Annotated in this window: 48 protein-coding genes, 2 pseudogenes and 1 riboswitch (2 of these 51 cut by a window edge); of the genes and pseudogenes, 36 read left to right on the forward strand and 14 right to left on the reverse strand. The window is 72.3% G+C overall.

The genetic code is table 11. The features are described from left to right. From J1792_RS22415 to J1792_RS22430, 4 genes are all read left to right on the forward strand, one after another. On the forward strand, positions 1-1048 hold the 3' portion of the coding sequence (locus J1792_RS22415; RefSeq protein WP_086567234.1) for a M16 family metallopeptidase. The gene continues 302 nt to the left of window position 1, outside the view; the window shows 1048 of its 1350 coding nt (coding positions 303-1350); the start codon falls outside the window, past its left edge; it ends in the stop codon at positions 1046-1048. 41 nt (positions 1049-1089) lie between these two features. Then, positions 1090-2457: a M16 family metallopeptidase gene (locus J1792_RS22420; protein ID WP_086567258.1), complete on the forward strand. Its 1368-nt coding sequence runs from the start codon at positions 1090-1092 to the stop codon at positions 2455-2457. Positions 2458-2724: 267 nt separating this feature from the next. Continuing rightward, positions 2725-2878, forward strand: a riboswitch (cyclic di-AMP (ydaO/yuaA leader). A 12-nt stretch (positions 2879-2890) separates the two neighbouring features. Beyond that, positions 2891-3676, forward strand: a complete 786-nt coding sequence (locus J1792_RS22425; RefSeq protein ID WP_086567236.1) for a M23 family metallopeptidase — start codon at positions 2891-2893, stop codon at positions 3674-3676. 223 nt (positions 3677-3899) lie between these two features. Then, on the forward strand, positions 3900-4619 hold the full coding sequence (locus J1792_RS22430; RefSeq protein ID WP_086567237.1) for a GntR family transcriptional regulator: 720 nt from the start codon (positions 3900-3902) through the stop codon (positions 4617-4619). Between the two features lie 159 nt (positions 4620-4778). On the opposite strand, the gene J1792_RS22435 is transcribed toward J1792_RS22430, so the two are convergent. Then, entirely contained in the window at positions 4779-5060 is a 282-nt protein-coding gene (locus J1792_RS22435; RefSeq protein WP_086567239.1) for an HPr family phosphocarrier protein, read from the reverse strand. A gap of 154 nt (positions 5061-5214) precedes the next feature. Here J1792_RS22435 and J1792_RS22440 point away from each other — a divergent pair, with 154 nt between their 5' ends. The 4 genes from J1792_RS22440 to J1792_RS22455 all read left to right on the forward strand — a co-directional run bounded on the left by J1792_RS22440 (position 5215) and on the right by J1792_RS22455 (position 10626). Further along, positions 5215-7983, forward strand: coding sequence for a bifunctional acetate--CoA ligase family protein/GNAT family N-acetyltransferase (locus tag J1792_RS22440; RefSeq protein WP_086567241.1), 2769 nt, complete (start codon positions 5215-5217; stop codon positions 7981-7983). Positions 7984-8058: 75 nt separating this feature from the next. Then, on the forward strand, positions 8059-8646 hold the full coding sequence (locus J1792_RS22445; protein ID WP_086567243.1) for a DUF5998 family protein: 588 nt from the start codon (positions 8059-8061) through the stop codon (positions 8644-8646). After that, entirely contained in the window at positions 8646-9854 is a 1209-nt protein-coding gene (locus J1792_RS22450) for an alkaline phosphatase family protein (protein WP_086567244.1), read from the forward strand. The genes J1792_RS22445 and J1792_RS22450 overlap by 1 nt, the downstream gene beginning before the upstream one ends. A 112-nt stretch (positions 9855-9966) precedes the next feature. Next, positions 9967-10626 carry a thymidine kinase gene (locus J1792_RS22455; RefSeq protein ID WP_086567246.1) on the forward strand — a complete coding sequence of 220 codons (660 nt, stop codon included), beginning with the start codon at positions 9967-9969 and terminating at the stop codon, positions 10624-10626. Between the two features lie 22 nt (positions 10627-10648). On the opposite strand, the gene J1792_RS22460 is transcribed toward J1792_RS22455, so the two are convergent. Then, complete coding sequence (locus J1792_RS22460) at positions 10649-11446, reverse strand: VOC family protein (RefSeq protein ID WP_086567247.1); 798 nt, start codon at positions 11444-11446, stop codon at positions 10649-10651. A 194-nt stretch (positions 11447-11640) separates the two neighbouring features. Between J1792_RS22460 and J1792_RS22465 the strand changes: the two genes are divergently transcribed. Further along, positions 11641-12477 (forward strand): sulfurtransferase, encoded by an 837-nt coding sequence (locus tag J1792_RS22465; protein ID WP_207248042.1) that lies wholly within the window; start codon positions 11641-11643, stop codon positions 12475-12477. A 69-nt stretch (positions 12478-12546) separates the two neighbouring features. On the opposite strand, the gene sepH is transcribed toward J1792_RS22465, so the two are convergent. Further along, positions 12547-13641 (reverse strand): septation protein SepH, encoded by a 1095-nt coding sequence (gene sepH / locus J1792_RS22470; RefSeq protein ID WP_086567249.1) that lies wholly within the window; start codon positions 13639-13641, stop codon positions 12547-12549. Between the two features lie 369 nt (positions 13642-14010). Between sepH and J1792_RS22475 the strand changes: the two genes are divergently transcribed. Further along, the gene (locus tag J1792_RS22475) at positions 14011-15018 is read left to right on the forward strand and encodes a hypothetical protein (protein ID WP_207248043.1); all 1008 of its coding nucleotides are present in this window, start codon (positions 14011-14013) and stop codon (positions 15016-15018) included. Between the two features lie 10 nt (positions 15019-15028). Here J1792_RS22475 and J1792_RS22480 read toward each other — a convergent pair whose 3' ends face one another. Further along, entirely contained in the window at positions 15029-16345 is a 1317-nt protein-coding gene (locus tag J1792_RS22480; protein WP_207248044.1) for a D-arabinono-1,4-lactone oxidase, read from the reverse strand. Beyond that, positions 16308-17549 (reverse strand): MFS transporter, encoded by a 1242-nt coding sequence (locus J1792_RS22485; RefSeq protein ID WP_086567253.1) that lies wholly within the window; start codon positions 17547-17549, stop codon positions 16308-16310. The genes J1792_RS22480 and J1792_RS22485 overlap by 38 nt, the downstream gene beginning before the upstream one ends. Positions 17550-17693: 144 nt before the next feature. Between J1792_RS22485 and J1792_RS22490 the strand changes: the two genes are divergently transcribed. Continuing rightward, entirely contained in the window at positions 17694-18839 is a 1146-nt protein-coding gene (locus J1792_RS22490) for a ferrochelatase (RefSeq protein WP_207248045.1), read from the forward strand. Next, positions 18836-19636: an inositol monophosphatase family protein gene (locus tag J1792_RS22495; protein WP_207248046.1), complete on the forward strand. Its 801-nt coding sequence runs from the start codon at positions 18836-18838 to the stop codon at positions 19634-19636. The genes J1792_RS22490 and J1792_RS22495 overlap by 4 nt, the downstream gene beginning before the upstream one ends. Positions 19637-19721: 85 nt before the next feature. On the opposite strand, the gene J1792_RS22500 is transcribed toward J1792_RS22495, so the two are convergent. Continuing rightward, the gene (locus J1792_RS22500; protein WP_179198786.1) at positions 19722-19889 is read right to left on the reverse strand and encodes a hypothetical protein; all 168 of its coding nucleotides are present in this window, start codon (positions 19887-19889) and stop codon (positions 19722-19724) included. A gap of 298 nt (positions 19890-20187) precedes the next feature. On the opposite strand from J1792_RS22500, the pseudogene J1792_RS22505 reads away from it, so the two are divergent. The 4 genes and pseudogenes from J1792_RS22505 to J1792_RS22520 all read left to right on the forward strand — a co-directional run bounded on the left by J1792_RS22505 (position 20188) and on the right by J1792_RS22520 (position 23645). Further along, positions 20188-20839: pseudogene (locus J1792_RS22505) on the forward strand (response regulator transcription factor). 6 nt (positions 20840-20845) lie between these two features. Then, positions 20846-22114, forward strand: coding sequence for a sensor histidine kinase (locus tag J1792_RS22510; protein WP_207248047.1), 1269 nt, complete (start codon positions 20846-20848; stop codon positions 22112-22114). A 407-nt stretch (positions 22115-22521) separates the two neighbouring features. Further along, positions 22522-22818 (forward strand): DUF4193 domain-containing protein, encoded by a 297-nt coding sequence (locus J1792_RS22515; RefSeq protein ID WP_086571686.1) that lies wholly within the window; start codon positions 22522-22524, stop codon positions 22816-22818. 14 nt (positions 22819-22832) lie between these two features. Next, the gene (locus J1792_RS22520) at positions 22833-23645 is read left to right on the forward strand and encodes a hypothetical protein (RefSeq protein ID WP_242646341.1); all 813 of its coding nucleotides are present in this window, start codon (positions 22833-22835) and stop codon (positions 23643-23645) included. A 3-nt stretch (positions 23646-23648) separates the two neighbouring features. Here the strand turns inward: J1792_RS22520 and J1792_RS22525 are convergent, their stop codons facing one another. Next, entirely contained in the window at positions 23649-24092 is a 444-nt protein-coding gene (locus J1792_RS22525; RefSeq protein ID WP_086571688.1) for a DUF3093 domain-containing protein, read from the reverse strand. A 59-nt stretch (positions 24093-24151) separates the two neighbouring features. On the opposite strand from J1792_RS22525, the gene J1792_RS22530 reads away from it, so the two are divergent. The 8 genes and pseudogenes from J1792_RS22530 to J1792_RS35860 form a co-directional block, all read left to right on the forward strand. Beyond that, positions 24152-24736 (forward strand): PaaI family thioesterase, encoded by a 585-nt coding sequence (locus J1792_RS22530; RefSeq protein ID WP_086571690.1) that lies wholly within the window; start codon positions 24152-24154, stop codon positions 24734-24736. A gap of 88 nt (positions 24737-24824) precedes the next feature. After that, positions 24825-25322: a dUTP diphosphatase gene (dut, locus tag J1792_RS22535; protein WP_086571692.1), complete on the forward strand. Its 498-nt coding sequence runs from the start codon at positions 24825-24827 to the stop codon at positions 25320-25322. Further along, positions 25282-26109 carry a DUF3710 domain-containing protein gene (locus J1792_RS22540; RefSeq protein ID WP_242646342.1) on the forward strand — a complete coding sequence of 276 codons (828 nt, stop codon included), beginning with the start codon at positions 25282-25284 and terminating at the stop codon, positions 26107-26109. Before dut ends, J1792_RS22540 begins: the two co-directional genes overlap by 41 nt. A 326-nt stretch (positions 26110-26435) precedes the next feature. Beyond that, positions 26436-26525 carry a K(+)-transporting ATPase subunit F gene (gene kdpF / locus J1792_RS22545; RefSeq protein WP_043188605.1) on the forward strand — a complete coding sequence of 30 codons (90 nt, stop codon included), beginning with the start codon at positions 26436-26438 and terminating at the stop codon, positions 26523-26525. 8 nt (positions 26526-26533) lie between these two features. Then, entirely contained in the window at positions 26534-28225 is a 1692-nt protein-coding gene (kdpA, locus tag J1792_RS22550) for a potassium-transporting ATPase subunit KdpA (protein ID WP_086571696.1), read from the forward strand. After that, a complete protein-coding gene (gene kdpB / locus J1792_RS22555; protein WP_086571698.1) occupies positions 28222-30330 on the forward strand; it encodes a potassium-transporting ATPase subunit KdpB in 2109 nt (702 codons plus the stop codon). Before kdpA ends, kdpB begins: the two co-directional genes overlap by 4 nt. Before the next feature lie 4 nt (positions 30331-30334). Next, on the forward strand, positions 30335-30985 hold the full coding sequence (gene kdpC / locus J1792_RS22560; RefSeq protein WP_086571700.1) for a K(+)-transporting ATPase subunit C: 651 nt from the start codon (positions 30335-30337) through the stop codon (positions 30983-30985). A 231-nt stretch (positions 30986-31216) separates the two neighbouring features. Next, a pseudogene (locus tag J1792_RS35860) lies at positions 31217-31618 on the forward strand (RICIN domain-containing protein); the annotation flags it as partial. Positions 31619-31917: 299 nt separating this feature from the next. On the opposite strand, the gene J1792_RS22570 reads toward J1792_RS35860, so the two are convergent. After that, positions 31918-32454, reverse strand: a complete 537-nt coding sequence (locus J1792_RS22570; protein WP_207248048.1) for a GNAT family N-acetyltransferase — start codon at positions 32452-32454, stop codon at positions 31918-31920. 231 nt (positions 32455-32685) lie between these two features. Between J1792_RS22570 and J1792_RS22575 the strand changes: the two genes are divergently transcribed. From J1792_RS22575 to J1792_RS22590, 4 genes are all read left to right on the forward strand, one after another. After that, the gene (locus J1792_RS22575; protein ID WP_207248049.1) at positions 32686-35241 is read left to right on the forward strand and encodes an ATP-binding protein; all 2556 of its coding nucleotides are present in this window, start codon (positions 32686-32688) and stop codon (positions 35239-35241) included. 91 nt (positions 35242-35332) lie between these two features. After that, a complete protein-coding gene (locus tag J1792_RS22580) occupies positions 35333-36022 on the forward strand; it encodes a response regulator (RefSeq protein WP_086574041.1) in 690 nt (229 codons plus the stop codon). 155 nt (positions 36023-36177) lie between these two features. Beyond that, positions 36178-36576, forward strand: coding sequence for an OB-fold nucleic acid binding domain-containing protein (locus tag J1792_RS22585; RefSeq protein WP_086574043.1), 399 nt, complete (start codon positions 36178-36180; stop codon positions 36574-36576). A gap of 3 nt (positions 36577-36579) precedes the next feature. Further along, positions 36580-37308, forward strand: coding sequence for a DUF3159 domain-containing protein (locus J1792_RS22590; RefSeq protein WP_086574045.1), 729 nt, complete (start codon positions 36580-36582; stop codon positions 37306-37308). A gap of 73 nt (positions 37309-37381) precedes the next feature. On the opposite strand, the gene J1792_RS22595 is transcribed toward J1792_RS22590, so the two are convergent. Both J1792_RS22595 and J1792_RS22600 read right to left on the reverse strand, forming a co-directional pair. After that, entirely contained in the window at positions 37382-38059 is a 678-nt protein-coding gene (locus J1792_RS22595; RefSeq protein ID WP_086574047.1) for a potassium channel family protein, read from the reverse strand. After that, positions 38059-38724, reverse strand: coding sequence for a potassium channel family protein (locus tag J1792_RS22600; RefSeq protein WP_207248050.1), 666 nt, complete (start codon positions 38722-38724; stop codon positions 38059-38061). The genes J1792_RS22595 and J1792_RS22600 overlap by 1 nt, the downstream gene beginning before the upstream one ends. 258 nt (positions 38725-38982) lie before the next feature. Between J1792_RS22600 and J1792_RS22605 the strand changes: the two genes are divergently transcribed. The 7 genes from J1792_RS22605 to J1792_RS22645 all read left to right on the forward strand — a co-directional run bounded on the left by J1792_RS22605 (position 38983) and on the right by J1792_RS22645 (position 49718). After that, complete coding sequence (locus tag J1792_RS22605; RefSeq protein ID WP_086574051.1) at positions 38983-39675, forward strand: GNAT family N-acetyltransferase; 693 nt, start codon at positions 38983-38985, stop codon at positions 39673-39675. Positions 39676-39874: 199 nt separating this feature from the next. Next, the gene (locus J1792_RS35865) at positions 39875-42484 is read left to right on the forward strand and encodes a roadblock/LC7 domain-containing protein (RefSeq protein WP_372446153.1); all 2610 of its coding nucleotides are present in this window, start codon (positions 39875-39877) and stop codon (positions 42482-42484) included. 32 nt (positions 42485-42516) lie between these two features. Then, positions 42517-42843 (forward strand): DUF742 domain-containing protein, encoded by a 327-nt coding sequence (locus J1792_RS22620; protein ID WP_086574267.1) that lies wholly within the window; start codon positions 42517-42519, stop codon positions 42841-42843. Then, on the forward strand, positions 42821-43453 hold the full coding sequence (locus J1792_RS22625) for a GTP-binding protein (RefSeq protein WP_086574269.1): 633 nt from the start codon (positions 42821-42823) through the stop codon (positions 43451-43453). The genes J1792_RS22620 and J1792_RS22625 overlap by 23 nt, the downstream gene beginning before the upstream one ends. A gap of 1331 nt (positions 43454-44784) precedes the next feature. Beyond that, on the forward strand, positions 44785-46020 hold the full coding sequence (locus J1792_RS22635) for a cytochrome P450 family protein (protein ID WP_207248173.1): 1236 nt from the start codon (positions 44785-44787) through the stop codon (positions 46018-46020). A 185-nt stretch (positions 46021-46205) separates the two neighbouring features. Beyond that, on the forward strand, positions 46206-48257 hold the full coding sequence (locus J1792_RS22640; protein ID WP_207248051.1) for an APC family permease: 2052 nt from the start codon (positions 46206-46208) through the stop codon (positions 48255-48257). A gap of 132 nt (positions 48258-48389) precedes the next feature. Further along, on the forward strand, positions 48390-49718 hold the full coding sequence (locus J1792_RS22645) for a class I SAM-dependent RNA methyltransferase (RefSeq protein WP_086571299.1): 1329 nt from the start codon (positions 48390-48392) through the stop codon (positions 49716-49718). Positions 49719-49793: 75 nt separating this feature from the next. Here J1792_RS22645 and J1792_RS22650 read toward each other — a convergent pair whose 3' ends face one another. The 4 genes from J1792_RS22650 to brxD all read right to left on the reverse strand — a co-directional run bounded on the left by J1792_RS22650 (position 49794) and on the right by brxD (position 55259). Continuing rightward, the gene (locus J1792_RS22650) at positions 49794-50789 is read right to left on the reverse strand and encodes a CU044_5270 family protein (RefSeq protein ID WP_086571297.1); all 996 of its coding nucleotides are present in this window, start codon (positions 50787-50789) and stop codon (positions 49794-49796) included. Continuing rightward, positions 50786-51349, reverse strand: a complete 564-nt coding sequence (locus J1792_RS22655; protein ID WP_086571296.1) for an RNA polymerase sigma factor — start codon at positions 51347-51349, stop codon at positions 50786-50788. The genes J1792_RS22650 and J1792_RS22655 overlap by 4 nt, the downstream gene beginning before the upstream one ends. Before the next feature lie 392 nt (positions 51350-51741). After that, positions 51742-53925, reverse strand: a complete 2184-nt coding sequence (locus J1792_RS22660) for a DEAD/DEAH box helicase (RefSeq protein ID WP_207248052.1) — start codon at positions 53923-53925, stop codon at positions 51742-51744. After that, positions 53925-55259 (reverse strand): BREX system ATP-binding protein BrxD, encoded by a 1335-nt coding sequence (gene brxD / locus J1792_RS22665; protein ID WP_086571294.1) that lies wholly within the window; start codon positions 55257-55259, stop codon positions 53925-53927. The genes J1792_RS22660 and brxD overlap by 1 nt, the downstream gene beginning before the upstream one ends. Before the next feature lie 160 nt (positions 55260-55419). Here brxD and J1792_RS22670 point away from each other — a divergent pair, with 160 nt between their 5' ends. Continuing rightward, a protein-coding gene (locus J1792_RS22670) for a DUF262 domain-containing protein (RefSeq protein WP_086571292.1) crosses the window boundary here: on the forward strand, positions 55420-57199 show its 5' portion. Its footprint extends 41 nt past the window's final position; 1780 of the gene's 1821 nt are visible here — the first part of the coding sequence; it begins with the start codon at positions 55420-55422; its stop codon lies beyond the right edge, outside the window.

The raw sequence follows: 57199 nt of genomic DNA on the forward strand, positions 1-57199 counted from the left end.
CGAGACCATGCCCGCCCACCAGGTGGAGCTGGCCCTGTGGCTCGAGGCGGACCGGATGGGCTCGCTGCTCACCGCGCTCGACGACGAGTCCATGGAGAACCAGCGCGACGTCGTCAAGAACGAGCGCCGCCAGCGCTACGACAACGTGCCCTACGGCACCGCGTTCGAGAAGCTGACGGCCATGGCCTACCCCGAGGGCCACCCGTACCACCACACCCCCATCGGCTCGATGGCCGACCTGGACGCCGCCTCCCTGGAGGACGCGCGCGCCTTCTTCCGCACGTACTACGCGCCCGGCAACGCCGTCCTCTCGGTCGTCGGCGACATCGACCCGGAGCAGACGCTCGCCTGGATCGAGAAGTACTTCGGTTCCATCCCCGCGCACGACGGCAAGCAGCCGCCCCGTGACGGCTCCCTGCCGGACACCCTCGGCGAGCAGCTGCGCGAGATCGTCCGCGAGGAGGTCCCCTCCCGCGCCCTGATGGCCGCCTACCGCCTGCCGCACGACGGCACGCGCGAGGCGGACGCCGCCGACCTGGCCCTGACCGTTCTCGGCGGCGGCGAGTCCTCGCGCCTGCACAACCGCCTCGTGCGCCACGACCGCTCCGCCGTCGCCGCCGGCTTCGGCCTGCTGCGCCTGGCCGGCGCCCCCTCCCTGGGATGGCTGGACGTCAAGGCGTCCGGCGGCTTCGAGGTGGCCGACATCGAGGCCGCCGTCGACGACGAGCTGGCCCGCTTCGCCGTCGAGGGGCCCACCCCGCAGGAGATGGAGCGCGCCCAGGCCCAGCTGGAGCGCGAGTGGCTGGACCGGCTCGCCACCGTCAGCGGCCGCGCCGACGAACTGTGCCGCTTCGCCGTGCTGTTCGGCGACCCGCAGCTGGCCCTCACCGCCGTGCAGCGCGTCCTGGACATCACCCCCGAGGAGGTGCAGGCGGTCGCCAAGGCCCGGCTGCACCCCGACAACCGCGCGGTGCTGGTCTACGAGCCGACCGCGCCCCAGGCCGACGACGGCGCCGACAAGAACGAGGAAGAGGAGACGGCTCAGTGAGCGACGCCGCAGCCGCGAGCATCCCGGGGACCGCGCCTTCGATGGTCTTCCACCCCCAGCCCGAGCCGGGGCAGGCCACTCCCTGGGCCTTCCCGGCCCCCGAGCGCGGGCAGCTGTCCAACGGCCTGACCGTGCTGCGCTGCCACCGCCCCGGCCAGCAGGTCATCGCCGTCGAGATCTGCCTGGACGCGCCCCTGGACGCCGAGCCCGAGGGCCTCGACGGCGTGGCCACGATCATGGCGCGGGCCTTCTCCGAGGGCACCGACAAGCTCAGCGCCGAGGACTTCACCGCCGAGCTGGAGCGCTGCGGCGCCACCCTCGACGCCCACGCCGACCACCCGGGCGTGCGGCTGTCCCTGGAGGTCCCGGCTTCCCGGCTGCCGAAGGCCCTGGGCCTGCTGGCCGACGCCCTGCGCGCCCCGGCCTTCCCGGACAACGAGGTCGAGCGCCTGGTCAACAACCGCCTCGACGAGATCCCGCACGAGCTGGCCAACCCCGCCCGCCGGGCCGCCATGGCGCTGTCCGCCCAGCTCTTCCCGGCGGACTCCCGCATGTCGCGGCCGCGCCAGGGCAGCCAGGAGACCGTCGAGCGCATCGACGCCGCCTCCGTGCGCGCCTTCTACGAGGCCCACATCCGCCCGGCCACCGCCACCGCCGTCGTCGTCGGCGACTTCACCGGCGTCGACCTGGACCAGGCGCTCACCGAGTCCCTCGGCGCCTGGACCGGCTCCGCCGCCCAGCTCCGCCCCGTGCCGCCGGTCACCGCCGACGACACCGGCCGTGTGGTGATCGTGGACCGCCCCGGCGCCGTCCAGACCCAGCTGCTGCTGGGCCGCGTCGGCCCCGACCGGCACGACCGCGTCTGGCCCGCCCAGGTGCTCGGCACGTACTGCCTGGGCGGCACGCTGACCTCCCGCCTGGACCGCGTCCTGCGCGAGGAGAAGGGCTACACCTACGGCGTGCGCTCCTTCGGCCAGGTCCTGCGCTCCGCCCCCGACGGCACGGGCCTGTCCCTGCTGGCCATCAGCGGCTCCGTGGACACCCCCAACACCGGTCCGGCGCTCGAGGACCTCTGGGCGGTGCTGCGCACGCTCGCCGCCGAGGGCCTGACCGAGGCCGAGCGGGACGTGGCCGTGCAGAACCTGGTGGGCGTCGCCCCGCTGAAGTACGAGACGGCCGCCGCCGTCGCGGGCACCCTCGCCGACCAGGTCGAGCAGTATCTGCCGGACGACTTCCAGGCGCGGCTGTACGAACGCCTCGCCGACACCGGCACGGTGGAGGCCACGGCGGCCGTCGTGAGCGCCTTCCCGGCCGACCGGCTCGTCACCGTCCTCGTCGGGGACGCCTCCGAGATCACCGAGCCCGTCAAGGCGCTGGGCCTCGGCGAGGTGACGGTCATCCCGGCCTGACCGGCCAGGACCGGCGGCCCTCGGCGGACGCTGACAGGGGCTCAACCCCCCTGTTCCGCCCGGCCGCTGAGCCGGACATTGCCGGACATGTGAGGCGCGTGGGTCGAGCGAGACCCACGCGCCTCCTTTATGTCCGATTTCGCGCAGTGGTTGCATGTTGGTCGTGTGGCGTACGTCATAAAAGCCCGGATCTGTTTGCCGTTCGAATCTGACGCCGATTAGCGTCAGGGCGGCAGTCCGTCAGATCGGAGCCGCATCCGCGGTCCCGGGCAGCCATCGCCGAGTCCCCGAAGCACCAGCGAGGGGAGCCGGGGACCCACATGTCCCTGGGGTGAATCGGCCCCCTTTCACGAGGGAGCCGTAGGAGACCTTCCTGCTCCGAACCCGTCAGCTAACCCGGTAGGCGAGAGGGAAGGAAAGGATTCGCCCAGCCATGGGGAAGCACCGTCGTCCGAGCCGAGCCGCGCGCGTCAGCGCCAACGTCGCGGGCATAGCCACCCTCACTGCCGCCGGCGTGGTCGCCGGCGTCGCCGCCCCGGCCTTCGCCGCCTCCGACGACTCGCGTGGTCCCGAGGACACCGGGCTGACCCAGGCCGTCGTCATCAGTGACGTCATGGCCGACAACGTGGGCGCCCAGGCCGAGACCCAGCGCAGCGCCGCCGACGAGGCCGCCGCCCGCCTGCAGGCCGAGGAGACCGCCCAGAAGAAGGCCTCCGACGCCAAGGAGCGCCACGCGGAGGCCGAGCGCAAGATCAAGGAGGAGCGCGAGGCCAAGGAGCGTGCCGCGCGCGACGAGGAGCGCAAGCGCCTGGGCACCTATGTGAGCCCCATCGACGGCTCCTACGTCTCCACCTCCTACAAGGCCTCCAGCGGCCTGTGGTCCTCCGGCAGCCACACCGGCATCGACCTCCACGCCGAGACCGGCACCTCGGTCCACGCGGTCGCCGCCGGCACCATCGTCGAGGCCGGCTGGGGCGGCGCGTACGGCAACAACGTCGTCATCAAGCACAACGACGGCACCTACACCCAGTACGGCCACCTGTCGTCGATCGACGTCTCCGTCGGCCAGACGGTCACCCCGGGCCAGCAGATCGGCCTCTCGGGCGCCACGGGCAACGTCACCGGCCCGCACCTGCACTTCGAGGCCCGCACCGCCGCCACCTACGGCTCCGACATCGACCCGATCGCCTACATGAGCGCGCACGGCGTCAGCCTGTAGGTCCCGCGGTCTTCACGGCACCGCACTTCACGCAAGGCCCCGGCCCCCGGCCGGGGCCTTGTCGTCGTCCCGCCCACCGGCGTTGGCCAAAAAATATCCATGAATCCCCTGCACCATCGGAAATCGCCGGGGATTGCCATAGAGTCGCTGAACGGGTGTCAATCGGCCGCGCATCGCGGGAGATTAGGTCGTAAGGCGGAGGTACAGCCATGCGGGGCCGTACGTGAACGGCGGTGGTGAAGCGGCGCAGGGGAGCCGCCGTATTTCCGCGCACGCCGTGTGCACGGCGATTCGCGACGACATCGTCTCCGGGGTTTTCCCGCCCGGCAGCCGGCTCATCGAGGAACTCCTCGCCCGCCGCTACGGCGTCTCCCGGGTACCCGTGCGCGAGGCGCTGCGCACCCTCGCCTCCGAGGGCTTCGTCACCACCCGCCGGCACGCCGGCGCCTGCGTCGCCGAACCCACCGAGCAGGAGGCGGCGGACCTCCTCGACGTCCGCGCCCTGCTGGAGCCGCTGGGGGCCGCCCGCGCCGCGCAGCGGCGTACCGAGGCCCATCTGAAGGTCCTGCGCGGCCTCGTCCGCCTGGGCCAGGAGCGGGCCCGCGCGGGCCGCACGGGCGAGCTGCGGCCGCTCGGCGACTGGTTCGACGAGACCATGGCCCAGGCCTCCGGCAGCCCCAGCCTCGCCACGCTGCTCACCCAGCTGCGGCGCAAGATCGCCTGGGTCTATGTGGCCGAGCCGCCCGCGAGGCCCCTGGAGGCGTGGGAGGCGTGCGGTGCGCTCGTGGACGCCGTGGCCCGGGGTGACGCCGAGCGGGCCCGGGCGCTCGCCGCGGCCCGCGCGGACCGTGGCGCCGGTGAATTCCGCACGCGCCGTGCGCAGGTCGCCCAGCAGGTGCGCCCGCCGAAACAATCCGTAAACACCGCGATCGCCCGTTCTTAACAACCCGCCGCTATTCATGGAGAAATAGCGGCCGGGAATTCGTGGCGGTCTGTGTCCGTAGCGGGGTCGCGCATACGACGACGGGGCCGCGGCGCCCTCGGGGCGGCCGCGGCCCCGTCGTGCACCCGCCGTGCGGCGGCGGGACGGGATCCGGGTGGATCAGACGGTCTCCGGGAGCTCCTCGAGCCCCTCGCCGACCAGCCTGGCCAGACGGTCGAGCGCGGCCTCGGCGCCCTCCGCCTCCGTGGCGAGCACGATCTCCTCGCCACCCTGGGCGCCCAGGCCCAGCACGGCGAGCATGGAGGCGGCGTTGACGGGGTTGCCGCCCGCCTTCGCGATCGTCACGGGGACGCCGGCGGCGTTCGCCGCACGGACGAAGATCGACGCGGGGCGGGCGTGCAGGCCATCGGCCCAACCGACGTTTACGCGGCGCTCAACCATGGTGTTGCCCTTCAAGTCGGGAGAGGTTGTCTAGACCATTGTTGCACGGGGTGCGCGGTGCCCCGGCGCGCGCCCGGGGCAGGGCCGGGCGGCCCCGTGAGGCGGGGCCGGACGCCGCCTCCTGACCGCCCGCGCCCGGCCTTACCCTGGCCCCATGCACTCGCCGCCCGAGCACGCCTACCCGGCCCACTGGGAAGCGGATGTCGTCCTCCGTGACGGCGGCACCGCACGGATCCGCCCCATCACGCCCGACGACGCCCAGCGCCTGGTCAGCTTCTACGAACAGGTCTCGGACGAGTCCAAGTACTACCGCTTCTTCGCGCCCTACCCCCGTCTCTCCGACCGGGACGTGCACCGCTTCACCCACCACGACTACGTCGACCGGGTGGGCCTGGCGGCGACCGTCGGCGGCGAGTTCATCGCCACCGTCCGCTACGACCGCATCGACGCCCGCGGCATGCCCTCCTCCGCCCCGGCGGACGAGGCCGAGGTCGCCTTCCTCGTCCAGGACGCCCACCAGGGCCGGGGCGTGGCCTCCGCCCTCCTCGAGCACGTCGCGGCCGTCGCCCGCGAGCGCTCCATCAGGCGGTTCGCCGCCGAGGTGCTGCCCGCCAACAGCAAGATGATCAAGGTCTTCACGGACGCGGGCTACACCCAGAAGCGCAGCTTCGAGGACGGCGTCGTCCGCCTCGAGCTCGACCTCGAGCCCACCGACAAGTCGCTCGCCGTCCAGCGCGCCCGCGAGCGGCTCGCCGAGGCCCGCTCCGTCGAGCGCCTGCTCGCCCCCGGCTCCGTCGCCGTCGTCGGCGCCGGACGCCGCCCCGGCGGCATGGGCCGGACCGTCCTGGACAACCTCCTGGCCGGCGGCTTCACGGGACGCGCGTACGCGGTCAACCGGTCCTTCCCCGAGGACCTTTCGGTGCTGGAGCCGGAGGGCGTGCCCGCCCACCGCTCCGTGCTCGGCATCCAGGAGCCCGTGGACCTCGCCGTCGTCGCCGTGCCCGCCGAGCACGTGCCCTCCGTCGTCGCCGAGTGCGGCGAGCACGGCGTCCAGGGGCTCGTCGTCCTGTCCGCCGGATACGCCGAGAACGGCCCCGCCGGCCGCCACCGCCAGCGCGAGCTGGTCCGCCAGGCCCGCTCCTACGGCATGCGCGTCATCGGCCCCAACTCCTTCGGCGTGATCAACACCGCCGAGGGCGTCCGGCTCAACGCCTCCCTGTCGCCCGAGCTCCCCGCCGCCGGACGCGTCGGCCTCTTCAGCCAGTCCGGGGCCATCGGCATCGCCCTGCTCTCCGGCCTCCACCGCCGCGCCGCCGGACTGGTGGGCCTGTCGACCTTCGTCTCCGCCGGCAACCGCGCCGACCTCTCCGGCAACGACGTCCTGCAGTACTGGCACGACGACCCCGACACCGACGTCGCCCTCATGTACCTGGAGTCGATCGGGAACCCCCGCAAGTTCGCCCGCCTGGCCCGGCGGACCTCCGCCCGCAAGCCCCTGGTCGTCGTCAAGGGCGCGCGGCACGGCGCCGCCGCCCCCGCCGGCCACGCCGTACGCACCACCCGCATCCCCGACACCACCGTCTCCGACCTGCTGCGCCAGGCCGGCGTCATCCGCGTCGACACCGTCACCGAGCTCGCCGACACCGGGCTGCTCCTGGCCTCGCAGCCGCTGCCCGCCGGCCCCCGCGTGGCCATCCTCGGCAACTCCCAGTCGCTGTCCCTGCTGACCTACGACGCCTGCCTCACGGACGGCCTGCGCCCGCTGCTGCCCCGCGACCTGACCACCTCCGCCGCCCCGGCCGACTTCCGCGCCGCCCTGGCCGAGGCCCTCGCCGACCGGGCCTGCGACGCCGTCGTCGTCACCGCCATCCCCTGGGTCGGCGGCGCCTCGGCCGCCGACCTCGCGGCCGCCGTCCGCGAGGCGGTCGCCCAGGCCGCGCCGGACACCCCCAAGCCCGTCGCCGTCGTCCACCTGGAGATCCCCGGCCTCGCCGAGGCGCTCGCCGCCCCGCCGGACACCGCCGGCGAGCAGGACCCCGCGCCCGCCGTCCGCATCCCCGCCTTCCCCGCCGCCGAGCGGGCCGTACGGGCCCTGACCGAGGCCGTGCGCTACGCCCGCTGGCGCCGCCAGGCCGCCGACCCCGGGCGGGTGCCGGAGTACGAGGACATCGACGAGGGCGGCGCCGCCGCCGACATCGACGTGCTGTTGCGGGCCCACAACGCCACCGGCCCGCGCGCCGTGACGCTCTCCGCCCCCGACACCCAGCGCCTGCTCGCCCGGTACGGGATCGCGGTGCTGCCCGCCCTGCCCGCGCCCGACCCCGACAGCGCCGTCCGCGCCGCCCACCGGCTCGGCTTCCCCGTCGCCCTCAAGCCCACCGCACCCCACCTGCGGCACCGCGCCGACCTCGGCGGCGTCCGCCTCGACCTCGGCGGCGAGGCGGAACTGCGCCGGGCGTACGCGGAATTGACCGAGCTGCTCGGCGGCCCCGAGGAGCTGCGCCTGGTCGTGCAGTCCATGGCCCCGCGCGGCGTCGACACGGTCGTGCGGGCCGCCATCGACCCCGCGGCCGGCGCCGTGCTGTCCTTCGGGCTGGCCGGCGCCCCCTCCCTGCTGCTCGGGGACACCGCCCACCGCCTCGTTCCGGCCACCGACCGCGACGCCGCCGAGCTGATCCGCTCGGTGCGCACGGCGCCCCTGCTCTTCGGCTGGCGCGGCTCCACGCCCGTCGACACCCCGGCCCTGGAGGAGTTGCTGCTGCGCGTGTCCCGGCTGGTCGACGATCACCCCGAGGTCGTGGGCGCCGACCTGGAGCCCGTGATCGTCGCCCCGCACGGCGTTCATGTGCTCGGCGCGTCCCTGCGCCTCGCGCCGCCGCCCGCCCGCACCGACGTGGGCCCGCGCAGCCTGCCGTCGATCTGACCCCGGCCGGATCCGTCCCTCCCGCCGGAACAGGCCCCGGCAGGAGGGCCCCATACGCCCCGTAGAATGGGGCGTATGGCGAAGACCGGTACGACGACCCAGGGGCTGCGCGCAGCTATCGAGCGCAGCGGCTATTACCCGGCTCTCGTGGCCGAGGCGGTGGAGGCCGCCGTGGGCGGGGAGCCGGTCGTGTCGTACCTGGTCCACCAGGAGACGACCTTCGATTCCAACGAGGTCCGCCGTCATGTCACGGTCCTCGTCCTGACCGGCACCCGATTCATCGTCAGCCACACCGACGAGCAGGCCGCCGACAACACCTCCCCGTCGCCCTACGCCACCACCTCCACGGAGTCGGTCAAGCTCGACCGCATCTCCTCGGTCGTGCTCAGCCGCGTCGTGGCGAACCCCGAGTCCTACACCCCGGGCACCCTGCCCCGCGAGGTCGTGCTGACCATCGGCTGGGGCGCGGTGTCCCGCATCGACCTGGAGCCCGCCGCCTGCGGCGACCCCAACTGCGACGCCGACCACGGCTACACCGGCTCCTCCACCGCCGACGACCTGAGCCTGCGCGTCAGCGAGGCGGGCGACGGGCCGGACACGGTCCGCCAGGCCCTGGCGTTCGCCCAGTCGCTCTCCGAGGCCACCGCGGCGACCGCCCGCTGATGTCCTCTCCCGCCTTCGCCGGCTCCGCCTGGCCCGAGCCGGCCCCGCTCGACCCGCGTGACGCCCCGCTGCCCCGCTACGGCACCGGCTCCCTCGCCGACCTGCTGCCCACCATCGCGGCGGGCCTGGGCGTGCCGGGCATGTCGAGCGGCATGGAGCTGGCGCCCGCCGACCGGGTGTGCGTCTTCCTGATCGACGGCCTGGGCTGGGAGCTGCTGCGCGACCACCCCGACGAGGCGCCGTTCCTGCACTCGCTGCTGCCGACGTCCATGAACGGCACCGGCGAGCCCATGACCGCGGGCTTCCCCTCCACCACGGCGACCTCGCTCGCCTCGGTGGGCACGGGCCTGCCGCCCGGCGCCCACGGCCTGCCCGGCTACACCGTCGCCGACCCGGCCACCGGCCGGCTGATGAACCAGCTGCGCTGGCGCCCCTGGACCGACCCGCACGTCTGGCAGCCCTACCCCACGGTCTTCCAGCGCGCCGACGCCGCCGGCATCGCCACCTGCCAGGTCTCGGCCCCCGACTTCGAGCACACCCCGCTGACCAAGGTCGCGCTCAGCGGCGGCACCTTCCACGGCCGCCTCTCCGGCGAGGAGCGGATGGACTTCGCCGCCGACCGGCTCGGCGCCGCCGACCGCTCGCTCGTCTACACCTACTACAGCGAGGTGGACGGCAAGGGGCACCGCTTCGGCGTCGACTCCGAGGAGTGGCGCGGTCAGCTGATGTACGTGGACCTGCTCGCCCGGCGCCTGGCCGAGCGGCTGCCCCCGCGCTCCGCCCTGTACGTCACCGCCGACCACGGCATGATCGACATCCCGTTCGACCCGGAGTCGCGCATCGACTTCGACGAGGACTGGGAGCTGCGCGCGGGCGTGGCGCTGCTGGGCGGCGAGGCCCGCGCCCGGCACGTCTACGCGGTTCCGGGTGCCGCGGACGACGTCCTGGCGGTCTGGCGCGAGGTGCTCGGCGAGCAGATGTGGGTCGCCGGCCGCGACGAGGCGATCGAGGCGGGCTGGTTCGGCCCGCCCGGCGAGGGCGTCGACGACCGGGTGTACGCACGGATCGGCGACGTGGTCGCCGCCGCCCGCGACGACATCGCGATCGTCGCCACGGAGACCGAGCCCAACGAGTCGAAGATGGTCGGGCTGCACGGCTCGATGACGCCCGTCGAGCAGCTCGTGCCGCTCCTCGAAGTGCGCACCTGACCGACGTGAGCTCGTGACCGAAGCGCGCCCCTGACCCGGGCGCTCCCCCCGACGCGCGTTCCCGCCCCCACGACGAACGCCCCGACGACTAACGAAAGGCATTGGCCTTCCCATGCCCGAGCTGGTGTTCTTCTCCGGAACGATGGACTGCGGAAAGAGCACCCTCGCTCTGCAGATCGAGCACAACCGCTCCGCCCGCGGCCTGCAAGGCCGGATCTTCACCCGCAACGACCGCGCGGGCGAGGGCAAGCTGTCCTCCCGGCTCGGTCTGGTGACCGATTCGGTGGAGGCGGGCGAGGGCTTCGACTTCTACGCCCACCTCGTCGGCCACCTCTCGGCGGGCGGCCGGGCCGACTACGTCATCGCCGACGAGGCGCAGTTCCTCGAGCCCGAGCAGGTCGACCAGCTGGCCCGGGTCGTCGACGACCTCGAGCTCGACGTCTTCGCCTTCGGCATCACCACCGACTTCCGCACCCGGCTCTTCCCCGGCTCCCGGCGGCTGATCGAGCTGGCCGACCGGGTGGAGGTGCTGCAGGTCGAGGCGCTGTGCTGGTGCGGGGCCCGGGCCACGCACAACGCCCGTACGATCGGCGGACAGATGGTCGTCGAGGGTGCCCAGGTCGTCGTCGGCGACGTCAACCAGCCGGAGACCGTGGTGGGTTACGAGGTGCTGTGCCGGCGCCATCACCGCCGCCGGCTGACGGCGGCCGCCGCGCGCGCCGCCGCCCTGTCGCCCGATGTGCTGCCGGTGGACCCGGACGGGTCCCGCTAGCGCCGGACGAGGGGCCGCGCGGTCAGGGCGCCGACCGCAGCAGCGAGAAGACCGCGCCCTCGGGGTCGGCGACCTTCGCCACCCGGCCGGCCGGGCCCGGCGCCGGTGCGCCCAGCACCCGTCCGCCCAGCTCGGTGACCCGCCGGGCCGCGGCGTCGACGTCCGCCACCTCGAAGTACGTCATCCAGTGCGGCCGCTCCAGCGCGGGCCCCGCACCGCGGATCGCGGCCACGGGCCGGCCGTCCACGTGCAGGGTGATCGCGTCGGTGTCGACCGTGCCCGCCGCCTTGCTCTCGTATCCGAAGAGTGCGCGGTAGAACTTCAGTACGACGGCGGCCTCGTAGGTCACCAGCTCGTGCCAGACCGGGGCTCCCGGCGTCCCCTGGGCGCGGGATCCCGTCAGTCTGCGCCCCTGCCAGACGCCGAAGGCCGCGCCCGCCGGGTCCGTGGCCAGCACCAGCCGCCCGGCGTCCTCGGCCGCCAGCGGCCCCACGCCCACGGTGCCGCCGCAGCAGTGGATCCACTCCGCGCACACGTCCGCGTCGTCGCTCGCCAGATAGGTGGTCCAGCCGCCCTCGAGTTGACGGTCCGGCGGGAGTTCCCCGATGCCGGCGACGTCCCGCCCGTCCAGGGTGGCCCGTACGTACGGGCCCATGTGGCGCGGCCCGGGGGTGTAGTAGTCCCAGCCGAACAGTCCGCCGTAGAACTCCTCGGTCGTCTCCAGGTCGTGCACCAGGAGACTGGTCCAGCAGGGGGTGCCCGGTGTCTGGCGCCGGGTCTCCTCCTCGCTGGTCCCGGAGGATCCCCATACCTCGGTCATCGTCAGTCGCTCCTCGCACCGTCGTGGTGGCCGCGCTCCCGCTCCGGTCGCGGGCTTGGCGGTTCCCCGCAGGAGGATGCCCGAATTCGCGTTCCGCTTCTGTGTCCGCGCCGTCGCCGTTCAGTATCGATCAGCATCGCGGCGTCTGGCCAGGGGGCCGTTCGGCGCAACGCCGGGTACGCCAGGATGGGGGTATGGACGCCATCATCAGCGCAACGGAATGGGCGGGCGAGTCGGCCGGCGAGCGGCCGCCCACGCTTCTGGACATCCGCTACGTACCCGGGGGCCCGCCCGGGCGGCCGGAGTACCGGGCCGGGCACCTGCCCGGCGCCGTCTATGTCGACATGGACTCCGAGCTCGCCGGGGGTCCGGGGGCGAGGGGCCGTCATCCGCTGCCGGACGTCGCGGAGTTCGGCGCCGCGATGCGCCGCGCGGGAGTCCGCGCCGACCACCCGGTCGTGGTCTACGACGGGGGACTGGGCTGGGCGGCCGCGCGGGCGTGGTGGCTGCTGCGCTGGGCCGGACATCCGTTCGTACGGGTCCTGGACGGCGGGCTCGCCGCCTGGACCGCGGCGGGCGGGGCGCTGACGACCGATGAGCCGGCCGTGGCCGAGGGCGACTTCGCGCCGCGCCCGGGGGCGCTGCCGCTGCTCGACGCCGACGAAGCGGCGGCGCTGGCACGCCGGGGGCTGCTGCTCGACGCCCGGGCGGGGGAGCGCTACCGCGGCGAGGTCGAGCCGCTGGACGCCGTGGCCGGCCACATCCCCGGCGCCGTCTCCGCGCCCACCGCCGAAAACGTCGGCGAGGACGGCCGCTTCCGCCCGGCGAAGGACCTCGCGGCGAGGTTCGGGGAGCTCGGCGCGGCCGACGGCACGGAGGTGGGCGTCTACTGCGGCTCGGGCGTCTCCGCCGCCCACCAGGTGCTCGCCATGGCGGTGGCCGGTATTCCGGCGGCCCTGTACGTGGGTTCGTGGAGCGAATGGTCGTCCGACCCGAGCCGTCCCGTGGCGACGGGGGCCCTGCCGGGCTGAGGCGCCGGACGCGGCTGTGCCCCGGCCCCCGCATCGGGGGCCGGGGCACAGCCCCGGTCGGAGGAAGCGCTACTCCTGCTTCTTGCGGCGCGTGCCGAAGACGATCTCGTCCCAGCTCGGGACCGCCGCCCGGCGGCCCGGGCGGACGCCGTCCGCCTCCGCCTGACGGTCCGTGGTGCCGATCAGGCGGTCCCGGTGGCCCGCCACCGAACGCGGCATGAGCACATCCGCGTACGCGGACCCCGCGCTGGCCGCCGGAGCGGGCGGCTCCACCGCCTCCGTCTCCTCCGCCGGCGGGTCGGCGGCGACGGACGGGGGCGCGGAGGGCGGCTCGGGGACGATCATGTCGCCCCGGAAGCTGGGCACCGCCTCGAGCAGGCTGGTCAGGGAGTCCCGCTCCTTGACCGGCTCGTCCGCCGGCGCATCGCCGGAGGAGGCCTCCGGCTCCGCCGGCGCGCTGGAGCCCTGGCGGTTGTCCCGGTCAAGGGAACGATCCAGCGGCCGGTCGCGCGGCAGGCGCGCGATCCGCGGCACGAACGGGAAACTCGGCTCGGGCGTGTCGTCGGTCTCGCCGATGAGCGCGCGGGCCTCGTCGTCCAGCGCCTGAACGATCCGGCGCGGCGGGTCGTACGTCCAGCTCGCGGCGCGCGGCTCACCGGAGGCGCGGTAGACGAGCAGGACCTCCCAGGTGCCGTCGTCGCGGCGCCAGGAGTCCCACTGGGCGGTGTCCTTGTCGGCGCCGCGCAGCACGAGCCGCTCGTTCACGGTCTCGCCGAGGGGTGGGCCGGTGTTCTCGCCGGGGCGGCGTACGGGCGTCTTGCGGGCCCGCTCGGCCATGAAGGCGCGCTCGGCGAGCACGGGGCCCTCGAAGCGCCGCACCCGCTCCACGGGGATGCCCGCGAGCTGCGCGACCTCCTCGGCGGTGGCGCCGGCCCGGATGCGGGCCTGGATGTCTCGGGGGCGGAGGTGACTCTCCACCTCGATCTCGATCTGACCCAGACGCGCGCGGTCGTTGCGCACTGCGGCACGGAGCCGCTCATCGATGGGGAGCGTGTACTCCGTGCTGTCCGCAGCCTTGAGAACCAGCCGTGTGCCGTCGTTGGAGACTGCCACGACACGCAGTTCGGGCATGGGGACCTCCCGGGTGGTGCCTGCCGACGTCACCTGCGTCGCTGCTTCCGCTAGTCGAGTGTGGCCTGCCCGGGTAGCAGCCTGCCACAACATTGCCGAGTTGACGGGGCGAGAGCCGCCCGGGCCCCCGTCCCGTGGATCCGGGCAGCCGGACGGGATATTGGGGCCAGGGCTCGTCACAGTACTCCATTTGGGCCACTGGGCGTGGATCGGCGCGCCAGGGAAGTTCACCTGCGACAAGGGAGTTGGAATGCGCCCCTTGAGGGGGGCTTGCGCGTGGGGCGGGAACGTGATGGCAGGCAGTGTCGAGGTTCACACAATCGCCCGATTCGGAACTGTTGGTTACGCTCGAATGTCTCTTCTTGCTGCAAGAGGGACGGAAAACACCAACAGGGGCTGGAGATGGACGACAAAGCCGAAAGCGAGGCAAAAACGAAGGGCAAGCGTCTCGACCTGAGCATCGCACAGGTGTCCGGCAGCGCCCTGGCGGCGGTGGTCGCCGCCCTGCTCGCGGGCAAACTCGGTGTATACGGCACGGTCATTGGCGCCGGCGTCGTCAGCGTGGTGGCCACGACCGGTGGCACAGTCTTTCACCACGTGTTCACACGTACGGGCGCGCAGATCCGCGAGGCCGCCACCGTGCAGTCGGAGCCCAGGCTTCGCCGAGTGCCCCTGCGGGATGCGGGCCGCGCCGTGGACCGGGCCCGCTCGGCGGACGACGCGACGCGGGTGCTGCCGAGCGCCGAGGACCGTACGCAACTGCTGCACCAGATGTCACCGTCCGCAGCGGACCCGGCGCCCTCCGGGGCGCACGCCGGTGCGTACGCCGGCGCGCATGATCAGGCGCACTTCGACGGCTGCTCCGAGGAATTCTCCTCCGGCACCACCCATGGCACCCGGCTGCGGGGCTGGAAGCGCCCGGCGCTGGCCGCCGGCCTCGTCTTCGCCGTGGCCATGGGCGCGGTGACCGCCTGGGAGCTGGTCTCCGGCTCGAGCGCGGACGGCGGCGACGGCGTCACGGTCACCCGGCTCTTCCAGCCGGAGAAGAAGGAACGGCACGAGGACCCGGACCCCGGGCGGACGCCGGAGCCCGGCTCCTCGCGCGGCGACGGGGACGCGACGCCGGGCCGGGGCGGCACGCCGTCCCCGGGCGTGTCGCGGCCGGGCACGGATGCGGGCACGAAGTCGCCGGACCCGACGACCTCCCCGTCCTCGGGCGGCGGCACGCCCTCCCCGGCCCCCACGCCTCAGCCGAGCAAGTCGCCGGACGCGGGCAAGGGCACCGACGACAAGGGCGGCGCGGCCGGCGGCCAGGGCGCCGGCACCGGCGGCCAGTCCACGCCGCCCGCGCCGGGCCAGAACGCCGCGGCCGGCACCGGAACGGGCCCCACCACCGGCACGGCCTCCTGAGGCCGGCGGCTCACTCGCCCAGGACGCGCCGCAGGTAGTCGTTGCCGAACACGCGGTGCGGGTCCAGCCGGTCCCGCACCGCGGCGAACTCCCCGAAGCGCGGGTAGACCCCGGCCAGATACGCCGCGTCCCGGCTGTGCAGCTTCCCCCAGTGCGGCCGCCCGCCGTGCGCGGTCATGATCTGCTCGGCCGCCGTGAAATACGGCCGGTGCGGCGTCCCCCGGTACATGTGCACGGCGATATAGGCGGTGTCCCGCCCCGACGCCGTGGACAGCGGGATGTCGTCGGCGGGCGCGGTCCGCACCTCCACCGGGAAGCCGATCCGCAGCCCCCGGCGCTCGATCATCGCCCGCAGCTCCCGCAGGGCCGTCATCGCCGCCTCGCGCGGCAGGGCGTACTCCATCTCCAGGAAGCGCACCCTGCGGGGGCTGGTGAAGACCTTGTACGGGATGTCGGTGTACGTACGGGCCGAAAGGGCCCGGCCCGAGAGCCGGGCGAGCCCCGGCACGGTGGCGGGCACGGCCCGGCCCAGGGCGCAGGCGGCACCGAAGACGCCGTTGGACACCAGTTCGTCGGTCACCCATCCGCTCACCCGCCCGATGGGGGCTGCGGGGCCCGCGCTGCGGTTGTTGCGCTTGGTGACACAGCTGTCGGTGTGGGGGAACCAGAAGAACTCGAAGTGCTCGTTCTCCGCGACCAGCGCGTCGAAGTCCTCGGTCACCCGGCCGAAGGCCATCGGCTCCTCGCGCGCCATGAGCAGGAACTCCGGCTCCATGGCGAAGGTGACCGCCGCGATCACGCCCAGCGCCCCCAGCCCCACCCGGGCCGCCGCGAACACCTCAGGGTTCTCCCGGGCCGAGCAGGTCAGCACCGAACCGTCGGCCGTCACCAGCTCCAGGCCCCGGATCTGGGCCGCGATCGCCCCCGAGTCCCGGCCCGTGCCATGGGTGCCGGTGCTGACCGCGCCGGAGACCGTCTGCTCCATGATGTCGCCCATGTTCGCCAGCGACAGGCCGTGGGCGGACAGCGTGCGGTTCAGCTCCCGCAGCGTGGTGCCCGCGCGGACCGTCACGGTGCCGGCGGCCCGGTCGACCGCGAGCGGCCCGGTGAGCCGGTCCGGGCATATCAGCACACCGTCCGTGGCGGCCACGGTGGTGAAGGAGTGGCCGGAGCCGGTGGCCTTCACCTTCAGTCCTTCGCCGGCCGCCCGCGCGACCGCGGCGGACAGCTCCTCCGTCGTGGCCGGGGCCACGGTCCGCACCGGGTGGGCGGTGACGTTCCCCGCCCAGTTACGCCAGGGCCTGCTCGCTCTCGTCGTCGCCGTCATCAGCGCCAACCCCCACCTGCTCAGGCGCCGGCCGCAGCCGGCGGTACCCGAGGAACGCGCCGGCGGCCGCGAGCATCCCCGCCGTGCCGGGCACCAGGTACCCCGCGGCGGCTCCGGCGGCGTCCACCGCCCAGCCGGCGGCCGACGAGCCGAACGCCACGCCGACCGCGAGCCCGGTGCTCGTCCAGGTCATGCCCTCGGTCAGCTGTGCGCGCGGTACGTACTGCTCGACGAGGGCCATCGTGGTGACCATCGTCGGCGCGATGGACAGGCCCGCGACAAAGAGAGCCACGGCCAGGAACGGCAGGTTCCCGACCAGTTGGAGGGGGATCATACTCACGGCCATCGCACAGACGCCCACAACCCAGCGCCGGGCCGGCTCGCCCTTCAGGTGCAGCAGTCCGAAGACCGCCCCCGCCAGGCAGGAGCCCAGCGCGTAGACGGCCAGCACCACGCTCGCCGCCGCCTTGTGGCCCTGCTCCTCGGCGAACGCCACGGTCACGACCTCGATCGAGCCGAACAGCGCACCCGTGGCCACGAACGTCGCCACCAGCACCTGCAGCCCGGGGGAGCGCAGGGCGGAGCCGCTCTCGTGCGCCTCGCGGGGATGCGGCCGGGGCTCGGTGGCCCGCTGCGAGGTCAGCCAGAACACCCCGGCCGCCAGGAAGCAGCCGGCCAGCAGCGGGCCCGCCTCCGGGAACCACGCGGTCGACAGGCCGATCGACAGGATCGGCCCGATGATGAACACCACCTCGTCGATGACCGATTCGGCGGCGTATGCGGTGTGCAGCTCGCGCGGCGAGCCGCCGTAGATCGCCGCCCACCGCGCCCGCACCATCGACCCCACGCTCGGCACGCAGCCCGCGCCCGCCGCGAAGACGTACAGCGTCCAGTCCGGCCACCGCTGGTGCGCGCACAGCAGCAGCCCCGCCAGCGACACGAGCGAGAGCACCGTCGCCGGGCGCAGCACCCGGCGCTGGCCGTGCCGGTCGACCATCCGCGAGACCTGCGGGCCGAGGACGGCCGCCGCGATCGCGTTCGTGGCGGTCAGCGCGCCCGCCAGCCCGTACCGGCCGGTGATCTGGGAGATCATCGTGACGATGCCGATGCCCAGCATCGACAGCGGCAGCCGGCCGAGGAAGCCCGCCGCCGAGAAGCCCTTGGAGCCGGGGGCGGCGAATATCGCGCTGTAGGGACTGGACAAGGACGGCTCCCGGAGGGTTCGGGGGAGGGGACGCGGACGAGGGTGCCGTAAGGGACGTAGGTGGCTGATACAGCTTACGTGCGCACGTTTGCGCGGCGCATCGTCATTTCCCGGCCGCCGGTGGCGGGTGGCAGGATCGGACGCATGTCGGATCAGCCAGCTCACGCCCCCTACGACGCCCTGCTGTTGCTCTCCTTCGGCGGGCCCGAGGGCCCCGAGGACGTCGTCCCGTTCCTGGAGAACGTCACCCGCGGCCGGGGCATCCCCCGGGAGCGGCTGAGGGAGGTCGGGCAGCACTACTTCCTCTTCGGCGGCGTCAGCCCGATCAACGACCAGAACCGTGAGCTGCTCGCCGCCCTGCGCGAGGACCTCGCCGCCCACGGCGTGGACCTGCCGGTCTACTGGGGCAACCGCAACTGGGCGCCCTACCTCACCGACACCCTGCGCGAGATGACCGCCGCCGGGCACCGCCGTGTGCTCACCCTGACCACCAGCGCGTACGCCTCCTACTCGGGCTGCCGGCAGTACCGCGAGAACCTCGCGGACGCCCTGGCCACCCTGACGGCGGAAGGCCTCACGCCCCCGCGCGTGGACAAGCTGCGGCACTACTTCAACCACCCCGGCTTCGTCCGCCCCATGGTCGACGCGACGATCGCCGCCCTCGGCCGGCTGCCCGACGACGTGCGGGCCGGCGCCCGGCTGGCCTTCACCACCCACTCCATCCCCACCTCCGCCGCGGACGCCTCCGGGCCCGCCGAGGGGCACGGCGACGGCGGCGCGTACGTCGCCGAGCACCTCGACGTCGCCCGGACCGTCGCGGCGGCCGTCCGCGAGGAGACCGGCACCGACAGGCCCTGGGACCTCGTCTACCAGTCGCGCAGCGGCGCCCCGCACATCCCCTGGCTCGAGCCGGACATCTGCGACCACCTCGAGACCGTGCACGGCGAGGGGGCGCCAGCCGTCGTCATGGTCCCGATCGGCTTCGTCTCGGACCACATGGAGGTCACGTACGACCTCGACACCGAAGCCACCGCCAAGGCCGCCGAACTGGGCCTGCCGGTGGCCCGCGCCGCGACCGTCGGAGCCGACCCGCGCTTCGTGGCCGCCGTGCGCGACCTGGTGCTCGAGCGCGCCGCGAGCGAGCGGGGCGAGCGCCCCGAGCGCTGCGCCCTGGGCGCGCTCGGCCCCAGCCACGACCTCTGCCCCGTCGGCTGCTGCCCGGCGCGGGCCCCCCGCCCGGCGGCCGCCGGGGCCGACAGCCCGTACGTCCAAGGAGCGAGCACCTCGTGACCGACACCCTCAAGGCCGAACTCCTGGCCGTGGCCCTCGAGGCCGCGGACCGGGCCGGCACCCTGCTCAGGGACGGCCGCCCCGCCGACCTGGGCGTGGCCGCGACGAAGACCAGCCCCATCGACGTCGTCACCGAGATGGACATCGCCGCCGAGAAACTCATCACCGGCATCCTCGCCGAGCGGCGCCCGCACGACGGGATCCTGGGCGAGGAGGGCGCCAGCGTCGAGGGCACCAGCGGGGTGCGCTGGGTCGTCGACCCCGTGGACGGCACCGTGAACTACCTCTACGGCCTGCCGTCCTGGGCCGTGTCCGTGGCCGCCGAGATCGACAGCGAGGCGGTCGTGGGGGTCGTCGCGGCGCCGGAGCGCGGCGAGACGTACCGGGCGGTGCGGGGCGAGGGGGCGTTCCTGGGGGAGCGGCGGCTGAGCGTCCGCCCGGCGCCCGGCCTCGACCAGGCCCTGATCGGCACCGGCTTCGGCTACCTGCAGACCCGGCGGGCCGCCCAGGCCGAGGTGCTGCGCTCGATGCTGCCGCAGGTGCGCGACATCCGGCGCGGGGGCTCGGCCGCGATCGACCTGTGCGACGTGGCCTGCGGCCGCCTCGACGGCTACTACGAGCGGGGGCTCAACCCCTGGGACTTCGCCGCGGGCGCGCTCATCGCGCGCGAGGCGGGCGCCCTCACGGGCGGCCGCCCCGGGCAGCGCGAGTCGGGCGAGCTGACCGTGGCGGCCCCGCCCGGGCTCTTCGAGCCGCTGCAGGAGCGCCTGGAGGCGCTGGGCGCCTGGCGCGACTAGGAGGCCGGCCGGGCCTGCGCATTACCCCCGGACGGCGCAGTGCCCCGGTGCCGGAGCCGGCACCGGGGCACTGCGGAACGGGGAATCAGGCCGCGTTGACGGGAACGCCGTGCTCGGCGGCGAGTCGCTGGAGGTCCTCCAGCTCGCCCTGCTCCACCTCGGCAAGGAAGTCGTCGCCGGTGCGGCGGGCGTGGTCGAGGTCGGACCGGGCGGCTTCTATGCGCTGCAGAAGGCCGGCGGTGAATGCGTCCATGGTGGTGCGCCCCCTCGTCGTGGGTCGGCGGCACGGGGGTGTGCCACGGCGAAACGATCACGCGCAGGGTGGTGCGCGTACGCCAAGGCGTACGGAGAAGCGTGATCGCGGGTGTGCAGACGTCTTCCCCACCCTCGTCGCGGCGGAAACCTTCGAGCGCGGAGTAATCCGGAATCCCTTCCCCGGCCGGCCTCCGGATACCCCTTACGGCCGGTTTATCGACATCCGAGGCAGGATGGAGTGACCCACCGGGGTCATCGAGGCTGCCCGTCAGGGCTCAAAGGGAAGGACCAACGCCGTGCGCGTACTCGTCGTCGAGGACGAGCAGCTGCTCGCAGACGCCGTCGCCACCGGACTGCGCCGGGAGGCCATGGCCGTCGACGTCGTGTACGACGGGGCGGCCGCCCTGGAGCGCATCGCCGTCAACGACTACGACGTCATCGTCCTCGACCGGGACCTCCCGCTCGTCCACGGCGACGACGTCTGCCGCAAGGTCGTCGAGCTCGGCATCCCCACCCGCGTGCTGATGCTGACCGCCTCCGGCGACGTCAGCGACCGCGTGGAGGGCCTGGAGATCGGCGCCGACGACTACCTCCCCAAGCCGTTCGCGTTCAGCGAGCTGACCGCGCGCGTGCGGGCGCTGGGCCGGCGTACGACCGTCGCCCTGCCGCCCGTCCTGGAGCGGGCCGGCATCAAGCTCGACCCCAACCGGCGCGAGGTCTTCCGCGACGGACGCGAGGTCCAGCTGGCACCCAAGGAGTTCGCGGTGCTGGAGGTGCTCATGCGCAGCGAGGGAGCCGTGGTGTCGGCCGAGCAGCTGCTGGAGAAGGCCTGGGACGAGAACACCGACCCGTTCACCAACGTCGTCCGGGTCACTGTCATGACGCTGCGACGCAAGCTGGGGGAGCCCCGTGATCGTCACCGTGCCGGGCTCCGGATACCGGATCTGATCACCGATGTCCTCCCCCGCCACCCCCACGCCCCCCGCCCCGCCGGCCCCACCGGCACCGCCCAAGCCCACCTGGGATCCCCGGCAGCCGGTCGTACGCCCCTTCCCGTGGCTGCGGCCGACCATCCGCATAAGGCTCACCCTGCTCTACGGCGGGATGTTCCTGATGGCCGGCGTGCTGCTGCTGACGATCATCTACCTGCTGGCCGCCAACGCGCTGAGCGTGGGCAGCGAGCCGCTGATCAGACTGATAGACGGCAGCAAGGTCACCGTGACCGGCTCCACCTGCCCCCAGCTGAAGTCCCCCGGCCTGACCGCCGACGATGCCAACCGCATCCTCGAGACCTGCATGCAGCACCAGCGCGCCATGGCCCTAGAGTCCCTGCTGCGCCGCTCCCTGCTGGCCCTCCTCGGCCTCGCCGTCATCGCCTTCGCCTTCGGCTACGCCATGGCCGGCCGGGTCCTCTCGCCGCTGGGCAAGATCACCCGGACCGCCCGCCGGGTGGCCGGCACGGACCTGACCCGGCGCATCGAACTGGGCGGGCCGGACGACGAGTTGAAGGAGCTGTCCGACACCTTCGACGAGATGCTGGACCGGCTCGAGCGGGCCTTCACCGCCCAGCAGCGGTTCGTGGCCAACGCCTCGCACGAGCTGCGCACGCCGTTGGCGATCAACCGCACGCTGCTCGAGGTCAGCCTCTCCGACCCCGCCGCCTCCCCGGAGCTGCAGCAGCTGGGCAAGACGCTGCTGGCCACCAACGAGCGCAGCGAGCAGCTCGTGGAGGGCCTGCTGCTGCTCGCCCGCAGCGACAACGAGATCGTGGACCGCAAGCCCGTGGACCTCGCCGAGGTGGCCTCCCAGGCCCTCGACCAGGCCCGTACGGAGGCCCAGGCCAAGGGCGTGGAGCTGCGCGGCACCCGGCAGCCCGCCGTCGTCCAGGGCAACGGCGTGCTGCTGGAGCGGATCGCGCTGAACCTGGTGCAGAACGCGGTGCGCTACAACTCCCCGGACGGCTGGGTGGAGGTCACGACCCTGACCCGGCCCGGGCAGGCCGTGCTGGTGGTGGAGAACACCGGCCCGGTGGTCCCGGCCTACGAGGTGGACAACATCTTCGAGCCCTTCCGCCGGCTGCGCACGGAGCGCACGCGCAGCGACAAGGGCGTCGGGCTGGGCCTGTCGATCGTGCGCTCGGTGGCCCGCGCGCACGGCGGACGGATCACCGCGGAACCCCGTGAGGGGGGCGGCCTGGTCATGCGGGTCGTGCTGCCCGCCTGACCCGCGTCGCGGAGTCTGAGAGAATAGGGCGGCCATCGGTTCGCTTTGGGCGGAATTTTCCCGTTCCGACCGTCACCGTGGCTGTGTGTGTTCAGTCACATGCGCAGACTTCAAGCCATCTACTCTCCGTAGTCGGAACCGGCCGGGAGACGCCTGAAAAATGGGGGTTTCCGGGGGTCCTGATCACGGGAAGTACACGGGATGGCATGGCCGCACACGGTTTTCGGACCGTGTACGGTCCCCATCGCCACCCATCCCGATCACCTCTTCAGGTGTGCGGTTGGGTGTCGATTGAGTAACAGACCTTGATGTGAGGCAAAATCTCCGCCTCGGGTCGGGCACAAGTCCGGCCTCTCACGCGTTACGTGCGCTGGAGACACCGCAGACACCCAGAGGGGGAGAGCGACATGGCAACGGACTACGACACCCCACGTAAGACCGACGATGACGTCAATGAGGACAGCATCGAGGAACTGAAGTCCCGGCGGAACGACAAGTCCGCTTCGAGCGTCGACGTGGACGACTTCGAGGCGGCCGAGGGCATGGAGCTGCCCGGCGCGGACCTCTCGAACGAGGAGCTCGCCGTACGGGTCCTGCCCAAGCAGGCCGACGAGTTCACGTGCATGAGCTGCTTCCTCGTGCACCACCGCAGCCAGCTGGCCGGTGAGAAGAACGGCCAGCCGATCTGCCGCGACTGCGAGTGAGGCGAGGGTCTGCCATGGCAGGCTCGACCCCGTTCCGGAAGCGGCGCTCCCGGCAGCCCGGGCTGACCACCGGGCCGGCCGCGGACGCACCCGGCGACATGGTCGACGCGAACGTCGAGCGAGGCCGTGCGGCCTCGCTCGCCGCCGCGGTCGTCGGCCGTAGCGCCGAGACGGCGAGGCGGGGCGGCCGGGGGGCGAGGGCGGGACTGACCGCCGTCGTCGACCGGATCATCATCAACGCCCCGCGCGTCCCCGTGCGGGACCTCGCCACCCTCCGCGCCCAGTTCCCCGGCCTCGGCCCGGAACAGATCGCGGACAAGCTGGTGGCCGGTGCCGCGTACGGCACCTCCACCGTCGGCGCGAGCGTCGGTGCGGCGGCCATGCTGCCCGTACCGCCCGCCATGCCCGCCGAGCTCGCGGCGGAGATCGTCGGCGTCGCCGCCGTGGAGTTCAAGCTCATCGCCGAGCTCCACGAGCTCTACGGCGTGCGGGCGCCCGGGAACGCCCGCCAGCGGGCCATGGCGTACCTCGGCGCCTGGGCCGACGAGCGGGGCATCGACGTGATGTCCCCCCTGAGCGTCAACGCGGCCCTCGGCGTCCAGCTCAAGCGTGAGCTGCGCCAGCAGATCCTCAGGCGCTCGTTCCGCAACCTGCCGAACCTCGCGCCCTTCATGATCGGCGCCGCCGTCGGCGCCGCGATGAACCGCCGCGACACCAAGCGGGTCGCCGGCAAGGTGCGCAAGGACCTGCGGACCCGCCAGGTGCCCTGGCACGAGCTGCCCACCGCCCCCTCCGGGCCGCCGGAGCAGGGCCTGGGCCTGGCCTAGGCCCTACGCCCGAACGGCGGCGAGAGCGGCCGCCAGGCGCTCGGGGGAGCGGGTGGAGAGGTAGAGGTAGGGGGTGGGGTCCGCCGGGTCCGTGACCTCGATCCGCAGCGCCGTGGGCACATAGCCGCGCAGCAGCATGAACGCCCGGGTGTCGGCCTTGTGCGTACGCCAGGCACGGGCCTCCTCCGCGTCCAGCACCTCGGGCTCGCCCAGCGCCTCCACCGGAATCCGCGCGTCCCCGGCGATGAGCGCGCCGCCCACCACCCGGATCCGCACCGAGCCGTACGAACTGACCGCCACCGCCGTGAGCGCCCCGCCGCCGATGAGGCCGCAGAGCATCGGCAGCGTGCCCAGCGGCAGCAGGATCAGTGCCATGGCGATCCCGGCGAGAACCGCGATGAACCACCAGGAACGGGGCGCGGTCAGGCGTTCTTCGTAAGGCTGCATACGCACAAGCTTGGCACGGGCGGGACCGGGTGCCGCCGTCGCGGGTAAGGTCAGCCCCTGTGAGTGGACGAACGACAGCGGCGACACCGCCGCCCGGCGCCGCGCCTCCGGCGCGGCACCCCGAAGCCCCGGCACCCGGCGAGATCATCGGGTCGCACTACGAGTACTGCTTCGGCTGCGGCGGTGGAGTGGCCCATGGCCTGCACCTTCAGACGCGGGCCGGCGAGGGCGTCAGCGTCACCGCCGAGTTCCAGGTCAAGGAGGCCCACCAGGGCGCTCCCGGGCTGGCGCACGGCGGAGTGCTGGCCACGGCCCTGGACGAGACGCTGGGCGGCCTGGGCTGGCTGCTGAGGGTCATCGCCGTCACCGGCCGGCTGGAGACGGACTTCGTCCGCCCGGTGCCGGTGGGCGCGGTGCTCCACCTCGAGGCCGAGGTCGTCGCGGTGGCGGGACGCAAGATCTTCTGCACCGCCACGGGCCGCATCGGCGCCCCCGACGGGCCGGTCGCCGTGCGCGCGGACGCGCTGTTCATCGAGGTCAAGATCGACCACTTCATCGAGAACGGCCGCAAGCAGGAGATCCAGGCCGTCCTCGCCGACCCCGACCAGGTGAAGGTCGCCCGAGCCTTCGAGGTGAACCCGTGAGCGGCGCACGCGAGGCCTCCGGGCCGCAGTCGGCGTACGAGCCGCACGTTCGCCTCGCGGGCGGAGAAGCGAACAGGAGCAAGCACTGATGCGTCCGCCCGTCGACGTCCTCATCCGCCGGGTCGACCCCGAGGTGCCCCTTCCCTCGTACGGTCACCCCGGCGACGCCGGGTGCGATCTGGTCACCACCGAGGCCGCCGAGCTCGCTCCCGGTGAGCGGCTGGTGCTGCCCACCGGCATCTCGATCGCGCTGCCCGACGGGTACGCCGCGTTCGTCCATCCCCGTTCGGGCCTCGCCGCCCGCTGCGGGGTGTCCATGGTCAATGCCCCGGGCACCATCGATGCCGGGTACCGTGGAGAGATCAAGGTGATTGTGGTCAATCTGGACCCGCGCGAGAGCGTCCGGTTCGAGAGGTTCGACCGCGTCGCCCAGTTGGTAGTCCAGCAGGTCGAGAAGGTCCGCTTCCACGAGGTGGCGGAGCTTCCCGGCTCGGCACGGGCCGAAGGGGGCTTCGGGTCCACCGGTGGCCACGCTGCCGTGGGGAATGGATTCGCTTCGGTCGCCAGCGACCGGGAAGGACAGTGACGTGTTCGGTCGTCGCCGCAAGCGCAGCGAGGACGTCGTCGAGAGTGCCGACCGCCTCGACGACGTGACCTCCGATGAGTCGGTGGGGGACGCCCCCGCCGACGAGGACGCATATGCCACCGCGGCCGCGAGCCGGATCCGGCTGGAGCCGGAGCCGCGCCCCGACGGGCCGTGGGACATCTCCGAGGTCAGGGAGCCCGGCGACGGGCGCGTGGACCTCGGCGGGCTGTTCGTGCCGGGTGTCGAGGGCATGGAGCTGAGGGTCGAGGTCGCCGGTGACGCGATCGTCGCCGCGACCGTGGTGCTGCGCGACAGCGCCGTGCAGCTCCAGGCGTTCGCCGCTCCCAAGCGCGAGGGCATCTGGCACGAGGTCCGGGAAGAGATCGCCGGCGGCATCACCCAGCAGGGCGGTGTCGTGGACGAGGTCGAGGGGCCGCTCGGCTGGGAGCTGCGGGCCCAGGTGCCCGTGGCGCTGCCGGACGGCACCCAGGGCGTACAGCTGGTGCGCTTCGTCGGCTGCGACGGGCCGCGCTGGTTCCTGCGCGGTGTGATCTCGGGCCAGGGCGCGGTGCAGCCGCAGACCGCCGGGCTGCTGGAGCAGATCTTCCGCGACACCGTCGTGGTGCGCGGCGATTCGCCGATGGCGCCCCGCGACCCGATCGTGCTGAAGCTGCCGGAGGACGCCCAGATGGTGGCCGAGGGCCTGCAGCAGGAGGAGCAGGGTTCGCGCTTCGCGGGCGGCGTCGACCGCCTCAACCGCGGCCCGGAGACCACCGAGGTGCGCTGACCCACCCGCCCGGTCACCAGGCGGCCAACCGGCCGCCGGGCGGCCGGAATCTGCCGTTTCGCTGGGCCGGAACCCCGTACAGGGGTTCCGGCCCAGCGGCGTTTTCGCAGGTCCGGGCGGCGTGCGTATGGATCCCGTCAAGGGGGCGCTAATGGCCGTAAGGGAGGCGTCAACGGACCTCCTACCGATCGGTAGTGGTTGTTTCCTCTAGAGGTCCGTTCATCCGAACCTCTCTAGGAGCACACGATGGCCGATGTGGCCTTCGTCGTCACCACGATCGCGGTCTTCGCGTTGGTGGCTCTCGTCGCCAAGGGGGTGACGAAGCTGTGACCGCCGAGAACATCGTCGGCCTCGTCGTGGCCGTCGCCCTGCTGGGCTACCTGATCCTCGCCCTCGTCTTCCCGGAGAGGTTCTGAGCACAGACATGAGTCCCGTCCTCTCCGGAATCCTCCAGCTCGTCGCGCTCATGGGCGCCCTGACCCTCGCCTACCGCCCGCTCGGCGACTACATGGCCCGCGTCTACGGCTCCGACAAGCACCTGCGCTCGGAGAAGCTGATCTACCGCCTCATAGGCGCCGACCCGAGCGCCGAGATGCGCTGGCCGGCGTACCTGCGCGGCGTCCTCGCCTTCTCCGCGGTCAGCCTCCTCTTCCTCTACCTGCTGCAGCGTCTCCAGGGCGTCCTGCCCGAGTCGCTGTCGCTGGGCTTCACCGCGATCAGCCCCGACCAGGCGTTCAACACCGCCGCGTCGTTCGTCGCCAACACCAACTGGCAGTCGTACTCCGGCGAGCAGGCCATGGGCCACGCCGTGCAGACGCTCGGCCTGGCGGTGCAGAACTTCGTCTCCGCCGCCGTCGGCATGGCCGTCGCCATCGCCCTCGTACGGGGCTTCGCCCGCTCCCGCACCGGCGACCTGGGCAACTTCTGGGCCGATCTGGTGCGCGGCACCGTGCGCATCCTGATCCCGCTCTCGGTCGTCGGCGCGCTGATCCTGGTGGCCTGCGGCGCGATCCAGAACTTCGCGGGCATCCACGAGATCGGTCGGCTCACCGGCGGCACCCAGCAGGTCAACGGCGGCGCCGTGGCCTCGCAGGAGGTCATCAAGGAGCTGGGCACCAACGGCGGTGGCTACTTCAACGCCAACTCCGCCCACCCCTTCGAGAACCCCGACGCCTTCACCAACCTCTTCGAGGCGTTCCTCATCCTCGTCATCCCCTTCTCGCTGACGCGGACCTTCGGCCGGCTCGTCGGCAACGTCAAGCAGGGCTACGCGATCCTGGCCACCATGGGCCTGATCTGGCTCGGCTTCACCGCGCTGATGATGTGGACCGAGTACGCCCACCACGGCGCGGCGCTGCAGGCGGCGGGCGGCGCGATGGAGGGCAAGGAGCAGCGCTTCGGCGTCGGCGCCTCCGCGATCTTCGCGACGACCACGACGCTGACCTCCACCGGCGCGGTGGACTCCTTCCACTCCTCCTTCACCGGTCTCGGCGGCGGCATCACGCTGCTGGGCATGATGCTGGGCGAGATCGCCCCGGGAGGCGTCGGATCCGGCCTCTACGGCATGCTCGTCATGGCGATCATCGCGGTCTTCATCGCGGGCCTGATGGTCGGCCGGACGCCCGAGTACCTCGGCAAGAAGATCGGCACCCGCGAGATCAAGCTCGCCGCCTGCTACATCCTCATCACCCCCACCCTGGTGCTGGGCTTCACCGCGCTGTCCATGGCGCTGTCCTCGCCGCCGGAGTCGATCCTCAACACGGCCGGCAACTCCGTGCACGACAGCGGCGCCCACGGCTTCTCCGAGGTGCTCTACGCGTTCACCTCCGGTGCCAACAACAACGGCTCCGCCTTCGCCGGCCTGAACGCCAACACGCCCTGGTACAACACCACGATCGGCCTCGCGATGCTCCTCGGCCGCTTCCTGCCGATGGTGTTCGTCCTGGCGCTGGCCGGCTCGCTCGCCGAGCAGAAGCCCGTCCCCGAGACCGCGGGCACCCTGCGCACCGAGAAGCCGCTCTTCGCGGGCCTGCTCGTCGGCGCGATCCTCATCATCACCGGCTTGACCTACTTCCCGGCCCTGGCCCTTGGCCCGATGGCGGAGGGACTCTCATGAGCACGACCACCCCTGTCCGTACGGAGTCCGAGGACCCCAAGGACGTCCACCCGCACGGCGACCAGGAGCCCGGCCGCGTCTCCGGCGGCCTCTTCGACCCGGCGCAGCTGCTGAAGTCCCTGCCGGACGCGTTCCGCAAGCTCGACCCCCGGGTGATGGTCAAGTCCCCGGTGATGTTCGTCGTCCTGATCGGCTCGGTGGTCACCACCGTGCTGGCGCTGAAGGACCCGGGCGACTGGTTCGGCTGGGCGATCACCGTCTGGCTGTGGCTGACCGTCCTCTTCGCCAACCTCGCCGAGGCCGTCGCCGAGGGCCGCGGCAAGGCCCAGGCCGACACCCTGCGCAAGGCCAAGACCGACACCGTCGCGCGGCGCCTGAACGGCGACAGCGAGGAATCGGTGCCCGGCACCGAGCTGCGCGTGGGCGACCTGGTCGTCTGCGAGGCCGGCGACATCATCCCGGGCGACGGCGACGTCGTCGAGGGCGTGGCCTCCGTCGACGAGTCCGCCATCACGGGTGAGTCGGCGCCGGTCATCCGCGAGTCCGGCGGTGACCGCTCGGCGGTCACCGGCGGCACCAAGGTCCTCTCCGACCGCATCGTCATCAAGATCACGACGAAGCCCGGCGAGACCTTCATCGACCGGATGATCAACCTGGTCGAGGGCGCCGCCCGGCAGAAGACGCCGAACGAGATCGCCCTCAACATCCTGCTGGCCTCGCTCACCATCGTCTTCCTGCTGGCGGTCATCACCCTCCAGCCGTTCGCCATCCACGCGGGCGCCGAGCAGTCGATGATCATCCTCGCGGCCCTGCTGGTCTGCCTCATCCCGACCACCATCGGCGCGCTGCTCTCCGCGATCGGCATCGCCGGCATGGACCGGCTGGTGCAGCGCAACGTCCTGGCGATGTCCGGGCGCGCGGTGGAGGCCGCGGGCGACGTCTCGACGCTGCTGCTCGACAAGACCGGCACCATCACCTACGGCAACCGCCAGGCCGCCGAGTTCGTGCCCGTCAAGGGCACCACGGCCGCCGAGGTGGCCGACGCCGCCCAGCTCTCCTCCCTCGCCGACGAGACGCCCGAGGGCCGCTCGATCGTCGTCCTGGCCAAGGAGAAGTACGGCCTGCGCGAGCGCCACGAGGGCGAGCTGGTGGGCGCCGAGTGGGTGCCCTTCACGGCGCAGACCCGTATGTCGGGCGTGGACGTCGACGGCCGCAAGGTCCGCAAGGGCGCGACCGGTTCGGTCGTGGCCTGGGTCAAGGAGAACGGTGGCACCGTCTCCGACGACGCCACCCGGCTCACCGACGACATCTCGCAGGCCGGCGGCACCCCGCTGCTCGTCGCCGTGGAGGACGGCAAGGGTGCTCGTGTGCTCGGCGTCATCCACCTCAAGGACGTCGTCAAGGAGGGCATGCGGGAGCGCTTCGACGAGCTGCGTGCCATGGGCATCAAGACCGTCATGATCACGGGCGACAACCCGCTGACGGCCAAGGCCATCGCCGAGGAGGCCGGCGTCGACGACTTCCTCGCCGAGGCCACGCCCGAGGACAAGATGGCGCTCATCAAGCGCGAGCAGGCCGGCGGCAAGCTCGTGGCGATGACGGGCGACGGCACCAACGACGCGCCCGCGCTCGCCCAGGCGGACGTCGGCGTGGCCATGAACACCGGCACCTCGGCCGCCAAGGAGGCCGGGAACATGGTGGACCTGGACTCCAACCCCACCAAGCTCATCGAGATCGTCGAGATCGGCAAGCAGCTGCTCATCACGCGCGGCGCCCTGACGACCTTCTCGATCGCCAACGACGTCGCGAAGTACTTCGCCATCATCCCTGCGATGTTCGCGGTGGCCTACCCCGGCCTGGACAAGCTCAACGTCATGGGCCTGGCCTCCCCGGAGTCGGCGATCCTGTCGGCCGTCATCTTCAACGCGCTGATCATCGTGGCCCTGGTGCCGCTCGCCCTCAAGGGCGTGCGCTACCGGCCGATGAGCGCGGACGCCATGCTCCGCCGCAACCTCCTGGTCTACGGACTGGGCGGCCTGATCTCCCCGTTCATCGGCATCAAGATCATCGACCTGCTCATCTCCCTCATCCCTGGCATCGGGTGACGTCATGAACATCTCCGTACGCAGCACGGCCCGCCTGCTGGGCGCCGGGCTCCGCGCCCTGCTCGTCCTCACGGTGGTCTGCGGTGTGATCTACCCGCTGGTCGTCACCGGCATCGCCCAGGCGGCCTTCCACGACAAGGCCAACGGCTCGGAGATCACGGCCGAGGGCAGGTCCGTCGGCTCCGAGCGGCTCGGCCAGACCTACGACCTGGAGACGAAGGACCAGGACGGCAACCCGCTGCCCGACCCGAAGTTCTTCCAGCCCCGCCCCTCGGCGGCCGGCCCCAACACCGAGAACACGCGCCACAAGCTGCTGGTCTCCGGCGCCTCCAACCTCGCCGCGGACAGCAAGGTGCTGCTGGACAACGTCGAGAGGCGGCGCACGGACGTCGCGGCCTTCAACGGCGTCTCCCCGTCCTCGGTCCCGGTGGACGCCCTCACCGCCTCCGCCTCCGGCGTCGACCCCGACATCTCGCCGGCCTACGCCCGCCTGCAGGCCAAGCGGGTCGCCAAGGCCAACGGCCTGGCGGCGGCGAAGGTCGAGAAGCTGGTCGAGGACCACGTGGACGGCCGGGTGCTGGGCTTCATGGGCGAGGAGCGCGTGAACGTGCTCGGGCTCAACGTGGCGCTGAAGAAGCTGGCCGCGAAGGGCTGACCGCCCGTCTTGGGGGGAAACGTCGGCAGGCGGGGCTCATCGCCCCGCCTGCCGACGTTCGGGTAGAGATCCCTCCGCTTGTTCAGCGTTGAGCTGATTGTCCGTCTATCTCCGCGTGCGGCAAGGTTTGAGCTGGCTACGATCGCCCGCATGAAGATCACCACGAAGCTCGCCACCATCGCGGCCTCCGGTGCCGCCGCCGTCGCGGTCGCCGGTGCCGCCACCGGCGCCATGACCCCGGCCGCGGCCCACGCCGCCGATGCGCGGGGCGCCCGTCAGCTCTTCGTCAACAACCACAGCAACCAGTGCCTGCAGATCGCGGACCCGAGCGCCGGCAACGGCGCTCCCGCCGTTCAGGGCTTCTGCGAGAACGGACAGAAGTCGCAGTGGCGCGCCGAGCGGATCGGCACGACGCGCGACTTCAGAATCGTCAACGTCGTCACCGGCAAGTGCCTGGAGATAGCCGACTCCCGCAAGGACGACGGCGCCCCCGCCCAGCAGTGGACCTGCGTCGACAAGCTCGACACCCAGACCTGGGCCTTCGAGTTCGCCAACGACAACGGGCTGATCTTCAACAAGAACAGCGCCAAGGTCCTCGAGGTCGAGAACTCCGCCATCAAGCCCGGTGCGCGCGTCCAGCAGTGGTCGTACGCCGGCGTCCCCGGCCAGGTGTGGCGCTCGGTCCAGGTCTCCGGCACCGCGAACCCCACCCCGCAGCCCTCGGTGCCGCCGACCGCGGAGCCCACCCCGCGGCCCACCACGGCCCCCAGCACCGCGCCGCGGCCCACCGCGCAGCCCTCGATACCGCCGACCACGGCCCCGCAGCCCTCGAAGGCCCCCACCACCCCGCAGCCGGCCGTGACCCCGTCGGCTAGTCGCTTCCGCCCCCGCCCCGGCGTCCCGGGGCGGGGGCGTCCGCGTGTCCGGGGTGCTCACCACACGTCGCCCGGGCGCCAGTCGCACGTCAGCTCGCCGTCGAGGTCGAGCGGCGTTCCCAGGGGCAGGACGTGGATGAAGCCGTCCTCGTCCGGGGTGCGCTCGATGCCCGTCGGGGCGAGCACCGACGACGGGCCGCGCCACTGCCGCCAGCCGCGGCCGGTGTACAGCGGTACGGCCTCGTCGGCCGCGCCGAGCGCCCCCAGCTCGTACGCGCCCCGGCGCAGCACGTGCTCCAGGGCCTCCATCACGGCCGAGGCGTGCCCCCGCCGACGGCGGTCGGCCCGTACCGCCACGGCCTCGACGTACCCCGCCCGCAGGGCGCGGCCGCCGTGCAGCAGGCGCCGTTGCACCAGCGAGCCGTGGGCGACGAGCTCGCCGTCCTCGTACCCCAGCGCGTGCATGCCGCCGATGCCGTGGTCCCAGTCCTCGTCGGTGAAGTCGCCCTCGAAGGCGTCGGTCAGGAGGGAGCGGATCGCGACGAGTTCGCCGTCGGCGAGGTCGGAGGTGTGAGCGGTGCGTGTGTCCGTCATGCGGATCAACCTCGCAACGGGGCGACAGGGGTGTCAAGGAGCCTGTCGTGGGGGTGACGGCGCGCGTTACGCCCGTAGGCGTCAGAGCTGCGTCAATACCTGCCGGTCGGCCGCCTCCGGCCCGAAATGTCCAAATCCTTGGCCGTAAGGTCGACGGTGCGCGACGGTGTGGCACCTCGGGGCGGACAACCGCCCCGAACACCGTCGCGATTCCTGAAAGACAATGGGGCCATGGGACGCGGCAATCTCCGGATCTACCTCGGCGCGGCACCGGGCGTCGGCAAGACCTACGCCATGCTCTCGGAGGCCCACCGCCGGGTCGAGCGCGGGACGGACGTCGTGGTCGGCTTCGTGGAGCACCACGGCCGCCCGCGCACCGAGGTGATGCTGCACGGTCTCGAGGAGGTGTCCCGCCGCGAGATCGCCTACCGGGACGCGGTCTTCACCGAGATGGACGTGGACGCCGTCCTCGCCCGCCGTCCCGCCGTCGTGTGTGTGGACGAACTCGCCCACACCAACGTCCCCGGCTCCCGCAACTCCAAGCGCTGGCAGGACGTCGAGGAACTGCTGCAGGCCGGCATCGACGTCGTCTCGACCGTCAACATCCAGCACCTGGAGTCGCTCGGCGACGTCGTCGAGTCGATAACGGGCGTCCGGCAGCGCGAGACCGTGCCCGACGAGGTGGTCCGCCGCGCGGACCAGATCGAGCTGGTCGACATGTCGCCGCAGGCCCTGCGCCGCCGCATGGCGCACGGCAACATCTACAAGCCCGACAAGGTCGACGCCGCCCTCTCCAACTACTTCCGCCCCGGCAACCTCACCGCCCTGCGCGAGCTGGCCCTGCTGTGGACCGCCGACCGCGTCGACGAGTACCTGCGGCAGTACCGCACCGAGCACAGCGTCTCCACCATCTGGCACGCCCGCGAGCGCATCGTCGTCGGCCTCACCGGCGGCCCCGAGGGCCGTACGCTCATCCGCCGCGCCTCCCGCATGGCCGCCAAGGGCTCGGGCAGCGAGATCCTCGCCGTCTACATCGCCCGCAGCGACGGCCTGACCTCCGCCTCGCCCAAGGAGCTGGCGGTCCAGCGCACGCTCGTGGAGGACCTCGGCGGTACGTTCCACCACGTCATAGGCGACGACGTGCCGGCCTCGCTGCTGGACTTCGCGCGCGGCGTCAACGCCACCCAGATCGTGCTGGGCTCCAGCCGCCGCAAGACCTGGCAGTACATCTTCGGGCCCGGCGTCGGCCAGACCGTCGCCCGCGACTCGGGCCCCGACCTCGACGTCCACATCGTCACCCACGAGGAGGCCGCCAAGGGCCGCGGACTGCCCGTGGCGCGCGGCGCCCGGCTCGGCCGGGGCCGGATCGTGGCCGGCTGGCTGGTCGGCATCGGCGGCCCCGCGCTGCTGAGCCTGCTGCTGACACGGGTCGTCCCGGACCTCGGGCTCGCCAACGACATGCTGCTGTTCCTGTGCACCACGGTCGGGGCGGCCCTGCTCGGCGGCGCGCTGCCGTCCCTGGCGTCGGCGGCGTTCGGCTCGCTCCTGCTGAACTACTACTTCGTCGAGCCGGTCCACCGCTGGACCATCACCGACTCCAAGAACATCGTCGCCATCACGATATTCGTCCTCGTCGCCATCTCCGTGGCGTCCGTCGTCGACGTCGCGGCCCGCCGCACCCACCAGGCCGCCCGGCTGCGGGCGGAATCGGAGATCCTCTCCTTCCTCGCGGGCAGCGTGCTGCGCGGCGAGACGAGCCTGGACGCCCTCCTGGAACGGGTCCGCGAGACCTTCGGCATGGAATCCGTCGCCCTGCTCGAGCGCGCCAGCGACGTCGACCCGTGGACCTGCGCCAGCAGCGTCGTGACCAGCGACGGCAAGCCCCTGCTGCGGCCCGAGGACGCGGACGTGGACATGCCGGTCGGCGACAACATGGCCCTCGCCCTCTCCGGCCGGGTGCTGCCCGCCGAGGACCGCCGCGTGCTGGCCGCCTTCGCCGCGCAGGCCGCCGTCGTCCTGGACCGCCAGCGGCTGGTCGGCGAGGCGGAGGAGGCCCGCCGGCTCGCCGAGGGCAACCGCATCCGCACCGCCCTGCTGGCCGCCGTCAGCCACGACCTGCGCACCCCGCTGGCCGGCATCAAGGCCTCCGTGACCTCCCTGCGCTCCGACGACGTCGCCTGGTCGGCGGAGGACGAGGCCGAGCTGCTCGCCGGCATCGAGGACGGCGCCGACCGGCTCGACCACCTGGTCGGCAACCTGCTCGACATGTCCCGGCTGCAGACCGGCACCGTCACCCCGCTGATCAGGGAGATCGACCTCGACGAGGTGGTCCCGATGGCGCTGGGCGGCGTCCCCGAGGGCAGCGTCGCCCTCGACATCCCCGAGACGCTGCCGATGGTCGCCGTCGACCCGGGGCTGCTCGAGCGCGGCGTGGCGAACATCGTCGAGAACGCGGTCAAGTACAACCCGCCCGGCGCCGCCCCCGTCCTGGTGGCTGCCAGCGCCCTCGGCGACCGCGTCGAGGTGCGGGTGGCCGACCGGGGGCCCGGCGTGCCCGACAGCGCCAAGGACCGCATCTTCGAGCCCTTCCAGCGGTACGGCGACGCGCCCCGCGGCGCCGGGGTGGGCCTCGGCCTCGCGGTCGCGCGGGGCTTCGCCGAGGCCATGGGCGGCACGCTGGCCGCCGAGGACACCCCGGGCGGCGGGATGACCATGGTCCTCACCCTCCGCGCCGCGCCCGGGCGGCCGCCCGTACGACCGGACCTGCCGGCCCAGGCCACGACGTGACGCCCGCCGCGGCCGCACGGACCGCAGAACGAACCGGACCAGGATTCCGGGCCCCAGGCCGGGGCCCGCACGACAGTAGAGGTGGTTCAGCATGAACCGGGTGCTCGTGGTGGATGACGAGCCGCAGATCGTGCGCGCGCTCGTGATCAACCTCAAGGCGCGGAAGTACGAGGTCGACGCCGCGCCCGACGGCGCCACGGCCCTCCAGCTGGCCGCCGCCCGCCACCCCGACGTGGTCATCCTCGACCTCGGCCTGCCGGATATGGACGGCGTCGAGGTGATCAAGGGCCTGCGGGGCTGGACCCGGGTGCCGATCCTGGTCCTCTCCGCGCGCCAGACCTCCGACGAGAAGGTCGAGGCGCTCGACGCGGGCGCCGACGACTACGTGACCAAGCCCTTCGGCATGGACGAACTGCTGGCCAGACTGAGGGCCGCCGTGCGGCGCGCGGAGCCGACCGGATCCGCGGCCGCGGGCGCCGACGCGATCGTGGAGACGGAGGTCTTCACCGTCGACCTCGCGGCGAAGAAGGTCAACCGGGGCGGCAAGGACGTACGTCTCACGCCCACGGAGTGGCACCTGCTCGAGGTGCTCGTCCGCAACACGGGCCGTCTCGTCAGCCAGAAGCAGCTGCTGCAGGAGGTCTGGGGCCCGTCGTACGGGACCGAGACGAACTACCTGCGCGTCTACATGGCCCAGCTGCGGCGCAAGCTGGAGCTGGACCCCTCGCACCCGAAGCACTTCATCACGGAGCCGGGGATGGGGTACCGGTTCGAGGGGTGAGAGCGGGCAGCCGGCCGGGGGTCCGGGGGTTGCCCCCGGGAGATGCAGCATCACGGAGCCGGGGATGGGGTACCGGTTCGAGGGATGAGGGCGGGTAGCCGGTGGGAGCTGTGAGGGCTGATCCCCGCCCTCCCCGCTCCCGCTACGCTGGTGACATGAGTGCCGTACCCCGTCCCGAGAAGCCGACCGGGCGTTTCCGCCGGATGCTGGACCGGCTGTCCACGTCCCAGGAGGAGCTCCATCACGCGGAGCTGCAGCAGGACGCGGCGGCCGTCGGCTGCACGCCGATCTGCGACTGCGACGACCGGGACATCGTCAAGGTCACCGGCACGCTGCGGACCGTGACGCTGCGCCCGCGCGCCGGCGTCCCCGCGCTGGAGGCCGAGCTCTTCGACGGCTCCGCCGCGCTCGACGTCGTCTGGCTCGGGCGCCGTTCCATCGCCGGGATAGAGCCCGGCCGTAAGCTGATCGCCTCCGGCCGGATCTCCATGAGCCGCGGCCGGAGAGTGCTGTTCAACCCCCGATACGAACTCCGACCGCTCGGACAGGAGTAGCCCTTGTCGTCCATCGACAAGCCGACGGATCATCAGGCCGCCCACGGCGCGCGGGACGCGGACTCCCGAGCGGCCACCGAGGCCGCCCTCTTCGAGGCCTTCGGCGGCGTGCGGGGCATGGTGGAGACCACCGTTCCCGGCCTGGTCTTCGTCGCGATCTACACGGTCAAGCGGGACATCCACGTCGCGGCGATCGCCGCGCTGGGACTGTCCCTGCTGCTCGGCCTCGCCCGGCTCGTCCGCAAGGACACCCTCAAGCACGCCTTCAGCGGTGTCTTCGGGGTCGCCTTCGGCGCCGTCTTCGCGATGATGTCCGGCGACGCCAAGAACTTCTACCTGCCGGGCATGCTCTACAGCCTCGGCCTCGCCGTCGCCTACATCGTCTCGGCCGTCGCGGGCTATCCGCTGATGGGCCTGATCCTCGGCCCGGTGTTCAAGGAGAACCTCTCCTGGCGCACCCGCAACCCCGGCCGCAAGAGGGCCTACACCAAGGCCAGCTGGGCGTGGGGCCTGATCCTGCTCGCCAAGTCGGCCGTCCTCTTCCCGCTCTACTGGTGGGGCGACGTCACCCAGCTGGGCTGGGTGAAGGTGGCGCTCGGCATTCCGCCGATGCTGCTCTCCGTCTACCTGACCTGGATCTTCCTGTCGAAGGCGCCGCCGCCGATCGACGTCTTCGCGGAGATGGAGGAGGCGGAGCGCGCCGAGCGCGAGGCCAAGGCCGCCACGCGCTGACCGCACCCCCGCACATACGAAGGAGGGCCCCCGGGAATCGTCCCGGGGGCCCTCCTTCGTACGCGCTGCGCGGTCAGCCCGCCGTGCCCTCGCGGCGCACCGACAGCAGGTCCTCCAGCTGCTCCTCGCGCGCCGGGGCCGCCACGAACAGCAGCTCGTCGCCGGCCTCCAGCGCGTCCTCCCGGTTGGGGGTGAGCACGCGGGTGCCGCGGATGATGGTGACCAGCGAGGTGTCCTCCGGCCAGTCCACGTCGCCGACGCGGGTGCCGGCCAGGGCCGACTCCGGCGCCAGGGTGAGCTCGACGAGGTTGGCGTCGCCCTGGCTGAAGCGCAGCAGGCGCACCAGGTCGCCGACGCTCACGGCCTCCTCGACCAGCGCCGACATCAGGCGCGGGGTGGAGACGGCCACGTCCACGCCCCAGGACTCGTTGAACAGCCACTCGTTCTTGGGGTTGTTCACCCGGGCCACGACCCGCGGCACGCCGTACTCCGTCTTGGCGAGCAGCGAGACGACGAGGTTGACCTTGTCGTCACCGGTCGCCGCGATCACGACGTTGCAGCGCTGCAGCGCGGCCTCGTCGAGCGAGGTGATCTCGCACGCGTCGGCCAGCAGCCACTCCGCCAGCGGCACCCGCTCCACCGAGATGGCCGAGGGGGCCTTGTCGATGAGCAGCACCTCGTGCCCGTTCTCCAGCAGCTCGCCCGCGATGGAGCGGCCGACGGCACCGGCACCAGCAATAGCAACCCGCATCAGTGCGCCTCCTCGGGACCAGCGGAGAACGCCGCCTCGACCTTCTCGACCTCGTCGGTGCGCATCATCGCGTGCACCAGATCGCCTTCCTGCAGCACCGTCGCCGACGTCGGCAGCATGGCCTCGCCCAGTCGGGTGAGGAACGCCACGCGCACCCCGGTCTCGTCCTGCAGCAGGCTCACCTTCTGGCCCACCCAGCCCTCCGAGACGGGCACCTCGGCGAGCTGGACGCCACCGCTGGGGTCGCGCCACAGCGGCTCCGCGCCCGACGGCAGCAGCCGCCGCAGCATCTGGTCGGCGGTCCACCGCACGGTGGCGACGGTCGGGATGCCCAGGCGCTGGTAGACCTCGGCACGGCGGGGGTCGTAGATGCGGGCCGCGACGTTCTCCACGCCGAACATCTCGCGCGCCACCCGGGCGGCGATGATGTTGGAGTTGTCGCCGCTGCTGACGGCGGCGAAGGCGCCCGCCTCCTCGATGCCGGCCTCGCGCAGGGTGTCCTGGTCGAAGCCGACGCCGGTCACCCGGCGGCCGCCGAACCCGGAGCCCAGGCGGCGGAAGGCCGTCGGGTCCTGGTCGACCACGGCGACCGTGTGGCCCTGCTGCTCAAGGGTCTGCGCGAGGGCGGAGCCCACTCGCCCGCACCCCATGATCACGATGTGCACAACGCCTACCCCATGCTCCGGACTACCGCGCTGACCTGCACCAACACCCTGCTCACATCTTCCTTCTCAAACTCACGGCCCCACGAGGGATGACTCGCGGGTCCGACGCGAGGCGCCCTCGACGGGCGCTGCCCGCGTCAGGCGCACGGCACCACCGTATCCGCAACCCCCCGGGGGCCGGGCCCCGGACCGCCGAGTGGGCGCCCCTGCCCAGGACGGCCCTTCCTTGTTGCGAATGATTCGCAATAAGCTCGCCCGATGATCAAGACTTACGACTCTTCTGTCGGCTCGTCCGCGCTGACGTTTGCCGAGGCGGTACGGGCCTGGGTGACCGGCTGGTCGGTCTCCCGGGGCGCCCCGGCCCCCGTCGAGGTGCCCGGCGGCTACCGCATCGACGTGGGGCTGCCGGGGCACGTGCGCCGCTACGTCCTGCCGGAGGCGGACCCGGCCGTCCTGCGCGACCTGGTGGCCGCCGCCACCGAGCCGGGCACCTGGATCAAGGTCTGCGCCCCGGCCGGGCGCGTCACGCCGGCGCTGACGCCCCGGTGGGAGGTGCACGACCCGGAATTCATGATGTCCACCACGCTGCGCCCGGCGGACGCGACCGCCCCCGACGGCTACACGGTCCGCACCGTGACCGCCGACGGCGTCACCGAGGCCGAGGTGAGGGCCGCGGACGGCTCGCTCGCCGCGAGCGGCCGCACCGGCCGCACCGGGGGAGTGGTCGTCTTCGACCGGATCGCCACCGACGCCGCTCACCGTCGCCGGGGGCTGGGCCGCCTCGTGATGCGCGCCCTCGGCGCGGCCGCGCTGGAGCGGGGTGCGGAGCACGGCGTGCTCGTCGCCACGCGCGAGGGCCTCGCGCTGTACGGCGCACTGGGCTGGGATCTGCGCGGAACGGTCACGCCCTGTGTTCTCGGCGCCGAGGACGGCGGGTCCGGGGGCGCCTGACGTCTCGCCACATGGCCGGGAATCGATCGCGCATGTCTGTTCGAGTTTCGTAACGAAGATCGGACACACGGTCACGGGCGCGGTTAGGATGATCGATGTATTCCGCTTCCGGACGGGACGTCAGGACGCCGACCTGTCCCTCGCCCAGCTGCCGCTGGGTGGTTCCTCACCACATGTCCCCGTCGTCCAAGAGGAATTGATGTCACATCACATACCGGAGGTGGTGATCTGGTGTCTGGCCGTCGCATTGACCGTCGTATCGGTCCTGCTCGCACGCCAGCGGACGATCACCACCGGAGTGCGCAGACGCGTCGATCAACTGGAGGACAGCCTCCGGGCGCGTGACGAGGAGCTGGCCCACCTGGTCGGCGTCCGGCTGCCGGCCGTCTCCGACGCCGTCAGCCAGGACGTTCCGCTGCCCGGCCCGCTCGACGACCGGCTCGCCGGCACCGCCTTCGCGCAGAACCTCCAGTCGGTGATGGACCTGTTCACCCAGGCCGTGGACAAGGCGCAGAGCCGGGCCGACCAGTCCGCCAAGGCCGCGCTCAAGGCGTCCATGCGCGCGCTGCAGGGCCTGGCCCACGAACAGCAGCTCGCCATCTCCGAGATGCAGGAGCGGCACGACAACCCCGACGTCCTGCGGGACCTGCTGGAGATCGACCACGCCAACTCCCAGTTCGGGCGCCGCGCCCAGGCCATCGCCGTGCTCTGCGGCTCCTGGCCCGGCCGGCAGCGCGTGGCCTCCCAGCTCACCGACGTCGTCCGGGGCGCCACCTCGCGCATCCGCGACTACCGCCGCGTCCGCGTGCACAGCCACGCGGACATCGCCGTCGTCAGCCGTGCCGTCGAGCCGGTCGTGCTCGCCGTCGCCGAGCTCCTTGACAACGCCGCCCGCCACTCCCAGCCCAACACCACCGTCGAGGTCAGCATCCAGCCCGTGCACAACGGCGCCTGCATCGTCATCGACGACGCCGGCGTGGGCATGGACGACCAGGAGATCCAGCAGGCCACGGCCATGCTGTCGGGCCGCCGGGTCGTGGACGTCTCGCGCCTCGGCGACCCGCCGCAGTTCGGACACCCCGTCATCGGGGTGCTCGGCGCGCGCTACGGCTTCAGCGTCTCGGTCGACACCCGCTCCCCGTTCGGGGGCGTGCGGGCCGTGCTCTTCCTGCCCGGCGCGCTGCTGACCCAGCTCGACATCGACGGCCCCGGCACCACGCCGCTCGCCGGCCGCGGCGGCCGCGGCCGCGACGCCTCCGACAGACCGCGCCGCCCCTCACGCCCGCGCACCGGCCGCCACGCGGAGCGCACGCACGCTCCGCACGCGCCCGGGGCGCACCGGGCGCCTGCGGCGCACCAGGCTCCGGAGGCGCCGGCCGGGCCGGCCGCCGGGCCTACGGCGGGGCCGGCCGCAGGACGCTCTGCCGGGCCCATCGCGGGGCCGTCGGCTGGGCGTTCTGCCGGGCCCGTCGACGGGCCGGCCGCCGGGCCCACGGCTGGGCCGTCGGCTGGACGCTCTGCCGGGCCCATCGCCGGGCCGGCCGGCGCTCCCGCGTCCGCGGGGACCGGGGACACCGCCTCGGGCTTCCCGGGCGCCCCTGAGACCCCTGGCTTCCCGGGCGTACCGGAGGCCTCGGGCTTCCCGGAGGTACCCAAGGCCCCCGGTTTCTCGGGCACCCGAGAGACCCCGAACGCCCACCAGGCCCCCGGCTTCCGGGACGCCTCCGAGACCCCGCGAGCCCACGGGACACCCGGCTTCCCGGGCGCCCCGAAGGTCCCTGGCTTCTCGGACGTACCCAAGGTCCCCGGTTTCTCGGACGCCTCCGAGACCCCGCGAGCCCACGAGGTCCCCGGCCTCCCGGGCGTACCCGAGGCCTCCGCCTTCCCGGGCGTACCCGAGATCCCCGGCTTCCCGGGCGCCCCCGAGGCCCCCGGCCTCCCCGGCACCCCGAGACGCCCGGCGCCTCCGGCGACCCCGGCGCCGCCTCGCACGTCATCGGCTCCACCGCCGGCGGCCTGCCCAAGCGTCGCCGTCGGCAGCCCGCCGGCGGGCCGCACGGCCGGCGGGCCCCGGCGCCCACGCCCACCGAGATGCCCAAGGAACGCACGGCGGAGGAGAACGCCCGGCGCATGGGCGCGTTCGCGCGCGGTACCCGTACCGGCCGTACCGGCAGCCACCAGATGCCCCCGCTCGGAGACGTCCCGCAGGGACCGCCCCCGCCCCGGCCCGCGCCGCCCACCGGCCCCGGCGCCGGAACCCCACAGGGGCCACCCCGCCCGTGCCGCCCAGCGGCAGCGGCAGCGGCCCCGGCTCCGTCCCCCCGCCCGGCCGGCGCCCCGGCCATGCCCCCGTAGAAGACGAAGGGAACCCGTACGCGTGATGGACCACATGAACAAAGAGCTGGGCTGGATGCTCGACGAGGTCGTCAAGATGCCGGAGGCCCGGCACGCGATCCTGCTCTCCGCCGACGGCATGCTGCGCGCCCACTCGCAGGGCATCCACCGCGACGAGGCGGAGCGTCAGGCGGCCGCCCTGTCGGGGCTGCAGTCCATCAGCCGCTCCACCTCCGACTTCTGCACCCACCCCCAGCACCAGGACACCCCCTGGCGGCAGACGCTGGTGGAGTTCGCGCACGGCTACGTCTTCCTCATCGCGGCCGGGCCCGGCGCCTACCTCGCCGTCTCCGCCGGCGAGAACGTCGACATGGAGGCCGTCACCTACCGCATGCAGAAGACGGTCGACCGGCTCGGCAAGGAACTGACCAGCCCGCCCCGGCAGGACGGCTGGCAGGGTACGGGCCCGGCGTGACCCCGCCGGCGCCAGGACGCGACAGAGGGCTGGTGCGCCCGTACGTCGTCACCGACGGCCGCTCCCACCCCACGCGCAACACCTTCGACCTGGTCACCCTGGTCATGGCGCACGACGACCGGCCGCTGGGCGGTCTCAGCCCGGAGAAGCGCGCCCTCATGGAACTCTGCCTGGGCGGCGCCCTGTCCGTCGCCGAGATCGCCGGCCACCTGATGCTGCCCGTCAGCGTCACCAAGGTGCTGCTCGGCGATCTCGTCGACAGCGGCCACCTCTCCACCCGGGCCCCCATCCCCTCGGCACAGCTGCCCGAGGCCCAGATCCTGCAGGAGGTGCTGGATGGACTCCGCGCTCGCCTCTGACCACGGCGCGTACGGTGCCCACCCCGACGGCGGCGTCTACCTGCGGCGGACCGTACGGACCGCCGCCAAGATCCTCGTCGTCGGGCACTTCGCCGTCGGCAAGACCACCTTCGTCGGCTCGCTCTCGGAGATCCGGCCGCTGCGCACGGAGGAGACGATGACGCAGGCCGGCGCGCTCGTCGACGACCTCGCGGGCATCGAGGGCAAGACCACCACCACGGTCGCCATGGACTTCGGCCGGCTGACCCTCAGCGACAGCCTCGTCCTCTACCTGTTCGGCGCGCCGGGCCAGCAGCGTTTCACCCGGCTGTGGCAGGACATGACCCAGGGGGCGCTCGGCGCGCTCGTCCTGGCCGACACCCGGCGTCTCGAGCAGTCCTTCGAGGTCATGGGGCTGCTGGAGGAGCACGGCCTGCCGTACGCGGTGGCCGTCAACCACTTCGACGGCGCCCCCACGCACCCCGAGGAGGAGATCCGCGAGGCCCTCGACCTGCTCCCCGAGACCCCGCTGGTCACCTGCGACGCCCGCGACCGGATCTCCTCCACCCGCGCGCTGATCAGCCTGGTGGAGTACCTGCAGACCCGTACCGCCGTACAGGAGCACGTGTGACCCACCGCCCCGACGCCGGCCCTCCGCCGTCCGCCATGCCCTCGGCGGTCTGCCCCGCGCACCAGGGCCCCGGCACCCCGCTGTACGGGCCGGACTTCGCCGCCGACCCGCACACCGTCTACGAGCGGCTGCGGGAGTACGGGCCCGCCGCCCCCGTCGAGCTGGCACCCCGCGTGCGGGCCACGCTGGTCACCGACTACCGGGCCGCCCTCCACGTACTCCGCACCCCGGAGGCCTTCGTCAAGGACGCCCGCCACTGGCGGGCCTTCACCGAGGGCCGCGTCGAGGCCGACAACCCCGTCGTGCCGATGATGGCCTACCGGCCCAACTGCCTGTTCTCCGACGGCGACGACCACCGCCGCTACCGGCAGGCCGTCGACGACAGCCTCGCCCGCATCGACCCCAACGCCCTGCGCGGCTACGTCGAGCGCAGCGCCGACAGCCTCATCGACCGCTTCACCGCGCTCGGCGAGGCCGACCTGCTCGGCTCGTACGCCAAGACCCTCCCGCTGCTGGTCTTCCAGCAGCTCTTCGGCTGCCCCACCGAGATCGGCGACCGCCTCGTCGAGGGCTTCTCCGGCATCTTCGACGGCGTCGACGCCGAACGCGCCGACGCGCTCATCACCAGCAGCCTCCAGGAGCTCATCGCCCTCAAGCGCGAGCTCCCCGGAGCGGACATGACCTCCTGGCTGATGGCCCATCCGGTCCAGCTCAGCGACGAGGAGATGCTCCACCAGCTCGTCGTCCTCATCGGCGCCGGCACCGAGCCCCAGCAGAACCTCATCGCCAACGCGCTGCGGCTGCTGCTGTCCGACGACCGCTTCGCCGGCGACCTGGCCGGCGGCAGCATGCCCGTCGAGGACGCCCTCGACGAGGTCCTCTGGCTCGACCCGCCGATGGCCAACTACGCCGTCCACTACCCCACCGCCGACCTCGACCTCGGCGGGGTGCCGCTGCGCGCCGGCGAGCCCGTCGTGGTCAGCTTCGCCGCCGCCAACACCGACCCCGCCCTGCGCTCCGACCGCCGCACCGGCAACCGCGCCCACCTCGCCTGGAGCGCGGGCCCGCACCACTGCCCCGCCAAGGACCCGGCCCGGCTCATCGCGGCCGTAGCCGTCGAGAAGCTCCTCGACCGGCTCCCCGACCTGGAGCTGGCGGTGCCCGCCGAGCGCCTGGTGTGGCGGCCCGGCCCCTTCCACCGCGCCCTGACCGCGCTGCCCGTGCGCTTCCCGCCCGTCCCCGTGCCCGTACCGGCGCCCCAGCCCCCGCACCCCGGCGGGGCACCCTCGGCCGGCCGCGCAGCCGCCGGCCACGACCCCTGGAGACAGACGATGGACCGCCTCACCTGCCCCGTCGCCATCGATCCCGCCGGCGCCGACATCCACGGCGAGGCCGCCCGCATCAGCGCCCACGGCCCGGCGGTCCCCGTGGAGCTCCCTGATGGCGTGGTGGCATGGGCGGTGACCAGCCAGCCGCTGCTCAAGCGGCTGCTCACCGACCCCCGCGTCTCCAAGGACCCGCGCCGGCACTGGCCCGCCTGGATCAACGGCGAGATCTCCCCGGAATGGCCGCTGTACACCTGGGTGTCGGTGACGAACATGTTCACCGCCTACGGAAGCGAGCACAAGCGGCTGCGCACCCTCGTCGCCAAGGCCTTCACCGCCCGCCGCACCGCCGCGCTGCGGCCCCGGATCGAGGAGATGGCCGCCGCCCTCCTCGACGGCCTCGCCGCCACCGCGCCCGGTGAGAGCGTCGACCTGCGCGAGCACTACGCCTACTCCATCCCGATCCAGGTGATCTGCGAGCTGTTCGGCGTGGAGGACGAGGCCACCCGGGAGGGGCTGCGCCGCTGCGTCGACTCGATCTTCCACACCTCCGCCGACCCGGAGGAGGTCACCGCCACCTACACCGAGCTCTACGGCCTCCTCGGCGGCATCGTCGCCGCCAAGCGCGCCAAGCCCGGCGACGACATGACCAGCGTCCTGATCTCCGCCCGCGACGACGACGCGAAGACGCCGCTGAGCGAGCAGGAGCTCGTCGACACCCTGCTGCTGATGATCGGCGCCGGCCACGAGACCACCGTCAACCTCCTCGACAACGCCATCCACGCCCTGCTCACCCACCCCGAGCAGCTCGCCCTCGTCCGCGCCGGCAAGGCCGGCTGGAACGATGTGATCGAGGAGACACTGCGCCACCAGGCGCCCGTCGCCAGCCTCCCGCTGCGCTACGCGGTCGAGGACATCGAGCTCGACGGCGGCGTCACCCTGCGCCAGGGCGACGCGATCCTCGCCGCCTACGCCGCGGCCGGCCGCGACCGCGCCGTGTACGGCGACGACGGCGCCCGCTTCGATGTGACTCGTGCCACCAAGGACCACCTCTCCTTCGGGCACGGCGTCCACTTCTGCCTGGGCGCCCCGCTGGCCCGGCTGGAGGCGGAGGTCGCCCTGCCCGCCCTCTTCGAGCGCTTCCCGGACATGGCCCTGGCCGTGGACCCCAAGGAGCTGGTCCAGGTGGACTCCTTCATCTCCAACGGCCACCGCATGCTGCCGGTCCGGCTGCGGCCCTGACCCGTACTCCGGCTACGGACCGCGGCCCCGACCTGCCGCTTCGCGCGGCCCCTCGGCGGCCCCATACCCCGTCCCGGCACCGGCCGGGGCGGGGAACCGCTCGTCTTAACGCCCCTTTAACGGAATTCGGCGCCGTCGGGTAGCCGGGTGGGCGCCATCGATATCGAACCCTTACGATCCTCTGCGTGTCCAAATTGACCGACCTGCCGAAACGGATCCTCATCGGCCGGGCGTTGCACAGCAACAAGCTGGGGGAGACCCTTCTCTCCAAGCGCATCGCCCTACCCGTCTTCGCGTCCGACCCCCTCTCCTCCGTCGCGTACGCGCCGGGCGAGGTGCTGCTCGTCCTGTCCGTGGCAGGCGTGTCCGCCTACAACTTCAGCCCGTGGATCGCCCTCGCGGTCGTCGTGCTGATGTTCACGGTGGTCGCCTCCTACCGACAGAACGTCCACGCCTACCCCTCCGGCGGCGGTGACTACGAGGTCGCCAACGTCAATCTGGGCCCGAAGGCCGGCCTCACGGTCGCCAGCGCCCTGCTCGTCGACTACGTCCTGACCGTCGCCGTCTCGATCTCCTCCGGCATCGAGAACCTCGGCTCCGCCGTCCCCTTCGTCATCGAGCACAAGACGTTCTCGGCCGTCGCCGTGATCATCCTGCTGACGCTGATGAACCTGCGCGGCGTCAAGGAGTCGGGCAAGCTCTTCGCGATCCCGACGTACGTCTTCGTCGGCGGCGTCTTCGTGATGATCGCCTGGGGGGCCGTCCGCGGCCTGCTCATGGGCGAGACGATGAAGGCCCCCACCGCCGACTTCACCATCCACGCCGAGCACCAGGGCCTGGCCGGCTTCGCGCTGGTCTTCCTGCTGCTGCGGGCCTTCTCCTCCGGCTGCGCCGCCCTGACGGGCGTCGAGGCGATCAGCAACGGCGTCCCCGCCTTCCGCAAGCCCAAGTCGAGGAACGCCGCCACCACCCTGGCCCTGATGGGCGGCCTGGCCGTCACCATGTTCTGCGGCATCATCGCGCTGGCCATGGCCACCGACGTGCGGATGGCCGAGCACCCCGCCACCGACCTGCTCAAGAACGGCACGCCGGTCGGCGAGGGCTACACCCAGAACCCGGTCATCTCGCAGGTGGCCGAGGCGGTCTTCGGCAACGGCTCGTTCCTCTTCATCGTGCTCGCCGCCGCCACCGCCCTCGTGCTGTTCCTGGCGGCCAACACCGCCTACAACGGCTTCCCGCTGCTCGGCTCGATCCTGGCCCAGGACCGCTACCTGCCGCGTCAGCTGCACACCCGCGGCGACCGGCTCGCGTTCTCCAACGGCATCGTCCTGCTCGCCGCGGCCGCCGCGATACTGGTCTACATCTACGGCGCGGACTCCACGAAGCTGATCCAGCTCTACATCGTCGGCGTCTTCGTCTCCTTCACCCTCAGCCAGACCGGCATGGTGCGGCACTGGAACCGCCTGCTGGCCGGCGAGACCGACCCGGCCAAGCGCCGCCACATGGTCCGCTCCCGGGCGATCAACGCCTTCGGCGCCTTCTTCACCGGCCTGGTGCTCGTGGTCGTGCTGATCACGAAGTTCACGCACGGCGCCTGGGTGGCCCTGCTCGGCATGGTGATCTTCTACGCCACCATGACCGCCATCCGGAAGCACTACGACCGGGTCGCCGAGGAGATCGCCGCGGGCGACGAGCCCGGCGACGAGACCGTCCGCCCCTCCCGGGTGCACGCCATCGTCCTGGTCTCCAAGATCCACAAGCCCACGCTGCGGGCCCTCGCCTACTCCAAGCTGATGCGCTCCGACACCCTCGAGGCCCTGACCATCAGCGTCGACGCGGACGAGACCAAGGCCCTGCGCGAGGAGTGGCAGCGGCGCGGCATCGACGTACCGCTGAAGGTCCTCGACTCGCCCTACCGCGAGATCACCCGCCCGGTCATCGACTACGTCAAGCGCCTCCGCAAGGAGAGCCCGCGCGACGTGATCAGCGTCTACATCCCCGAGTACGTCGTCGGCCACTGGTATGAGCACCTGCTGCACAACCAGAGCGCGCTGCGGCTCAAGGGCCGCCTGCTCTTCACGCCCGGCGTGATGGTCACCTCCGTGCCCTGGCAGCTGGACTCCTCCGAGGCCGCCAAGCTGCGCGCCCGCAAGCGCGCCGAGTGGAACGCCCCCGGTTCGGTGCGGCGCGGCCCGGTGACGGAGTCGAAGAAGGAGAAGGCGGCGACCAAGAAGTAGCGCCGTCGTCGGTGGGTCGTCGACGCCGGCGGTGGGTCGTCGACGCCGGTGGGTCATCGACGGGGTGAGGTGGGACGTAGACTGGACGGCTGTCCCGCCTCACCCCGTTTGACGTATCTGGAGCCGACCCGCATGCACAAGGAATCGCAGGACTCGCTGGTCGGTCACGAGTACGAGGTCGAGGTCGGCCCGGTCGCCCACGGCGGTCACTGCGTCGCCCGCACCGAGTCCGGACGGGTCCTCTTCGTCCGCCACGCCCTCCCCGGCGAGCGGGTGACCGCCCGGATCACCGAGGGCGAGTCGACCTCCCGCTTCCTGCGGGCGGACGCCGTGGAGATCCTCTCGGCCTCCAAGGACCGCGTCGAGGCCCCCTGCCCCTTCTCCGGCCCCGGCAAGTGCGGCGGCTGCGACTGGCAGCACGCCAAGCCCGGCGCCCAGCGCCGCTTCAAGGGCGAGGTCATCGCCGAACAGCTCCAGCGCCTCGCCGGCCTCACCCCCGAGGACGCGGGCTGGGACGGCACCGTGATGCCGGCCGAGGGCGACAAGCTCCCCGCGGGCGAGGTCCCCGCCTGGCGCACCCGCGTGCAGTACGCCGTGGACGCCGAGGGCCACGCGGGCCTGCGCAAGCACCGCTCGCACGACGTCCAGGTGATCGACCACTGCATGATCGCCGCGCCGGGCGTGACCGAGCTGGGCATCGAGAAGCGCGAGTGGCCGCAGATCGCCACGGTCGAGGCCATCGCGGCCTCGGGCTCCGCCGACCGCCAGGTGATCCTCACCCCCAAGCCGGGCGGCCGCCTCCCGATCGTCGAACTGGACAAGCCGGTCTCGGTGATGCGCGTCGGCGAGAAGGACCAGCGCATCCACCGCGTCCACGGCCGCCCCTTCGTCCGCGAGCGCGCCGACGAGCGCACCTACCGCGTCGGCGAGGGCGGCTTCTGGCAGGTCCACCCCCAGGCGGCCGACACCCTGGTCAAGGCCGTCATGCAGGGCCTCATGCCCCGCAAGGGCGACATGGCCCTCGACCTCTACTGCGGCGTGGGCCTCTTCGCCGGCGCCCTCGGCGAGCGCATCGGCGAGAAGGGCGCGGTGCTGGGCATCGAGTCCGGCAAGCGCGCGGTGGAGGACGCCCGCCACAACCTCCAGGACCTCGACCGCGTGCGCATCGAGCACGGCAAGGTCGAGGACGTCCTCCCGCGCACCCGCATCGACAGCGCCGACATCATCGTCCTCGACCCCCCGCGCGCCGGCGCCGGCAAGAAGACGGTCCGCCACCTCGCCTCCCTCGGCGCCCGCCGCATCGCCTACGTGGCCTGCGACCCGGCAGCCCTCGCCCGCGACCTCGCCTACTTCGCCGAGGAGGGCTACAAGCCGGTGAAGCTCCGGGCGTTCGACCTCTTCCCGATGACGCACCACGTGGAGTGCGTGGCGATCCTGAAGCCGGTGGGGCAGGGCGCCTGAGCTCTACTCCCCGGAGGGGCACCGTGACAGAGCTCGGTGCCCTCCGGGGTGGGCAGCCCCGGAGGTAGGGGGCTGCTACGGCCGCGGGGCCGGCTTCGGGGCCTCCCAGGCGGGGCCCACGGAGAGGTAGGTGGTGCGGAGGAGGAGGTCGCCGGCCCGGAGCTTCTGCGTTCCCCATTTCAGGCCGTCGTTCCGCGCCGTGGTCACGGCCTCCAGCGTGTGGAGCGTCCCGGGGTCGATGATCAGTCGCAGGCGCCAGGTGTCGGCGTCCAGGTCGACGGCCGTGCCGGGGCGACCGGTGCTGTCCTTGACCTGTTCCGTCACCCGCGCCCCGGGAATCCCGGTGAGGACCTTGAACAGTGCGGCCCGCAGCCGCGGTTCGGCGGGTGAGCGGGCGAGCAGCTCCTCGATGCCGTTGAAGAGCCCCTCCTCGGCCGATTCCCCGGTGGCCTTTCCGAGGAGTCGGGCCCGCAGTGCTGCCGGGTCGGTGGGCAGCTTGTTCAGGTCGTCCCACATGATCGGATTGCGGTCGATCCAGAAGGCCGTCCCCGCCATCCCCAACTCGGAGTGCTCCCGGACCGGGCCGTCACCGAACTGCCCGCGTTTGTCATTCCGGCTCAGCCAGACGGTCTCGTACGACTCGTCCTTCTGGGCCTTCTCGCTGTTCCGGCTCCAGTGGGAGGTCCGCACCTTCCAGTACGGTGCCGTGCCCGTCCGCTCCTGCGCCGCCGCCCGCTCCGCCGCCGGGGAGCTGCCGTGCCCGTCCCCGGAGCCCGACCAGGGCTGGAACGCGACACCCAGCGCGACCGCCACGACCGCCGCCACGGAGGCGAGCACGGGAAGGCGCCGCCGCCATGTCCGCACCGGGACCACCGCGACCACCGGCTCCCGTTCGAGCTCGACGGTCGGCACGTCCCCCTCCGCCCGGTCGGCGGCTGCCGACCGCACGGCGGCCAGCGCCGCGGCTACGGCGTCCGCCGAGGGCGGCGCGACCTTGCCCGCGGCCTTCAGCCGCCGGGCGCCGGGGAAGTCGAGGAGGTCCCTGTCGTTCATGTCCTGCTGCCCGGTCATGCGAGGTCTCCTGTCAGGGGAAGCGGGGCGGAGGGGGCGAGTACCGCGCGCAGCCGGGTGCGCGCCCGGTGCAGCCGGGACCTGGCCGTGCCCGCGGGGACGCCGACGACGGCCGCGGCCTCGGTGGGGCTGAGCTGCTCCCACGCGATCAGGAGCAGCAGCTCCCGCTCCACGGCCGGCAGCTCGGCCAGGGTCCGGCGCATCAGCGGCGCGACCGCCGCCGCGTCCAGCCTCCGGTCGACGGCGTGCCACGGGTCGCTGCTCGCCTCGCCGGCGAGCGTGGCGGCGGCGGCCCCGGGCCGTTCCTGCCCGCGCCAGTGCGCGGCCAGCACGTTGCGGGCCACGCCGAAGAGCCATGCCCGGACCGGCCCGCGGGCCGCGTCGTAGGTGCCGCGTCCCGCGTAGGCCCGTAGCCAGGCCTCGGCCAGCAGATCGTCCGCCGCGCCGGGCGCCCGGCGTGCGAAGTAGCCGTGCAGCGCCCTCGAATGGCGCTCCACGAGCGGTTCGAAGGCCGACGCGTCGGTTCCCGAGCGCGCCAGCAGTTCCTCGTCCGTTGCCACGGACCTCCCCTTCCACGGGCCACGCCTTCCGCGGCCCCCTCCCCTTCTTGTGTCCGCCTCGCGAAAGCGTTCGCGCCCGGGGAGCCGGGCGCGCGGGGGCCCGCGCACGGTGCGACGGACCGGCGGGAGGAGAAGTGATCGATCTCCGGTGCTGGTGGCCATCCTGCAGCCGGTGGCCAAAGAGGCCTGAACCGGGGTTTATGGCATTCCGAATGCCACAGGGAGCGGCGGTCAAGCGGGCCAAGCTCACGGGTAAGGTGCCCTTGTCCTGGAGAGCGAGGTTCTGGTGAAGGTTCTGCAGCGGGCCCGTGAGATCTGGCCGGGGTATGTGCCAGCGGCGAGGAAGGCAACGACTTGGCTCATGCCCACCGCCGACTACCCCGCGCTCGCGGTCAGACGGAGGAATCCAAGTCAAAGTGCACCGGCTCCACAAGCACGGCATGCGCGCCCTCGAAGTCCGCGAGCCGTGCCGCGACCGTTGCCGTCGCGAGTCGCTGAGGCAGCGCGGAGGAGAATTTCAGTCCCTGCACAGCTCGCCGGTCCACATCCGGGAGCAGCAATGCCGAGCCCCCCTCGGCGCCTGCATGGGCTTTGCGCCAAGCTTGGGACGTCAGGTCCTCCCGTAGCCGCACACAGCAGTCGGTCGGGCGCTGAACGGGATCGGCGATCGACGGAAGTGTCGCGGCGAGTGTGGCATTGGCGCGATATCCGGCCCAGGTCCACCAGCGCACATCACCGCCCGTTCGGGTCACCAGCGTCCCGCCGGGGTGCACCACGTGAGGAGCGCCCTCCTGCCGCCACTCGCTCAGACACGCCGTCGCCCGGCGGGTCAGCGAGACAGGGGGATCTGCACCCAGGAGTACCTCACGCATGGCGCGCGTGAGCGCGTACGACAGGCCGACGAGCGAGCCGCTTGTCCACTTGGCGACTCCGCCGCTGTCGACCGGCTCGACGAAGACCCGCTTGCGCCCCCAGTCGATGAAGGTCACATGCCAGCTGCGACCGGCCAGCAGCAATCGGCGCGGCCCCGGCCGTTCCTCGGTCAGTACGGAGGGGTCCATCTGCCCGATCTCCGTACGCCCCGACAAGACGGTGAACTGAGGGGGTGCTGTGAAGGAGGCGGTCAGCTCGATGAAGTGACGTCGGCCGAAGCGTTGTTCGGCTGCGGGGCCGATGAACAGCATGCCGCCGTCCTCGTCGAGAAAGCCCTCGCTCACCAGATGGCGCAGGATGGGGGTTGCCGAGCGGTCGAAGGGGGCGAGACCGTTCCACTGCTCGGGCCACAAACGGTCGCCGATCTTGTGCTCTTGAAGTATGGCGGCGAGCAGCTGTTGCGCCACCAGGTGGCGTGGCTCGGGCGGTGCGATCACCGGCTCGACCCAGCCTCGCCCCCAGAGCAGAAGCAGCGCAGCCGCCTGCAGCAGAGCGTCCTTGCGCGTCGCGAGGAACAGGCAGTTGCGAGCCGCCCCTGGTCGCCGTCCCGTCCTCCCTAGGCGTTGCAAGAACGACGCCACCGTGCCGGGTGAGTCGACCTGAATGACGCGGTCCAAGTCACCCACGTCAATGCCGAGTTCCAGGGTGGACGTCGAGACGATGACACAGTCCCGCGCTTCCGCGAACGCCTGCTCGGACCTGGCTCTCTCCTCCGCTGCCAGCGAGGCATGCGACAGGAACACGGTCACATCGCGCGCCCGGAGCGCCGCGCCCAGCTGCTCCACCTGGCGCCGCGAGTCGCAGAACACCAGCCGCTTCTCGCCTTTGTGCAGGGCGGCGATGAGTTTTGCGGCGTTATTGAGAGAGCCGACGTAATCCAGTTCCACGTCGCCCGCCGGGACCGTGGGGCGTGCGCCTTCCGGGACGTGGCCGCGTGCGGAAACCACATCCGGTGCGGCGACGGAGTCAGGAGCGACGACCCGGCCCGGCCGCTTCCCGGAGCCGGACCCTTGCAGCCAGGAGAGCAACTGCCGGGGATTTCCGACGGTCGCCGAGAGCCCGATCCGCTGGAGCGGGCGCCCCGTGATCCGCTGCAGACGCTCCAGCACGGCCAGCAGGTGCCAGCCGCGGTCGTCGCCCGCGAAGGCATGTACCTCGTCGATGATGACCGCCCGCACGTTCCCCAGTAGACGGGCATGGTCGGTCTTCACGCCGATGAGCATGGCCTCCAGCGACTCGGGCGTGGTGAGCAGGACGTCTGGAGGCTCGGTGCGCATGCGCCGACGTTGCGACTCCTTCGTGTCACCATGCCACAGGCCGGCGCGCCGACCGAGCCATTGGGCGTACGAGTCAATGCGTGTCACCAGATTGTTGAGCAGCGCCTTGAGCGGACACAGGTAGAGCACGGAGGTGCCGGACCAGTTCTGCGCGGACATGGCCGAAAGGATCGGCAAGCAGGCAGCCTCGGTCTTTCCACCCGCTGTGGGAGCGAGCAGCACGGCGTCCTCGCCGTCCATCAACGGGTTGACTGCGGCGCGCTGCAGCGGCCGCAAGTCGGGCCAGCCGAGTGTGTTCACCACGTGGTGGATGACGACGGGATCGAGCCGTTCCACGGGGTCTGCAGGGTCTCCAGTGCCGGTCATCACACGTCCAGCTCGATGTCGTCGGCTGATGTCGCAGCGACCAGATTCCTTTCCATGCCGGTGAGCTCAGCGTCGGCTACGGTCAGCCGGTAGTGCTTTCTGGGGTCGAAGTCCTCGAACTGGTCGATGCGGTCGAGGACATCGCCGACGAGCTTCTTCAACAAGAGCCGGGGAGCGACACCGGCCTTCCCGCTCAGGGCCCCACCGACAGCGCGGGCCAGCTCGGCGACGTACACGTCATCTGCGAGTGCCATGACGCGCTCGGGGGCGTCGGCGCCCGCGGCATACAGGTCCCGGATGGTCACTCCGAGACGGACCAGTGATTCCAGGGTGAAGCCAGGCAGTCGAAGCTGTACGGCGCGAGGGTTGTCGAAGCGTGGATCGGTGGTGAAGTCGGTGGCGAGGCGTTGCGCGAGCGGCGCGAGGCGCTGCACACCCTGCCGTCCGTCGTAGAAGGCCGGGGTACCCGTAATCACCAGGTACAGGCCAGGGAAGCGCCCCGAATGGACCTCGTCGATGAGCTGCCGCAGCGCGTTCAGGGCCTTGTCCCGGGCGTCCGATCGCACGCGTTGAAGCGTCTCCACCTCGTCCAGGACCATGAACAGCCCCCGGTGCCCGGAGTCGCGGAGCACGGTCAGCAGGCCCTGCAGGAAGCCGAGGGCGCCGAAGTGGTCGAGGTCGCCGCGCACTCCGGCCGACCGCCGTACAGCCGCGGCCACGTGCGGCTGACCACCCAGCCAGGCCAGGACAGCCGCCGCTGTCGCCTCGTCGTTCTCAGTGAGGGCCGACCGGTAACCGCGGAGGGCGGTCGCGAAGGACGGAGCATGCCGGGATACTGCGGCGAGTCGTGCGGTCAGCAGCTTTTCGACCTCGCCGGTCAGTTCGTCCTCGCTTGCTCCGTCCGCGAGGGTGTCCTCCTCCAGCGCGTAGAACCAGGCGTTCACGACGGGCCTGAGCGCGCTGGGTGGGAAGCTCGCCGTGGTCAGCCGCTCGGTCAGGCGCCGGTAGACGGTCTCGAGCTTGTGCAGGGGTGTCTCGGTCTCCGAGATCTGGACCTCGGCCACGGCGAAGCCGAGTCGCTTGGCCCGCTCCCCCAGCCACCGGGTGAAGAAGGTCTTGCCGGAGCCGTACTCACCGCGTACGGCTTTGAACACCGATGCCCCGGAGGCGACCGCGTGCAACTCGTCGTCGAGTGCTGTTTCGAACCGGTCCAGGCCGGTGGCCAGCAGGTCGAGCCCGGCCTCGGGCACGGCGCCGCGTCGCAGGGCGTCGATCACCGCACGGCGGCGTGCCGCACTGGCGTGGGCGGAACGGGAGGACTGGGCGGTACTCACGTCACCAGTCTCCCATCGAGGCGAGGGTCCGGAGGCCGGCACCGTGGTTGGCTGAAGTGGAGCGTTTCACCGAGCAGTTACGTTGACTGGCCCGTTCTCGCCTTGATCTAATCGCTGCCCGCGCGAGAGAGCGTGAACGGCAAGGGTGGGGGATGGGCGCGTGGCAGGACTCGACAATGTGAAGCTCAAGACGCTCCTGGCAGAGGTCGCTTCAGGGGCGCTGCAGCTGCCTGATTTCCAGCGCGACTGGAAATGGGACGACGATCGAATCCGCGCCATTATCGCGACGGTGACGCTCGACTACCCTCTGGGCGTGGTGATGACCCTGGAGACGGGCGGTGATTCCCCGTTCCGGGCCCGGGAGCTCACTGGAGCGCGGTTCGCGGAAGGGCTGGAACCCAGCCTGTTGCTTCTCGACGGTCAGCAGCGTCTGACGTCGCTGTTCCAGGCCCTGTTTCAGGACAGGCCGGTGAAGACGAAGGACGCACGGGACAAGCCCGTTGAACGCTGGTACTACGTTGACATCGAGAAGGCCGTCGGGACTCCTGCGGACCGCGACGAGGCGATCGTCTCCGTGCCGGAGGACAAGGTGCTGCGGGCCAACTTCGCCCGTGACGTCATCCACGACCTGACCAGCACCGAAGGGGAGTGCGCCGCCGGGCTGTTCCCCCTGCACATCGTGTTCGACACCGCGCGGGTGAACGCGTGGCGCCGGGTCTACGAGAGGTCGGACGACAGGCGGTTCGACCTGTGGAGCCGTTTCGAGGAGCAGGTCCTCGAGCATGTGCGCTCGTTTCAAGTTCCCATGATCAAGCTTGCTGCTTCCACCTCCATGGACGCCGTCTGCGCCGTTTTCGAGCGTGTGAACACGGGGGGCGTTCAGCTCACCGTCTTCGAGCTCCTGACCGCCACGTACGCCGGGGACCGCGCCTACCGGGAGCGGGAGGGCACGTACTACCAGCTGCCCCAGGCATGGCAGTCGGTCAAGGAGAATCTGGCGAGCCGCTATCCGGTGTTCGGCCGGCTCGACGTGAGTCTCGACCACGGCCTGAGCAGCAGCGACTTCTTGCAGGCCGTCGCGCTCGTTCGCACCTGGCTGCGCAAGCAGAACGGGCTGGGCACCGGAGTCTCCTGCAAGCGCCGTGACCTTCTCGAACTGCCCCTCACAGACTTCGAATCGCTGGCGCCCCGGCTGGCGGATGCGTTCGGCTGGGTCGGGTCCTTCCTCGAGAAGCAGTGCATCGTGCGTGTCACCGATCTGCCCTATCGCACCCAACTGGTCCCGCTCGCCGCGGTCCGCGCCATTCTCGGCGAGGAGACCGACACGCTTGGCGCCGAGGACATGCTCACTCAGTGGTACTGGTGCGGTGTGCTCGGCGAGATGTACGGCGGCTCGACCGAGACCCGCTTCACCCGCGACGTCGAGCAGCTCGTGGCGTGGATCCGGCGTGAAGGGGTCGCCCCGGAGACCGTCAACGATGCCTACTTCTTCCCGGAGCGACTGGACACCCTCACCACCCGCAACAGCGCCGCCTACAAGGGGATCTACACGCTGCTCATGAAGCAGGGGGCGGTGGACTGGCATTACACGGATGCCCCGCTGAAGCCGGGCCTGCTGGACGAGTACGGGGTGGACATCCGCTACGTCTTCCAGCCGGCCTGGGTGCGCCGCCACCAGGCCGGCAGCGGTTGTCCTGCCAATTCCATCGTCAACAAGACACCACTGTCGTCGCGGGCCGCGCAGGCCCTGACCAGTCCACCGGCGTCCTGCCTCGACTCCCTGGCCGCGGCGGCCGACATGCGTCGCGAATGGTTCGACGATGTGATCGCAACGCACCTGATCGATCCCTATCTTCTGCGGAAGAACGACTATCAGACGTTCTATGCCGCGCGCGCCGGACAGCTTCTGGACATGGTGTACGCGGCCATGGGCAAGCGGA

Source organism: Streptomyces triculaminicus, assembly GCF_017349075.1.
GTDB lineage: Bacteria > Actinomycetota > Actinomycetes > Streptomycetales > Streptomycetaceae > Streptomyces > Streptomyces triculaminicus.

Coding starts and splice junctions, on each gene's coding strand:
- J1792_RS22420 (WP_086567258.1), top strand. CDS start 1,090: ATGGTCTTCCACCCCCAGCCCGAGCCGGGGCAGGCCACTCCCTGGGCC.
- J1792_RS22425 (WP_086567236.1), top strand. CDS start 2,891: ATGGGGAAGCACCGTCGTCCGAGCCGAGCCGCGCGCGTCAGCGCCAAC.
- J1792_RS22435 (WP_086567239.1), bottom strand. CDS start 5,060: ATGGTTGAGCGCCGCGTAAACGTCGGTTGGGCCGATGGCCTGCACGCC.
- J1792_RS22440 (WP_086567241.1), top strand. CDS start 5,215: ATGCACTCGCCGCCCGAGCACGCCTACCCGGCCCACTGGGAAGCGGAT.
- J1792_RS22445 (WP_086567243.1), top strand. CDS start 8,059: ATGGCGAAGACCGGTACGACGACCCAGGGGCTGCGCGCAGCTATCGAG.
- J1792_RS22450 (WP_086567244.1), top strand. CDS start 8,646: ATGTCCTCTCCCGCCTTCGCCGGCTCCGCCTGGCCCGAGCCGGCCCCG.
- J1792_RS22455 (WP_086567246.1), top strand. CDS start 9,967: ATGCCCGAGCTGGTGTTCTTCTCCGGAACGATGGACTGCGGAAAGAGC.
- J1792_RS22460 (WP_086567247.1), bottom strand. CDS start 11,446: ATGACCGAGGTATGGGGATCCTCCGGGACCAGCGAGGAGGAGACCCGG.
- J1792_RS22465 (WP_207248042.1), top strand. CDS start 11,641: ATGGACGCCATCATCAGCGCAACGGAATGGGCGGGCGAGTCGGCCGGC.
- J1792_RS22475 (WP_207248043.1), top strand. CDS start 14,011: ATGGACGACAAAGCCGAAAGCGAGGCAAAAACGAAGGGCAAGCGTCTC.
- J1792_RS22480 (WP_207248044.1), bottom strand. CDS start 16,345: ATGACGGCGACGACGAGAGCGAGCAGGCCCTGGCGTAACTGGGCGGGG.
- J1792_RS22490 (WP_207248045.1), top strand. CDS start 17,694: ATGTCGGATCAGCCAGCTCACGCCCCCTACGACGCCCTGCTGTTGCTC.
- J1792_RS22500 (WP_179198786.1), bottom strand. CDS start 19,889: ATGGACGCATTCACCGCCGGCCTTCTGCAGCGCATAGAAGCCGCCCGG.
- J1792_RS22510 (WP_207248047.1), top strand. CDS start 20,846: ATGTCCTCCCCCGCCACCCCCACGCCCCCCGCCCCGCCGGCCCCACCG.
- J1792_RS22515 (WP_086571686.1), top strand. CDS start 22,522: ATGGCAACGGACTACGACACCCCACGTAAGACCGACGATGACGTCAAT.
- J1792_RS22520 (WP_242646341.1), top strand. CDS start 22,833: ATGGCAGGCTCGACCCCGTTCCGGAAGCGGCGCTCCCGGCAGCCCGGG.
- J1792_RS22525 (WP_086571688.1), bottom strand. CDS start 24,092: ATGCAGCCTTACGAAGAACGCCTGACCGCGCCCCGTTCCTGGTGGTTC.
- dut (WP_086571692.1), top strand. CDS start 24,825: ATGCGTCCGCCCGTCGACGTCCTCATCCGCCGGGTCGACCCCGAGGTG.
- J1792_RS22540 (WP_242646342.1), top strand. CDS start 25,282: ATGGATTCGCTTCGGTCGCCAGCGACCGGGAAGGACAGTGACGTGTTC.
- kdpA (WP_086571696.1), top strand. CDS start 26,534: ATGAGTCCCGTCCTCTCCGGAATCCTCCAGCTCGTCGCGCTCATGGGC.
- kdpB (WP_086571698.1), top strand. CDS start 28,222: ATGAGCACGACCACCCCTGTCCGTACGGAGTCCGAGGACCCCAAGGAC.
- kdpC (WP_086571700.1), top strand. CDS start 30,335: ATGAACATCTCCGTACGCAGCACGGCCCGCCTGCTGGGCGCCGGGCTC.
- J1792_RS22570 (WP_207248048.1), bottom strand. CDS start 32,454: ATGACGGACACACGCACCGCTCACACCTCCGACCTCGCCGACGGCGAA.
- J1792_RS22575 (WP_207248049.1), top strand. CDS start 32,686: ATGGGACGCGGCAATCTCCGGATCTACCTCGGCGCGGCACCGGGCGTC.
- J1792_RS22580 (WP_086574041.1), top strand. CDS start 35,333: ATGAACCGGGTGCTCGTGGTGGATGACGAGCCGCAGATCGTGCGCGCG.
- J1792_RS22585 (WP_086574043.1), top strand. CDS start 36,178: ATGAGTGCCGTACCCCGTCCCGAGAAGCCGACCGGGCGTTTCCGCCGG.
- J1792_RS22595 (WP_086574047.1), bottom strand. CDS start 38,059: ATGCGGGTTGCTATTGCTGGTGCCGGTGCCGTCGGCCGCTCCATCGCG.
- J1792_RS22605 (WP_086574051.1), top strand. CDS start 38,983: ATGATCAAGACTTACGACTCTTCTGTCGGCTCGTCCGCGCTGACGTTT.
- J1792_RS35865 (WP_372446153.1), top strand. CDS start 39,875: ATGTCACATCACATACCGGAGGTGGTGATCTGGTGTCTGGCCGTCGCA.
- J1792_RS22625 (WP_086574269.1), top strand. CDS start 42,821: ATGGACTCCGCGCTCGCCTCTGACCACGGCGCGTACGGTGCCCACCCC.
- J1792_RS22635 (WP_207248173.1), top strand. CDS start 44,785: ATGGACCGCCTCACCTGCCCCGTCGCCATCGATCCCGCCGGCGCCGAC.
- J1792_RS22645 (WP_086571299.1), top strand. CDS start 48,390: ATGCACAAGGAATCGCAGGACTCGCTGGTCGGTCACGAGTACGAGGTC.
- J1792_RS22650 (WP_086571297.1), bottom strand. CDS start 50,789: ATGACCGGGCAGCAGGACATGAACGACAGGGACCTCCTCGACTTCCCC.
- J1792_RS22660 (WP_207248052.1), bottom strand. CDS start 53,925: ATGACCGGCACTGGAGACCCTGCAGACCCCGTGGAACGGCTCGATCCC.